Raw genomic sequence first — 57,038 nt, 5'->3', positions numbered from 1 at the left:
GGCAACCATCGTGGTTCGATTTTTCGCTTGCACGTCGGACGGGCGCTAATCGAGAAGCACGGCTGGCACGACGAGTATCCTCACTGGGGCGAACCGAATCCCGATGAGGAAACAACGACTGTTCGCGAGCAGGAACACGAACTCGAACAGCGCGTATCGGAGTACATCCGGGATTTGCCGTTTCTGTGGGTTGACGTTCCGGGCGACCCCGGACCAGAGTGTGACAGAGCCGAGATTGAGTCACATACCATCGCGATGGTGTCGAGGTATCGTCGATCCGCAGGGCCATCGGACCTCGATTGGCTTGGATACCACTCGCCGAAATCTGAGGTGTATCAGTCTGGACTGTGGAACGTGCGACACGTTTCTGACTCGTTCGACCCTTCGGTCGTGGACCAGTTGTCGGCGTATATCCCGTCAACGGAAGCGCTGGACCATCAATCGCGGATCTGATGGCAGGTTCCGCAGCGAGAACTCAGTACGCTCGGTTACGACCCCGTAGGCAACCCCAGTCAGTGGCGCAACCACGGGAACCCACGCAAACGGAGTCATGAACAGTTCCGTCGAGATGGACTCCCAGAGGGCAGCGTACATCAAAACAACGCAGACGGACGCAATGGCTGTTGACAGCCGCCATCGGACTCCTGCTATAAGCCCGGCCAGCGGGAGGCCGTAGAACGCTACATTACCCGCAATTGAGGACAGGAAGTAGGTGATGCCAAGCGCACAGAGATATCCCAGAAACATCGCTGTGCCTCCGATAGATGCGACGAATAGCCGTCGCCATCCAGCACGCTCGTCGGTGTCGTCCTGGACGGACTGCTCGTCGCTTTCCTCGGTCGTCGTGGTGACTGCAAGAGGACTCTTCGACTGTGTCTGAATGTGGCTGGGCTCCGAACGAGGGCCATTGCGAGACTGCCCGTTGCCCTCCGTTTCGCCCTCGACTTCCTCGGTGATCGGGACCTCGCTCTGCAACGCAAGGACCCTGTGAGTGTCCGGGTCGGGACTGCTTGCTGGCTCTTGGTTCGCTGACTCTGGCAGGTTCAAGCGTCCCGTCTGCTTGATATCGATTTCGCAGAACGAGCACACTGTCAGCAGGTTCGTGGTCTTGTTTGTCCCGCCGTTCTCGGCGGGGATTCGTCGCACAACTTCCAAATCCTCCGCAGGGAACCGCGTCCCGCAGTTGGTGCAAGTGTTGTTGTCCAACTGCTTCCGGAAGACGATCCGGTACGCCCAGTCTGGCGGGTACTCGCCCCGGTAGTTGTCAGGGTCGTCGTACTGCGATTCGATACCTTCCTTCATTCTGCTCGACACTTCCGCCCGTCTCCGTATTTAAGCCGCGGGGTCGTTTTGTGCCGCGCCTGCCAGCTGGGCGCGCCGCTGGGCGCGCTCGGTGTTGTTCATGTCTTCTGAGGCTCGACACTCTTGGTCAGCGGCGGCTGTCGGCGATGCACAGCAGGCTGAGTACATTGGCTTCCTTCACCGGGAACCGTTCGTAATCGATGCTTACCGGCTTGGATTCGCCGTCGGCGTTCGCGAGGACTACACCTACCAGTCCTCGCTGCGGAACGTCGACGTCCCGATTGAGATTCTAGACAACGACTTCCGGAATCCTGACTTGGACCGGTACATTGAGCGCTTCGAGCAGTACGAGCCATCGGTCGGGATGCTCGGCGACGCATACGACCGGCAGGAGGCACGTCGGTACAACCAAGCCGCACGGGAGCTGAAACGGAAGTTTCCGGGCATGGAGGCTATCATCGTCCCGAAGTGCCGCGACGCAATCGACGTGATCGACGACGACATCATCTTGGGCTATCCGATGGGCTACTCCGACCAGACCGCCGACGAGTACACGGATATTGTGGACTGGCGGGGGCGGCGCGTGCATCTGCTGGGGGCAAGTCCCACGAAGCAGTATCCGGTGATCGAGGAGCTGACACAGCCGCGTGTGACCGGTGAAGAACCAGCAGATATCGTTGGCGTCGACTGGAACGGGGTTCATCTGGCGGCGCTTCACGGCGAGTACTTCTCACCACACGGCTACGGGAGTGCGGACCACCTCTCGATCCGGGAGACGGTTCGAGAGAGCCTGCGACACATCCGGTCATACTGGAAATCGCGGGGTGTGTGGCCGACCGTGAAGAAAGACCGGACCCCGCTAACAGCGGAACCGATGGACCCTGTCTGGGCTGCTGACGGTTCGAGAGCAACTGTGAGTGGCCTTGAGGATGCGATTGTCGTTGAGTACGAGAACGGACAGACGCTCGCGTACCGGAGCCAACACGAACGAGACAGGGTGGAATACCGGGCAGGACTCACTCCCACTGAGGTCCACGGCTAGAGCCGACCGGACAGCCTCAGAGAGTTTTGTGACTCCTTGGTGGGGTGAGGGAAACAGATGACTACCACTCAGACTGAGCGAACTCGTGGCCGCTTCGTACTCATCGGATGCGGCGATGCGAAAACCGACCAGCCAGTTGCAGCTCGCGATCTCTATACATCCTCGTACTTCTCGGTCAAGCGATCGTATGCCGAGGCAGCTGTCCAGTGGGCTCGAACTGCTGACCGACGAGCGAACACTTGGGCGGTTCTCTCTGCAGAACACGGGCTCTTGATGCCCCGGCAGACGGTCGCTCCGTATGATACGACCATTGAGGACCTGCGCGGCGAACCCATCGAGGGAGAAGCTAATTATCGGCTGCCGTCAGGGGAACAGGTCGAAACCCGCCTTGACCGCTGGGCGCTCCGTGTCCACTCGTCTCTCGGTGATTGGCTCCGGCGGCCTTATGCTGCCGATCAGCAGGAGTCCCCCTGCCGGGAGTTGGTCGTTCTGGCCGGCAGCGACTACGTCGACGCGCTGCGTGAGCGCGACATCTTCGACGGCCGACCAACTGCGATTCGGGCTGGGCGAGAGACGTACACTTCCCTTCCGCCGAAAGCGACAGTCCGCTTCCCCTTCCAGGAGCGTGACTTCGACGGGATGTTCGACCAGATGGACTGGCTTTCAGACCGCGTCGAAGAACTCTCGTCGGCAGCGGCTCCAGCCCGACGATCAGAACTCTCGGCCTTTGACGGGGGCTTCGAGCGCGACTCTGCTACGTGGCAAACAGGCCACAGTGGCGTCGACGTTGAGGGGACTGAGCAGGCAGGGCTGGATGCATTCGAGAACGTCCCTGAGCGGTTCCTTGCCACGAGACAAACGAGTCTTGCGACCGACGGCGGGGAGAGAGAACAGGATGGATAGCGTGCAAACCCGCGATATTGAGCGTGCAGCGGATATCCAAGTTTGGAGTCTAGACCTGGGAGGTAATCACGAGCAGACCCCTAATGGGGGATTTCACACACACACACCAGATTTGGAGTCGAGATATCTTAATATGAGTGTGCTTGAGTCCCGCGCTTACGGAAGCTGTACTTACTGTGCTGTCTCATCTTTCTCTTCCTCTCACATTCTAGTTAGACTAGACTAGAAGGAGACACCAGATTTGGAGTCCAGCCACATCCGTAAATATGCTTCGAGAGTTTGTCCCCAGCCTCTCGCGCTTCTGGACTCCAAATCCGGTGTGTGTGTTGACCGCTTCTTACCCAACTCCTAGAATAGATTTCAGATATAGACACCCAGTATCGACTCCTATCCAATCTTCCACAGAGATGTCTCATCAACAGCAGAATCTGAGGACCTTTTGACTGCGTTTTGATGGCATATGATACAACCACCCAGTACACTCCAAATCCAGTGTGTTCCGATAGATTTGGAGTCAATTGAATATCCAATAGAATTAGTGATGAGGAGCTAAAACTACTATCTTCACTCCAAACTAGGTCCATAGGTTTTTGTGCCATCAATAAGATATGCGAGATATGCCAGATGCAGGGGACCAAGGGGGCGACCCCCTTTTCGACGCTCCTGTCGTGGAGCATCGGAACGAGATTTTCAAGAACCGAGACCTCGTCGACACGGATCACGTCCCTGACGCCGACCGCATTATAGGCCGTGACGAACAAATTGAACAGGTAGCTCACGAGATTGGGGCTCTTGTTGTTGGTGAACCGGCCAGCTCGGTGCTGATCTTCGGAAAAACGGGAACAGGAAAGTCACTTGTCGCTAAACATGTAATGGGCAGGGTCGAAGCAGAGGCTGACCGTCGTGGTGTCAGTGTTGGAACTGCCTATATAAACTGTTCACAAACTGACGGTCCTGCCCGAGTCCCGCGCAATATTGGCCGTCGCATCAACCCTCCTGAAAGCGGCGTCAAATTCCCGTCCCGCGGTATTTCGACTGATGAATACTATGAGCGGCTATGGTCGATCCTTAACCAGCACTACGATGGTGTTGCCATTACGCTCGACGAAGTCGACAGACTTCGCGATGATTCCCCACTGATGATTCTTTCTCGGGCTCGAGAAAATGGTTCAATAAATATACCCATTAGTATCGTGGCAATCTCGAACAAGATCGACTACCGGAATCAGATGAACGAGCGGACAAAAAGTTCGTTCGGCCATCGAGAGTACGTGTTTGACCCATACGATGCCAACCAATTACGGGAGATTCTTAGGAACCGATCAGACGCCTTCCACGAAGGGGTGATTGAGGAGGGAGTCATCCCCCGGGTGGCAGCTCTCGCTGCGAAAGAACATGGCGACGCCCGAAAGGGCATTGAACTGTTGTTTTCACTCGGCAAATACGCCATACGAAACAGTTATGATACTATCTCAGAAGAAGATGTTCCAAAAGTACGCGAGATGGCTGAAGCCGAACGGCTTCGCGACCTTATTACGGGCTTGCCAGCCCATTCCCAGCATGTCATCGGAGCACTTGCAGCGCTTACAATTAGTAATTCTGATGAAGGGTGGTTCCGGACCTCGAAGGTATTAGATGCATATAAAAAACTCTGCAATGAGCACGCTGTCGATCCAGTCACCCATGAGCGTGTGAGACAACTTTTGGAGGAACTGTCATTTCTTGAAATCACCGAGTCACGGAACCAACACCAAGGGAGCAAAGGACAATTTAACGAGCACACGCTCAATAAACCCCCAGAGATTATCAAGCAAATCTATAGAGAGACAGCACCGTGAGCGACTGTGGCTGAACCTCTTGGGTCTCCTCAATAAGCACGCTCACTGACCGGTTGTTTCAGCCAGCTGGATGAATAAAGAAGCCGTATTCACAACGCTTAATCAACACCCCCTTAGTATCATCGGGCCTGTTGCTTAAATCCTTGAGCTGAGTGATTTTCTGTTCCTCTGGCGGGTGAGAGGATGACGGAAACTGATCCGACTCAGACGCAGGACGGACAGCCAGACCAGCAAGCCGGCTTCGACTTCAGCAAGCCCGGACAGGAGCACGAGATCGAAGTGTCGTATTCGTGGGGGTATGTCGACACCATCTACATGGACGACGACGGTGAACTCGTCCGCGCACAGGATACTGACGGTTACTACCGCAACGACGAATCGTTCGAGTGCACCTGTGGAGAGACATTCGGTTGCGAGAGCAAAGCAAAATCTCACATCCGAAGCGAGGGCTTCCGAGGCCCACCAGTGCCGGTCGCCGGCCATCCAGAAGCATTGCGTTGGGACAACGAGACAATGACCGACTTCGGGGGGAATGTGGAATTCATTCCAGACGTAACGAACACCGCCGCGAAAGTTGTCGACGGGGCTGACTACCTGATCGCAACGGCCCGGACAACACTGACGCCACCAGCGGACCACGAGTTCGACAGCTGGGACCCACTCCAATCTGGCCGCCTGTCGAACCACAACGGCGACTCACTGTTCTCGGCGCGGATCTTGTCGAAGGCTATCGCGACGCTTTCGACCGGACATCAGTACGTTCCGGACCGCTACACCCTCTACTTCAGGGGGCACACAGCACTGTACTTGGAGGGGTCGAGGGGCGGCATCATCATTGCTGAACGACTCCCCGGCCTCGACTGAGACGGCGGTTTTCTGTTCCTCTGGCGGGTGCGAGGATGACAGAACCAACCTCCAAAGCCCGTGATGGATCAGCCACGAACAGCAACGACTCGCCCGTCGACGAGCAACCAATTCCAGTCGCCAAGCCTCCCTCGCCGTTTGTCTGGCAAGATGAAGTGGTCCCCGCGCTCGATGGAGCGATCACCGTTCGCCCGGAATCTGCCCGGTATCCGATAGCCACACAGGTTGTCGACGGTGCTGAGTATCTTGTGGCAACAGCCCGAGAAACATTCACTCCCCCAGCTGACTACCAGTTCCAGTCGTGGGGGCCACTCCAGTCTGGTCGCCTTGCCCTCCGATCAGGCGACCCCCAGTTCCCGCCAGCCGACGTGAGCCGTGCAATCGCAACGCTTGCGAAACATCCTGCGTACCAGCCTGAGCGGTTCACGATCTTCTACAGGGGGTGCGAACCAGTGTATATCGAAGGTCCAGATGCCGGCATTGTGATCTCCCCGTGGTAACTCGATAGCAGTTTTCTGTTCCTCTGGCGGGTGAGAGGATGTCCACACACTCAGCATCGACGCGAACACAGTCGTTTCAGCATCGTCCGCCAGCAGACACAGGGGAGTGTTCCTGTCCGATTCACGCCAACGGCGACCCGTTCACGGCACCCCTCGGGATTCGATTTGCCGATCATGTCGGCGTGGAGCCAATCGACAGAGAAACAGCGGCCGCCGTGTACGAGGCGCACCACTCCTACATGGGGTCACTGCCGTCGGTCAATCTCGCTCACCACGGGCTGTACTTTCAGGACTCGCTAGTCGGGGCCATCACCTACCGCTACCCGCTCATCTCGAAGAAGCGAATCCGGTACGGCGTCGACGGCCAGCTCTGTCCCGAGCCCGTCGAAATCGACAGCCTTCCCACGGAGATCAGAGCAACCGCCCGGCGGGTGCTTCCGTTGACGGACACACCAGTCGTTGACAGTGAGGTGATTTCTGGGGACTCGCTCGTCGAGGCCGCGCGGATTTGCATGGGCGTTCGGATGCCAAACCTCGCGTCGGCAGCGTTAGCCCGCTCACAAGAGCGATTCTTGCAGGCTGACGACCGTGACACTCGCTTCTTGTTGACGTGGGTACGCTCGGACTACGATGGGGCGATGGTTCGGGCGCTGCAAGACAAGGGCTGGACCTGTACGGGCTACCGTGAACCAGGGCAGGCAAGCAACCGCGAGAACAAGCCGATTCGTGAGCGATACAAGTGGCGCTTTCTCTGTCCCGTGGATACTGCTCGCGAGCAGTCAACACTTGCACGGTGGTCTCAGTGACCGACGTCCAGCCCGAAGCAACGGCCGAGTGCTGTCGATTCTGTGGGGACAGAGCCGAGATCTCCGGCGAGGCGTACACGTATGTCCGGTGGCCCAACGAGGTCGACCGAGAAGACGGCGTGTTCCGATTCACGATTTGCCGGGCGTGTGCGCTTCAGGACCGCGACAACGTCGAACAGGCCGCTTCGCTCTTCCACGAGGCAGATCGAGACTATCTGCTTACCTGCGATGTCTGTGGCGCTGTTGGCTGCCAGTCTGCCAGTACTCGTCGTCCAGCAGCGGAGACGTATCGGCTCGCGAGCGTTATCTCCTGGTCGGTGAGTATCAACGGCTTCGACGGGGCAACGCACTCTTGTAGTGAATGTAGTCCTATCATCACGGTCGACTGTGTGAAATGCCCTGACCGGACATACGACGATGAAGTGCCGCGTCTCGTCGAGCCCCCGTTTGATGCAGTTGAGAAGACAGCAGACGATGCTCCGGCAGACAGTACACAGATCGAGATCGGCGGGTGGACTGGGTAGCCGACGGTAGTTCCACGAAACCGGTGGCCTAATCTGTTAATGAGCAGTACAGCAGGCTTACTGAGAAGTTGATTCACCCAAATAGTCCTGAAATCAACCACTTTGTGAATTGTTCTATGACACTCTGACCATCACTTTACTCAATCCACGATAGATTGCGAATCTACGAAGGGACGCGACTCAACCAGCCGCGTCCCTGTCCACATGCAAAAAGATCGATCATCACGATATCCAACAAATTACGTTTTAAGTATCAATAGACACTACTATCAGAACTAATGTTCGTCAGAACGAAGAAGAAAACTCCGCTGCAGAGCCTTCTGACTTTATTGAGCCCTCAATAACTATCTGAGATTGATCATTTTCCATTGATTGAATCATACCACTTGCTAATTCACTATATTTGATTATAATCTCCACTCGTTCAGTTGACTCTCCATTAGCTGGAATTGTTGGAAAAGAAGTTGATGATGTTGCAATAGACTGATCACCGATATAGACTTGGAAATCAAGGCTGGGATCTGGAACTGATCTGGAGCCGGTATTTAATAATTCAATGATTAAAATCATAGAGGCAGTTCCAATTCCCGTGCTGGGAGGTCGTACGTCGATAATATTTACATCTACTTTATCAACGGGTGGTGGGCGTAGAAAATTCAAGCAACCCGACTGCGAGAACGCGCTAATCGAGATTATTCCTGCGATTACTTTCCGCCGCGCAGCAGAGAATCCATCGTCAACGCCACTCTCTGGAACGTCACCAATCTTCATAGTGGACCACCAAACCGGCCCAATCCTAGAATATACAAGATGGCGAATATAAGTGGAAGTGCGGTAACAATCCCCAAAACACCACATCCTGCTGCATATTTCGGCTGGTTCTTTCGCCAGAATGACACGCCGCACCAGAGAGTGAGGAGCGACCCGAAAATTGGAATGACAAATGGACTACTGATGGCTATTGCAAGAGTCGTTTTCTTTCCTTCATTTCCACTTAATACAGATGGTATATATCCACCCATCAAGCCGAAAAGAACAGGTATTCCAATGCCCATGAACAGAAGTGCTTCTAGGAGATCTACGCTGTATGCGATTTCCCCGTCCCCGTACATTCCGGGAGTAGTCCCACTTGCGAGGGTAATCCCTACCAAGAGTGTAAAAACAAGTGCTCCGATCATAAATCCGGTAGCGTTCTTTATTCGATCTGCTGATGAGATTTTTAATGAAATGATTGAAGCCGTGATCAGGATCAGTGGAGCGATCAGTCGAAGAAGTCCATAAAAAAATTCACTTGAAGGAGATCCATTAACAAAAACAGTGACAAAATTGGTATGATAGAGATTCAAGGTTCCCCATGCAAGTAACGGCCAAGCGGTAGTGCCAACGGGCCCTATACTTGTTCCGATTCCCATAGATATTAGAAGGAGTACAGTATAAGCTACAATTCCAAATAGCGCCGGCTTGAATAACGTTGAACTAATAGCTGCATTGATGATTTGCTCAGTATTGGGATAGTCTTCTTCACTTCTTGACTGGACAAAATTAGAAACTCTCTTACTTGCAGTATCAAAAACGTCGTCAATTGCATTTGACACTTCATTTGTAGAGACCTCTATGTGACCTTGAGACTCTTTACTCTCCAAATCTTCTATTATTTTTAACTTATCTCCACACTCGGGGCAGTGACTTCCTGATGATTCTACCTCCAACTTGCAAGAGTCGCAATACTTTGACATATGCACGGCATATTAATGAGTATATAAAGTTATAAGCACCCTGTGGATTGTTAACATATTCATAACTACTAGAGAAAGTACGTCTAATCAATTGGGTTTTGAGAAATGTGAGATTATGTCGAATATTTTTGCATCCCACATACTTATCCAAATGGGAGTGAGTAATTCACAAACCCGGTTAGTTGAGACGCCTGATCGCGGAGGACGTGATATCTGTGCCACGTCAGAGCTTGTTACTGACGCGTATCTATATTATGCCGCCCAAATGGAGACTAGCATTGACCGACCAGCGTCGGATATGAGTTCTTCCATCACGTCACATCTGACAGCACAAACTTAATACGCAGTTTTATTGAGCAGGTAGTTCAGCCAGCACAGTAATCACAAAACCTCATCCAAAGCGGCAGCGAGTCTCAATTTTGTGTCCCTCTGGCGGGTGAGAGGATGTCTCGAAATATGTCCTGCCGGCGTTCGGAAGACCTGTCGCAGCGAACCACCTCGCAGTTCGTCGAGTCCATCGCGACGACTGTTCGGGGGCAGTCCGGCAGCGCCGATGTTGAAGCGGTTGTCCTCCGTACGGTGGCCCGGCAATCGGACAGCATCGACCTCACGGACGTACTCGAACTACGCTCGCTCTTGGACGTCGACGGCGAACAGGCAGATACGCTAGAGGAACAGGTCACGAGTATCATCAGCGCTATCGAAGCCGAACTCGCCGGCTGGGACCGCCGGGAGGTCGCTGCATGAACGCAGCAGGAACGGCCACGTTGGGTGATTTCGGCGCTGGTGGCCCACGCTCGGATGCGCTGATTGACACACAGAGCGCGGCACAGGAGGCCGCTGCCGGCGAGTGGGAATTTCTCGCCGCTGGCAACGACACGATCGGGTGGCACATCCCCGACACCGGAGCGACAGTCCTGCTGAAACGGAGCGATGCTGGCTGGACGCTCGAACGGGCGACCAAACTGGTCGGGACGCGACGGTCACTCGATGCCGGGCTGGAACTTGCCAGCTCGTACATGACAGACAGACCAGAGGGAGCCTCGACATGGCGATGATCGAGCGCGAGCAGTGGCGTCGCGAGGAACGCCAGCGAGTTGCGGCAGCACTGGCACGCGCCCGGTTCTGGCAGTCGGTTGCGCCGCACAAGGTCGGGTTCTGGGACGCCGTCGACGAGACGCTTCTGGCTCACTACCCGGGCTGTCGGTACAAACGCAGGACGACACTCGATGACTTCCGAGAGGAGGATTCATGAGCGACGCCGACTCGATTCTCGACAAACTCCCGCCAGAGCGGTTGCTGGACGCCGACCATCTCCAGCCCATCGTCGCCGGCATCAACTGCATGCACTCAATGGAGACGGTCCAGCAGTATCTCGCATACGAGAACAAGCACCAGAACCGGACGCCGATCCAGTCTCGCCTTCGAGAGCGGGCACGGGAAATCCGTCGCGATGAATCGGATGCTGAGGAGCAAGCCGTCGCATAATTTCTGTGCCCCAGCGGGGTGAGGGGCGTCCCACAGAGGACGTGCCGCCAAACCGACTATGACCGAGAATAAGACAGATGAGACGGCTGTACAGCAGTGCGACGACCTCGATATCGACCCTGATGCCGTGGATATCGGTGATGGACTGAAAACGACCGAGGGCACGTCTGCACTCGCCGTCGTCGGTGTTGACGCTGAAAAGGAGCGGGTGAAGGTGTACTCCCCGTCCGGCGAGCTGACGGTCAATCGCTGGGTGAGCATGGACCTGTTCAGCGTCCACTCCCCGAACGAGGACATCCAGACCGACGCCGACCGCGAAGCGTGGCTGAACGAGACGCTGCCGAAGAAGGCTACGCATATCGACGGCAACGTGTACCCACTCAGGTATGCCATCGACGAGAACGGGAACGTGATCGCGAAATAATCGAGGAGCCGTACCACTCTCTCTTTCGCTCACTCTCACGCTCACGGTTCCCGAGCGCAAGCGCTCGGGGGACACGCTCCACCTTGGACCGGTAGGCCGGTCCGGCGGTCCCGCTTCAGGAGGTAGGTAAGGCTCATCGCGATGAATCGGATGGCCGGGAACGAGCCGCTGTGTATTTTCTGTGCCCCAGCGGGGTGAGGGGCGTCCCACTGAGGGCGTGCCGCCGACCGATTATGAGTAAGAACAAGACAGACAAGACGGCTGCACAGCAGTACGACAACTACCCCGATCCCGACGCCATCGTTCACTTTGGCGATGTCTCGGAGGAACTGGTCGAGTTGGTCGAGGAAACGCTAGAGACGTCCGAGTTCCTGTCGACCTCTCGCGACGACCTGCCGGAAACGACGCTGCTCGTCGAGGCGGTCGAAAATGAGTGACGACCACCTGTTCATCGTTGTTGAGGGCGTCGGGCCAGCAGATTTTCCTGAGAACGAGGCGAGTTCCAACAAGCAAGACGAGGCCGTTGCTCTCGCGAACGACATACACGACTTGATCCGGGAGGAGTACGGCAAGGAGGAGATCGAGGGCGTCATCCCGGTGGTCAATCCCGACGCCCACGAGCAGATGCAGGCGACCGAACTCTGACCGGGTGAGAAGGCAGTTTCTTCGGCCATGGTGCTGGCTGCAACGCCTGCTCAGTAAGCGTTCGAATTGGTCACAACTCAGTCGTCATCTTGCGCGGACTCAAATTGGTAGATACTCCACGAAGACGGCGGTGAAATCCCTGACGAGCCAGCGGTCTTCTTCGAGGATGAAAATGTATGATCGTTCTGGGGGCCTCTACGATAGGTCCGTTAGCAGCGTTGTGAGGAACTGGACCTTCTCCTGATATTCGACCCCGTATTTGAGAAAAGACGACATATCATTGAGATCCCACTGCCCGTATTTGTCGATGTATAGGAGTAACAACCCGTCCAGTAGTAATTTCGCACCGTTCCGATGACCTTGATGAATCTCGGTCTTCAGCCCTTCATGAACGAGTTCGTGGCGTTTCTCTTCTATCTCTTCGATGGCTCGCTTCAATTCGGGACGAAGCGAGTCGTCCCTGTCGTGGTGATAGGAAAGCGCGAATTCACCACGGTCAACCATCTTGTCGAAGTCACTGGTATTCGAAAGAATTTCGATGCCCCTCCAGAAACTGAAGAAAGATTGCCGAACAGATCGTTCGGTTATCCCGTCTTGGTACGCGAGTAGCGCACTGACAATATATCCCTCGTAGGTTCCCTTGTCAGCATCATAGTCGAACGTCGGAATGTCGCTGATCTCGTCGACGTCGTCTGCGTGGTTGACATGGAACCGACCAACCGACCGCCGATAATCGAAATCCATCGGGCGATACGTAACGAAATTCCCGTCTTGGAATATGAGGTAGAACGGTGGTTCTTGATGCCGAGTCCATTTCTCGTAGGGAGCACGATCTGAACTCCCCGGTTGCGGCATACCTGCGGCCCAGAGCTGATCGAAGAAGTTTATTTCAGCGAAGCGGGATTCGACGAGTTCCGAGACCCTTTGTAGGGCGTAGAACTCGTCTCGGGCTTTCATTTCGACCATCAAGAAGGCCCACTCACGCCGTTTCAACGGGTGGTCGGAGTAGTCATTCGGAAGTTCATCCAGGAAGGAATCGAAGTTCGAATCATCGTCATTTTCGGCCACTATGAGATGATTTTCCCATTGATCTTCGTCGATTTGCTCTGCTTTCGATTCATAGAGTTCGACTTCATCTGGAAAATGCTTGCTCCGGATCATTATCGGGAATACAAGCTTGTACGTATCCGGTGGAGTCCCTAACCAATTCGAGAAAATGCCATTCTTTTTGGTCTGAAAATGACCGCTCAACTCGTCTTCGGTGAGGTCTGTTCCGTGTGTTTCGGCTATTTCGATGAGTCCTTCGTGAAATTTTTTGTAGAGACCTCTATTCGTGATTCGGTGGTGGTGGTCTCTGTCGAGTCCGAGATCCCGAATGGCTCCGAAAAGGTTCTTTTTGAATGCAGGTTCTTGTCCCATTTGGACACGTACTTCGCCGGTCCTTGGTAGCTCCCAGATTCGCTGATATGCGTCGTAGAACCGCTCGTCCATGATATAGCTCCCGTCTGGTTCTTATATTAAGTTGGTGCGGGTTCCTTATCAGTGCGTTCGGTCCCTCCGGCGAAAAACAGTGGCGAGTTGCTGCATACCTCCTCTGTACTGACCACTCCTGTCCGAGAATAGAATTACGCTTTCATAGACTCTAGTCGCCGAATTTTCTGCGCCCCAGCGGGGTGAGGGGCGTCCCACAGAGGGCGTGCCGCCTGTTATTCATGGCTACTACAGAATCCCGTAGCGACGCCAGCAGCATCGACGAGAGCGAACTGGAGGGGGCTGACCCGAGCAACCGGACCATTCGGGCGCTGACCGAAGTCATGACCGTGATGGACTCGATTGGTCGGGCACGAAACGCCGACGACCTCTTCTTGGTCAACTCTGGCTCTGGCTCAGAGTATCTTGTCGACACTCGGACAGGGAGTTGCGAATGCAAGTGGAAACAGTTCAACCCTAGCAAGGAGTGCAAGCACCAGAAGCGAGTCGCCTTCGCCACCGGCGAGCGACCTATCCCGCAGTGGGTGGATGACGACGCCCTAGACGACCAGTTCGGGTTGCACGTCGACGGCGAACCACGGAAAGCGGTCGCTGACGGCGGAGTCATGCAGGTGCGGTTTGACGACGGCGGTGTCACAGACCCCAACGAGGACCCCTTGGCTGTCACCTCCGAAGACGAGCCACGCACGAAACGAGCGAAGCGGGAAGATATCGACGTTTCCTTCCTCGCAAAGCCCGGTCGCTACGAGGTCCACTCAGCGTCAGATAGCCGGTACGAGGTCGACGTGCTCGAAGAGACGTGCAGTTGTCCCGATGTCGCCGAGCGGTGCAAGCACCGTCGCCGGGTCGAGATCGAGATCGACGCCCAGCGAGTCCCGCGCCCGGATGGAAAACTGCCAGACGCCTAACCGGGCGCCGCAGTGTGTTTTCTGCCCCTTTGGTCAGGTGAGGGGATGTCTCGAAATATGTCTTCACAAACTGTCCAGACAGCGTTGTCTACAGCTACGTCGGGTTGTCCCGAGTGTGGCGGCGAACTCGACAGCACCGGCCGAGAAACGAACTGCGAGGACTGTGGCCTGGTGACCGAGCAAGACCAGATTGACCGCAGGCCGGAGTGGCGGACGTACGACAAGGAGGAACAGAAGCGGACGGGTGCGCCCCGAACAGCCACTCGGCATGACCAAGGCCTGTCGACGAATATCGGGAGCGTCGATGGTGCAGACATCTCTCCGAGACGGCGTCGACGGCTTGCTCGCCAGCGACGACTCCATGGCCGGTCGAAGTTCACCAGCAAGCGCGACCGGAATCTCGCTCACGGGCTTGGCGAAATCCGACGCATTGCGAGTGCGCTGTCTGAGAGCAACGTGGTGAAAGAGCAGGCAGCCACGTTCTTCCGGGAGGCACAGGAAAAAGACCTCCTGATCGGACGGTCGATTGAGGGCGGTGCAGCGGCCGCTGTGTACGCCGCCTGCCGGTGCAATGGCCTCGTGACGATGGAGACGGTAGCCGATGTCGCACGGTGTTCAGACTCCCATATATGGAACTGCTACCGGACGTTCCTGACCGAACTTGACCTCCCGATTCCGGTGTCGCTCCCGGTGGACTGGGTGGCGCGGATTTGTTCGGACCTTCCATTCGACGTTTCTCCGGATATTCGTCAGCGGGCGCTCGAACTCGCAGAGCAGGCGACCGAGTCCACCGAGATCAACGGGCGACCAGATGGTATCGCAGCTGGCGCTCTGTACCTCGCCGGGAAAGAGTCAGACATCCGGCTCACGCAGGCGACGATCTGCGAGCCACTGGATGTGCATATTACCACGGCCCGTCAGTGGTTCCAAGAGATCGAGGAGCATATCGTTGCGTGAGTTCTCGCGACGGCCTGTTTTGCGTGCCCCGGCGAGGGTGCAGGGCGAGCCAGCAAGCACGTCCTGAGAGAGACATATGTCAGTTACTGATACTCCCGAATCGGCAACACAGCACGACTCTTCGAGTGTTTTTGCGTCGGTCCCAGCGCCACGGTCGCCAACGAAAGTCGCATCGTTTGTCGAACGAGTCCTTGTCGAACTTCGCCACGAAGCGGTGGCTGCTCGGTACGTGACTGATCTAGACCAAGCCGGAGCGAAGACGATCTGGTGTCGAGTCGAGCACACGCCGTTGGACATCGACGCAGAGTACGTCCAGATTCGAGACGACCCCCGGCTAGGGGTTGACGTCGAGCCGTGTTCGCAGGCGACGGTTCGAGAACGACTGTGCCAGTGTCTTGACCACGACCGGGTTGGGCGCGTCGACGTTCGACCGCTGGCCGGCGTCTCGATGAGCGACGACTGAGCTGTGCTTCAGGTCTGGTTCCGCATCGGCAGGTCGAGATCGCCGAGGGCAGCGTGCTGGCGGAGAACACAGAGATGTGGGCAGACGGTCGTCGCCTGGAAGACTTCGCAGCTGCACCAGCCGGCGTGGGTCCCGTTTGGATGCTCGGCCAGCGAGCAGTTCACAGGACAGTCGTCGTCAACAGAAACGAGAAACAGGTCCGGACGGCCGCCCTTCGTTACGTCGACACTGGCATCGAGGGCGGCGTTCCACGTTGCTGACCGGTCGTCACGAATCCGCTGGAAGTCAAGATTGCGCGTGCCACTGGGCTGGCGGGATATCCACTGGTCTGGGGGCGAACACTCGCTAGTCGTAGTGGGGGACTCGGCTGTTTTCATGATGAGTCCTCGTACTAATACACATACCCTCAAACAGCAAAAAAGTTGCTATAGAGGCGATACAGAGCGGATTTTGTGTTTCTCTAGTGGCTGAGAGAATCCAACAATGAGTAGTGGATACCGACGAGGGAACACGGGGCCGAAAAAGTTGAAGTGGCGATGGAAAGATGAGACTGACAATCGGTCGCTGCCCCAATCGTGGGCCGACAACGGGCGCACAGAATCTCCAAAGGAGAACGAAGTGCAACTGTATGCAATCCAGTGTCGGGCTGGGCTCTTACTTGAGTGGCTGGTGAATACACGAACAGGAAAGCTACTCAGAGGGCCACTGAGTGAGAAGCCAGGGATTCGTGTTCTGTACGTCACCGCTGACGGTGAGCATGCGGTCATGAAACAGTTGGAGGCCCGCGAAATTGAGGACAGTTGGAAGCCGCCCAAGCAGTTCACCAGCATCATCGCGAAGCATCTGGAGGAGGCTGATCCAGTTCCAGACTCCAGCCAGGACTACTACCGACGGGGGGTTGAGGACCTGTACGACGTGGAGTGAAAACGGCGCTCTCATACCAATATGCTCATATATGTAATATTGTAACCGCGAATATGCACGACCTGACAGCATTTCAACGAGACTTATTGTTCGTAGTTGCTGGGAAATCCAAACCCGCTGGTGTCGCAATCAAAGACGAAATTGAAGAGTATTACGAGAAGAAGGTTCATTACGGCCGACTTTATCCAAATCTGGATACGCTCATCGACAAAGGTCTTGTCGAGAAAAGGAAGAAAGACGGACGGACGAATGGCTACATAATCACCAATCGTGGGCGTCGAGAGCTTCAAGCCCGGTGCGACTGGGAGAATAGGTACTACAACTGACCAGGTTCACGACTGTCGGCAGGCCAGATTTTGTGACTCTCTGGTGGCTGAGAGAGTATGGCTTCGCCACAGATCGACGTCGACGAGATTGTTGCAACGCTTGAGCAAATTCGCCAGCGCGGGCACAGCGCGCACACGGTCTTTCGAGACTGGGTCAACCTCATGCTGTTCGCACTGCAGGACCGAGACGATCCGTATCTGGAGATTGTCGACGACTATCGCGAGCGCGGTGACATGGCCCATCCAGACGGACAGCGCTCGGTCGACCTCTTCGCGAAGGCGTTTGGCCAGCTCCAAGAACGGATGGCGGCTACCGATGCTGACGTTCTGGGTGCTGTCTACGAGGAATACGGGATGTCCAGCGATGCGTTCGGCCAGCACTTCACGCCCCACTCTGTTTGCGAGACAATGGCTGAGATCGCCGGCGTCGGAGACGAAAGCGATACCGATGATAGACAGACGGTCCTTGACCCAGCCTGTGGGAGCGGTCGGATGCTACTGGTCGCCGGTCGAAAGCAGCCAGACGCGCTGTTTGTCGGGCAAGATAAGGACCCGCTGTGTGCCCGAATGACGGCGCTGAACTGCTGTTTCCTGAATCTGGACGCCTACGTTATTCAGGGCGACTCACTGACTGTCGAGTTTCAGCGAGCGTGGCAGACCTCGTACTCTTCGCTGGGTGGGAGTGTTCAAGAACTCGACGACGAGGAGGTCGAGGAGCTTCACGAGTGGGTGACCGGCGCCTTCGAGAATACGGTTGAGGCGGAGAACCGGTCCAGTCCAGCGCAGGGGGCAGATACGGACTCGGAAGGTCGAACACCACCGGCTACGGTGTCTGTCCAGAGTGAACAGGCAAGTCTGGGTGCGTTCGAGGGCAGCGATTGACGGCTGTTTTGTGAGCCCCAGTCGGGTGCGGGGCGGTCCAGTGAGAGCGTCCCGAGAAGACCCATGTCAGAAGAATCAGACACAGAGCCGGATGCGGCTCCAGACTCAGTTGAAAAGGTCGAACGAACGGACTTTGGGTGCAGTATGGAGGCCCGGATGAAACGAGGAACCGGGACGCGAGACGAAGACAGTATGACGATCAAGTCGAAGGGTGAGACTGCCGAGGAGACGATTGCGGAGTTCTACAAGCTCTTGGAAGAGTACGAGCAGGAAATTGGTGGTCGGCTTCGGGATGTTCAGCCAAGAGAAGACGAGGCAGGCAAGGAAGACGGCGAGTAGGACTCTCCATTATACTGCCCAGCGGTTGGGTGGGTGTGATCCTGACGGCGGAGCACATATTCTGTTAATTAGCGCGAGGCAGTGGCTAAACGCTTATATCCGAGGATAGGCAATTTTTGCGTGGAAGGAACACTGTCACACGCTCCTTCCATCCCCTTTCCATGCCTGATGACACGCAGAGCCTCGGTCGCTGTCCAAACTGCGCCGAGCGTATCACAACTCCGTGGCTGCTGGTTGAATACGAGAAAGACGACGGTACGGAGGGCATCTGGGCCGAGTGTCCAATGTGTGAAGATGTCGTTGCACCGGAGTAGTCTCACAGTGGACGGAACCTCTCCTTGCACAGTTTACGAGAGAGCAATATACGTTCTTAGCTGACTTCACCATGTCCAACCACCATCGGAGATCAAGAGAACCCTAAGGTAGTTGAAGTCTTAATAAGGACATTCAGTTCAGCATCTAATTTATGACTGAGCCAGCCACCAGCTACACTTGTGACCCAGCCATCTTAGGCAGCTATCTTGCCTGAGGAGTGTCTATTTCGTTGTCACGCAAGCCCGATCAACAGTTCCAATAGTGAGAATTCTAAATAGGTTTCACAGAGTTCCTGAATCCAGTTTTATCGCCAATTACAAATATCGGAAATAAGATACGTATATCCACCGCTCCCTCGGATGGTGTATACTAATGACTGAAAAGACACGTCGTCGACTTTTGACTGGTATCGGCACTTCACTATCTCTCGCCATTGCCGGATGTAGTGGTAATTCTGGCAGAGGGAATAGTACAGGAAACAGTTCTAATGGCAACAGTGGAGAGGATGGTAGTCTTCCAGATACCGGCTCCAACGTTTTCTCCGGATTCTCTTGGGAAGATTACACGCTGAATGTGTCGCTTGAAACGACCGAAGGATATGACCAGATCGTTGCGTTTCACGACGGCGAAAAGTTTGCAGACACCAGCGTGACGCCGTCAGCCGGGAAAGTATCCCTCGATTTCACTGACTACCAGCCGGGGACCTACCGATTCGCCGCGATCAACTCTGATGATGACAGCGTCACCAACGAAATAGAGCAGGAGTTTACCCCGAACCTCCAGCTCGTTGAGTGGAAAACAGCAACCGAGACAGGCGCTCACACGCCTGAAAACGAAGTGGGTATCGCCAGCCCGGTATTGACTGTCGAAAATACTGGAACCGCGCCGGATCAACTAAACTGGGTTGGGTACGAATCCGAAACGTATACTGCAGAATGGTATTCACCTGCCGTGGAGAATAAGACCACCAGTATATCTATGCACTGGTTGCCAAAAAACCAGAAGAAGTTCCTGAACAGGCCCCCCTCATTCAATAGTGGCGCAGAGGTGCCAGTTGTACTCCAGCCGGGGGAAAGCAAGCAATTTGTTGAGACACAGGCAGTACTTGCCAGTGGGTTAGACGCTCCAAACTCCTATGATTTTCAAGATGAGGAAACGGCAGGTTGGTCAGTTCAGCAGGGGCTTGAGTATACCGTCACCGCAACAATTGCAACCGAATACAGCGGTCTAAACTCAAAGACAAAGACTGTCGTTTGGGAGCAAGTTGCTGAAGTAGAATCGCTAGAAAAGCAACCAGAAAATGCGTCAATCGTCACAAAAGACTCGAAGAATAGCAGTTCGTAACTTCTCCAAGGCTTTGGTATTTTCAAGCATACGCTGATAGAAACTGTAGGTGTTTCTTATTAGAGGGGCTAAACCTACGGAATTGGGCTAGGCAGCGGGCGTCGATGAGGATAGCGAATTGGGGCTAGATTTCATCGCCGACGGGAATCCCGCTGACGAGGCTCCTAACTGAGCTAACCAACATTTGGGGTTCTTTGCCGTTTTGTTGGTTAGTCTACTCACTGGAGATGATATCGTTTGCTTCGTCACGAGTACGTTTCGCAGCCTCCTGAGCGTAGCCTTCGTGGGTTGTCTCGATGGATTTGTGACGGAGCACGTCCTGTGCCAGCTGCGGGTTCTCGCGATAGATCTCCCGTCCCAATCCACGGCGAGCACCGTGTGGCTTCAGCGGGTCTTCGAACTCGTAGTCAGACCACTCACACAAGTCTGCCAAGATGTTCCGGGCCGACTGCGTGGTGATCGACGGCGTGGGATCAAGCGCTTTCGCAGCGTTGTCGAGTCTGGGGAAGACAGCTTCAGTCTCGTCGGGCTCTTGAAGTTGCTTCCAGCGCCGAAGCGGGCGAAGTGCATCGTCAAGGATCGGCGCAGATTCTCGGGTGCGGTTCTTTCCGAACACCTGCATTGTGCCAGCCTCTAGATCGACATGACGCCACCGGAGGCCGTTCCGTTCCTCGTCATCAGAAACAGCGACGAGCTCCGCGCTACGCGCACCGGAGTAGGAAAGGAGGAAGACGAGTGCTTGGTCACGGTAGGCCGCTGTACGGTCGATGTCGTCGCTTTCGCCGGCGTCGTCGACGCGGGCAGTCGCAGTCGCACAGATGGCGTCGCGGTCCCGTGCAGTCCAGTACTGCTGGTCTGTTTCGGTCTCATCGGTCGGGAGCGGACCTTCGGCGTGGTTGGTCTTGGCCGGGTTCGTCGGAATTAGACCCTCGTAGACAGCCCATGTGAGGAACGAGCGGACGTATGCGAAGTAGCGGCGGGCGGTCTCCGGAGAGATATCGTCTCGGTCATCAGCCCGGGCGAGATCACGAGCGTACTGCCGACAAAGGTCGTCGTCGATATCCTCGGGACTGGAGATACCGTGCTGGTCCCGGGACCAAGCTGCGAACTTCCGAAGCACGCTCGCAACGTTTGTTCGGTAGCGCCCGGAGTCGATATCGACGAGTCGTTTCTCGATGGCTGTTTCGAGGGCGTCACCCCCGGGAGTAGCGTCGTATGCAGGCGGAAGACGATCCATGCTTCCCGTACAGCGGCGGCCCGCCTAAAACTGGTGGTGCTTACTGCAATAATACAAACCTAACCCGCGAACCCGAATATCGGCGTTTCAGGCACTCTATAAGTGGATATTTGGAAATTCTGTTCCTGATAAAGTATATGTAGCTATATCAATCTACCTCAAGAAGGAGTTGAGACTGCACCGAGTTTAGCGGAGCTATAATGCGTGTATTCGGCCGATTCAGTGAACGGGAATTGACTTAGATTGCTCTCCAAACGCCCGATCTTGTTGCACTGCCACTCATGTTCGCGAATTTCGACGACCTACGACAGTGTTGCCACTCAAACGCCGCGGTATCACGGATTGGGAACCTCACTATCCGATTCCTGTCTCCTTTTTTAGCAGCGTCAGCGTATTATCTGCCGTCACCATCGGAGAGTGCTCGTACTCACCGGTCAATTCGACCTGTACGAGTAAATCGATCGCACGCCAAATCGAGTACAGCAGACACGCGAACGCGAAGTAGAAGAACCGGAGGCCAAAGTCCTTCGAGGTCGTGGCGGCCATGAATCGCTTGATCGATTTGTATCCGCTCTCAATCTCCCAGCGATACCCATACTCGGTGAGAAAGGCACTGCTGGTATTCGTCATGAACACCGAGTATTGTCGATAGTCCCCGTGCTCAGAGTCTTCTTTCCGGCGGTAGATCAGTGTCGTATCGTGCCACTCGTTCTTCCCGAGATGGAGCTTCCTGTCGGTCTCGTACCGATCCTGGCCTCGCTGCAAGAGTCGCTTTGCTTGGGCTTTCTCGCTCGTCTGCATCCGTTTCGGGACGACATACGACAGCCCTCGTTGGCTGAGCAGCTCCAGAATGTGCTGGCTGTCGAACTCCCGGTCCATCAGTACGTTATCGATGTGAACGGCGTCTTGGGCTGAATCCAGCAGATCCTCCACTATCTCTTTCCGTGATTCACCTCTTCGCACAGGACGGGCATCGAGGACAATCGGAACCGCATTGCCGACCAACTGGACCGTCGCCCACTGATAGGCGTACTCATCGGTCTTTTCCTTTGTCCCAATAATCTCGTCTTCGTGACTAGTCCGATCCCCAGTAAACGGGTCGGCTTCCGTAATATCGATAGCGACGATCCCAGCTCGAAAGAACTCCTCCGTCTCTGCGACTTCATCCAGTAATCGATTCACGGCTCGTCGGTACATCTTTCGAATCTGTTCAATCGACAGGTCGCGAATTTGCTCGCGATGGGCGTGGCCCAACGGCGTCCGATCCCGAGTCGACTCATAGACGAAACTGCGGGCACCTTCGTTAGCAGCCAACCCCTCACGAAGCCCGAGATGGGTTTGTAAGTCCCAGTAGGCGTTCTCGTGGATCTCACAGCCGTCGCCACGATTCAGTGAAAACGCTGGGAAGACGATGCGGCTGACGTGGTCTGTAATCGGTGCCGCTTCGTTGAGGATGGCTTGGTCACCAGTGTCTGGTTCTTCTTCAGCATCTTGTGATGGAAAGTTCCGTTCTGGCTCGCGCGGAACAGCAACACCCGCGTTCTGGGCTTTGATCAGAATCGTCCGCGCAGCTGTCTCGACTGTTTCACGAAGCCCTCGAGTGAATCGTTCGTGCCAGCTACGCCATAGCGTCGACTGGTCCGGGACCGTCTCTATGCCTAGTTGCTCACGGAGTCCAGGGTGGTGGGTGAGGTGGGTGACGAGTTCCGTTTCATGACTCCAACCGTGAATTTCTTTGAGTAAGAACACGCGGAACAGTTCCGCCATTTCGTACTGGGTTGCTCCAGAATACCGGTCATGTGGTCGAAACTGAAAGTATGCTACTGGATAGTGAGACACGAACTCATCGACGGAGTAGTGAGCCTGGTGGTCGAACCATGTGGACGCAACGGTCCGGATGTCTTCTTTGAGGCCACCAAGTGAACTCCGGTCGTACAGTGGTGTCGAATCATACGCTGGCCATTCAGCGTATGACTGCTGTGCAATCCGTCGAAAGACACTGCGTCGAGAGTCACAACTCGCAACCACTACGAGATGCTGACCACGACACGCCCAAAAATTCGTCTAACTGGTAATAGAGAAAACACATACCGCACTCAATGTCGCTAAGCAGCATGAGTGGACAGTAGTCAGTACACGTGAAGTGTGTATTGCGAGTTGCGTCAGGTCTAATCGCTGTTTACGGTGATTGTATTGTAGAAGTCGTTCGAGTGTGGTTCACCGATATTCTCTGAGATATTGAATCCCCATTCGTATTCGCCGGGTATTGCATCCGAAGCGACAGAAACTGGTAGAATAATATCAACAGTGGTGCTCCGATACGACTGACCGTGCGCTCCATATCCGATTCCAAGGGGGTAGTGATGCCGCCCTCAAAGGGGCCCTCACCGTACTCACTCGGGGCGAAACGCCAGAATCGCATCTCGAAGTCGTGTATCACGACCCAGCCGGTGTCCACCGGGTCACGCGACCAAAATCGCTCGAGTTCTTACGAGCAATCGTCCAGCACGACCCTGACAGTATCCGCGAGACTGCTCGCCTCGTAGAGCGAGATGTGAGTCAGGTTCACCGAAATCTGACTGAACTCGAGGAACTCCACTTGGCCGGTCTGATCGATGATGGCCATTCCAAACGACCATCGGTTTGGTAAGAGGCAATCGATATCGATCTGCCGCTCGTGATACCGGGTGTCGGGCCTGACGAAACGACGGCATAATGATTGTTCTCTGAGGGTGGTTTAGAACGGCGTCCTTCATGCACCCTGCGCGCCGCTGAGAAACTCTCTTGATGAATCACAGAACCAGTGAAATTGGCCACCTCACGCCCAACAGGGGGATTCGGTCACCAGTCGAACGAGCGCCCGCAGCACCCGTCGCCGATTTTCATAGAAGTAATTGCCAGACAGCGGCGGTCTGGATTTGCAAGTGAACGCGATAGTGTTGCTCTCGTTCGCCGCTGCGGCGGTCTCTGCTCAGTCGCTGAACGAAAGCACGCACTTACTGAAGACAACGCTGCCGGCAGTTCCGAATCGTCCGTAGACATTCGGCGAGCGTGCATAGGGCTGGGTAAACTACCTCTAATTCGCCATAGAGGTACTGTGTGAGACGCATATCTTCGAATTCACCGAACGTTTTGGCAGTCCGGTCAGCGACTAACTGCTGTCGGTTCGTCAGACGGGGATCACACTTTGTCTCCAGTTCAGCGAGCTCCGCGTCCAACGTTCCGAGAACAGGACTCTCCAGGTCCGTTTCGAGACGCGAGTGAATCTCTTGGAGCGATCCGTGGATGTTCTGTACCGCTTTCGCACAGGCAGTCATCGAGTCGTACTCTCGTCGGAGAATCCGATAGTAGCGCTTCCGATCGTGGACGGCCGTTGCGGCGGCCTGCTGGAGGCCACCGTACAACGCTGGTGTCAGGACACGTGCATTGTGCAGCCGTGTCGCCAGTTCGGCCCCGAACTCTCGAGTGAAATGTGCAGTAAAACTCTCACCGTACTGCTGCTCGAAGTCCGGTGTTGCCATCACCGTCTCCCGGTACGCACGTTCGATGCGCGCAAGCGCGTTACACTGTGCATTCGTCCCTGTCGAAACTGCTGTGGCGGCAGACGTGGCCGCCATCTCCGTCTGGACGACCTCCGTCGGTTCGATAGCGTCCAGTCGCTTCGCAAAGCGCCGGTACGCGTCACGCTCAGCCTCAACGGCGGCCTGTTCCTCTTCGACGAGCGCCACCGCCCGTTCGAGTCGTTCGCGTGGTGTGCGTGTCATCTGTTCTTGAGTTAGTTGTAATCGCGTGTCGATGGCACGGCGTTGTTCGCCGCTCGGTGCCACAGCCGCGTGGTTCTGTCAGTGTACTGGTGCTGTAGTGGTTGTATCTGGGTCCGTCGCGTGACCGTCGACAGTTTCGACGATAGTCACCTGCAGAGAGAAGGCGAGACTCGCAAAGAGCAGGGGAAATCCGATGGTCAACAGCACTGTCCCAGCGAGGATAGCGAGACTCGAGAGCCCCGTAGCGAGCGCCGGCGTCGGGTGGGCTCTGAGCCAACCGAGGCCGAACCTGAGTGCGTCGAGGGGGTCGAGACCCCGTGCCAGCGCGGTGAACGTCGGCATCAGGGCAAGCGCAACGTACAGCGCGATGTACAGTGCGACGAGCGCGATAGCTTCGCCCAGTAGCGACCCCTGTCGAAGCGACGTGGTTCCGTAGGTGACGGCGACGACACCGAACGCGACTGGCACACCGCTGAACAGAGCGCTCGCAGGGGCATTTTGTCGAAGTACGTCGACGATTCGGCCCCGGTCGATTTCGTTTCGGTCGCTACGTAAATCCTGAATCGCGACGTACGCGGCGAGCGTCGCCGGACCGATGGTCACGAGAGGAACCGACGCGATGAACCAGAGGACACTGAGCACGGTTAACCGGAGACCGTTGTGGTAGACGAACCTCGGCACGCTCCTGAGCGCCTCTCGAAACACCGCCTGGTCGCTCCTCGTCGGCATGGTGTTATCCCGTTCCCGCCTGCATCTGGACGCTGGAGATGAGCTTGTCCTGGAACAGCAGGAAGACGATGAACAGCGGCAAGGACGCCAGCGCGAGCGAGGTCATGATGACGTTCGGGGCCAGTGCGTTCACGTCCCGCAGCGTCGCGACACCGATAGGGAGCGTGTACAGTGCATCGTCGTTCAGGACTACGAGCGGCCAGAGGAACTGGTTCCAGCTCCAGATAAACACGAACAGCCCCAGAGCCGTCAGAATCGGCGTCGACAGCGGGAGGATGATGCGCGTGTATATTCGCAGGTGTGAGAACCCATCGAGACGCGCGGCTTCCTCCAGTTCCTCCGGGATGTCACGGAAGAACTGCACGAGCAGGAATACCCCAAGGGGGCCGGCCGCGAACGGCAGGATGATTGCCCAGTAGGAGTTTATTAACCCGAGGTCGTTGATAAACGTGTACAGCGGGATGATGTTGACGTAGCCCGGAATCATGAAACTCGCCATGATGATGCCGAGGATGATTTTCTGGCCGGGCCACTCCATGCGCGTAATCGAGAACGCGATCATCGAGTCGATGACCAGCACCATGAACGTCGTGATACTGGCTATTAGCAGCGTATTCAGCGCCCAGCGGTAGATAATCGGCTCCTCAATGAGATAGCGCTCCCAGATAGCGAAAGTGACCTCCGGCGGAATCCAGTTGAACCCGCCCTGTGAGAGGACACCCAGCGGCGTCACGGATAGCTGGAACATCCGCCAGTACGGAATGAAGAACACGATAGCAAGACCGTACATCACGGCATAGAGCCCGATTCTGTACAGTGTATCGCGGTCGGCCAGCCGCTCGGACAGCGATTCGACGATGTCTGCGTTACTCATTATTAGTCCCCACGAGCACGTAGTTAAGAACCGACACGCCGACCAGTATCAACAGGAGTGTGTAGCCGACGGCCGCTCCGAACCCGAGTTCCCGCGTCTGGAATCCGAGTTCGTAGAGGTAGTACACGAGCGTTTCCGTCTCACCGACGGGGCCGCCGTCGGTCATCAGGTACGGCTGGCCGAACACTTGGAACTGGAAGATGGTCGACGCGATGACGACGAACAGCAGCGCGTTCTTCATATGTGGCAGCGTGATATCGCGGAACATCCGCCACGGCCCGGCCCCGTCGAGGCGTGCGGCCTCGTAAAGGCGTTCAGGTACGTTCTGGCGGGCCGCAAGCAGCACGGCGAAGTAGAAGCCGGCTTGCCACCAAACCGTGGTGATGACGATAGCGGGCATCGACCAGAGCGTGGAGTTCAGCGGCGAGCCGTCGAACAGCCAGCCCAGATAGTGCGTGCCGACGCCGCTCTGAGCGAACATCTGTGACCAGACGATCGCGACGACAGAGACGGTCAGCACGTACGGGCTGAAGTAGATGAACTGCAGGAGACGGCTCCCCTTGAGTTCCTTGTTCAGCCCGAGTGCGAGCACGAGGCTCACGACGACGATGAGCGGCACGGTCAGCGCGACGAACTCAAGCGTGTTCCAGAGTGCGTTCCAGAACGCCGGGTCACCTATCAGGCGGGCGTAGTTGTCCATGCCGACGTACGTCGACTCGGCCGGCGAGAGGAAGTTCCAGTCGAACAGGCTCATGTAGAGCCCTTTCAGGAGTGGATACAGCAGGAACGCGGCGAACAGCACGAGATACGGGAGTGCGAAGAGCAGTCCGGTGATGAGTTCTCGCGTCGAGCGCTCGAACATCTGCTCCCACCGACTCGGGGCGCGGTTCTCTGCTGCCGATTCAATGTTGCTCATGATTAGGCGTTGTCGAGTGCACTCTGGAGTTCACTGGCGCTGCTCTGGACACCGGTCTGGACGTCGGTGTTCTGCAGGTACATGTCGAGGAACGAGCCCCAGAACCGTGAACTGTTGAGATCGACGGAGGTGCTAGGCTGGTAGCGGACCTGCTCGTTGGTGACCATCTCGTGCATCGTCGAGATGGTCCCGATGTCCTGCCAGAGTGCTGTGTTCTTGACCGCGCTCGACTCCGCGACGGACTGGGAGGCGGGGAGGTGCCCGCCGGCCGTCGCCCACTCGGCGTTGTTCTGGGTGACGAACTCGGCGAACTCGACGGCAGCCTGCTTTTCGGCTTCGTCGTGGTTCGCGTTATTGGGGAAGAACAGCGAGTTCGACTCACACCACGCGACGTTGTCGCCGTCGCCTGGGAACATGAACGGCCGTTCGAAGTTGAGCGCGAGGTCTTCGTACACCTCCCCACTCTCGTTTTTCAGGTTGTTTATCGACCACGTCCCCGCGATGAACATAGCCAGGTTCCCTGCGATGAAGTCCTCGACGCGGGCCGAGTCGCTCTGGAATGTTGGGGTGTCCCAGCCGAACTCACCAGTGATGTTGGCCATCAATTGTGCGGTCTCGAGACCGATGTCGTTGTCGTACGCCACCTGATAGTTGCCCGGGTCGCCGGTCAGCACGTTCCCGCCGGCCTGCGTGAGCGCGCTCGTGTAGGCACGGAAGGCCTCCTGCCCGGAGCGCCAGTTGAGAAACGAGAACGGACGCGCGTCGCTATCACTGACGATGGTATCACAGGCGTTCGAGAACGACTCCCAACTCGTGAAGTCCGGGTCGACGCCGGCTGATTCGAGGACGTTTTCGTTCGTGTACAGCGCTTTCCCGTGGATGTCGATGGGAAGCGCGTACGTCGAGCCACTGACTTGCAGGCTGTCCCACGCGAAGTCAAAGTACTTGTTGCTCGCTCCGGACGAGAGGTAGTCGTCGATAGGGTGGGTGATCGGTTTGAGGTACTGGCCGAACGAGCCGAAGTAGCTCGCCACGTGCGGGGAGTTGTCCGCGTTGACTGCGGTGAACAACTTGTTCAGGAACTCGCCGAACGGAACGCCCTGTTCGTTCACCTGAATCCCGTTGTCCATTTCGTTGAACTCTGTAATCAGGTTGGCCATCACGTCCCGTTCTGCCGCACCGAAGTAGAACCAGTAGTCTATCTGCGTCTCACCGTCTGCCGAACTGTCGTTGTTACTGGTACCGCCACCAGTGAGACCCGCACATCCGGAGAGGCCGGCGGCCAGCGCCGCGCCGCTGGCTCCGAGGACGCCTCTGCGAGTTAGTCGTGAACTGTTCTGTTCGCCGTTTGGGTGGTTGTGTCGGGACATGTTATTCTAGATTAACCATGTTAGTTATTAATCTTTCCTTGTATTTATGCTGTCGCGGAATGTCCGTCGGATTCCGCAGAAGCTGGGCGGTCTAGGACTAGATTCTCGCCGGTGGCCGCATCGAAGACGTGGACGTACTCCGGCGGAAGCGCAAACTCGACCTCGGTCCCGCTGTCGAATCGTGTGTGGCCGTCGACCCGGACGGTCCACTCGGTGTCGCCCTTCGAGAGGTAGAGGTAGTTGTCACTTCCCTCGTGCTCCAGGACTTCGAGCGTGGCGGTGACGCTATCACCGTCGCCGACGTCGACGCTGACGTGTTCTGGTCGGATACCGAGAATCAGATTGTCGCTTGTCCGGTTCGCCTCGACGATGCTCGCCAGTTCCTGGGGTAATTCGTACTCGAACTCGTCGTTGTGTAAGACGCCGTCCACGAGCTGTGTTTCGAAGAAGTTCATCGACGGCGAGCCGATGAAGTTCGCCACGAACCTGTTTGCCGGTTCGGCGTACACCTCCGCCGGGGTGCCGACCTGCTGTATATTGCCGTCGGAGAGAATGACGATACGGTCCGACATCGTCATCGCCTCTGTCTGGTCGTGGGTCACGTACACCGACGTGGTCTCCAACTCTTCCTGGATACGCTGCAGTTCCGTCCGCATGTGCAGGCGCAACTTCGCGTCTAAGTTACTGAGCGGTTCGTCGAACAGGAACACGTCGGGCTGGCGGACGATGGCCCTCCCCGTGGCAACCCGCTGTTGCTGGCCGCCCGAGAGGTTGTTCGGCTTCTTATCGAGCAGGTCGCCGATACCCATCATCTCGGCGGTGTCCTCAACGCGTTGGCTGATTTCCTCGCCTCCGAGGTCTGTCGTCAGTTTGAGCCCGTAGGACATGTTCTGCCGCACGCTCATGTGGGGGTAGAGCGCGTAGTTCTGGAACACCATCGCAACCCCGCGATTCTGTGGGGCGATGTTGTTGACGACCGTGCCACCGATTCGAATCTCCCCACCGGAGATGTCTTCGAGCCCCGCGATCATTCGCAGTAGCGTCGACTTTCCGGACCCGGACGGACCGACGATGGTGAGAAATTCACCGTCGTGGATGTCGAGACTCACGTCGTCGACGGCGCGGATGGTGCCGGCGTCGGAGTCGTACTCCTTACGTACATTATCTATCGTTATGTCGCTCATCTCGGTTCAACAGTTGTCCTACTAGGACCTTAAACTTTCCCAACGATAGTGAATAAAGTTTTTTCTACGTCAGTTCCCAGAGTTCGAGCGCCTCTACCGTAACTTCGCCGTCGCTGGCGTAAAGGTCGAGACCGGTGCTGTCGGACCGCGTCGGGTAAATCCGCGTCGAGAGCACCTGCGCGTCGTTGGCGAACACTTCGAGGACCGACCGGTCGAGGAATACATGCAGGGTCACTTCACCGTCATCGAGGTTTACGGGCATCGAAACGGGCGTCTTCTCGACCCTATCGCTCGCCGAGGACGCCGACCGGTCGACGACGAGTTCCCGTTTCCACGCCTTGTAGCGCAGAACTGTTCGCTCCTCCCCGTTTGGAGAGGCCCGGAGGACGATGCCGAACTCGCGGGCCGCCGTTGCGTCGAACGTCGCCCGAATCTCCAGCGCATCGCCTTCGATACCCTCCAACACGTCTGTCTCTGCCGGTGTGAGGGTGACGTCCTCCACTGCGTGGCCCGTCTCCCGCAACCGGACGAGTTCGTCGGCCGGCCCGATCTGTAGGTCACCGGCCGCTGAGAGCGAGACCTCTCGGGGGAGTGACATCGCCCCGGACCAGCCGGCGTCCCACTGTGCGGTCTGGTCCCGGGACTCCTTGAGCCAGCCGAACATCAATGTCCGTCCGTCGTCGGTCTCGAACGACTGTGGCGCGTAGAAACTGCCGTGATCGAGACGGCCACGATCAGTCGGTTGGAACCGTTTCTCGGCATCGTCGTACTCGCCGCGGAAGTACCAGACGTCGGTATAATCGCTGACGTGCAGGAGCGCTCCGTCTTCGAAGCGAAGCAGCTCCGGGCACTCCCATATCGGGCCGGTCTTGCGCCAGTCACCGGTACAGAACGGATGGCAGTACTCCCACTCGACGAGGTCGTCGGACCGGTAGAGGAACGCGGTACCGCCCTCGTCCTCGATTCCCGACCCGATTATCTGATACCAAGTCCCGTCATCACGCCACACACAGTGGTCGCGCAGTTCGGCGGACCAGTCGACGCTCGCAAAGACATCGACGCCTTCGGGGCCACCGTCCAACAGCGGGTTCTCGGCCGATTTCGTCCACGTTCGCAAGGCGTCGTCGTCGGCCCGCGCGAGACACGGGAGCTGGTCCGCACCGGCGCTGCCCGTGTACACAATCGTCGGTGTCCCATCGTCGTCGACGAAACAGCCGGAGAAACAGCCGTCGGCGTCGGGTCCGTTCGGATCCGGTTTCAGAGCAAGCGGCTCGTCCGTCCAGTTGAGTAAGTCGTCGGAGACCGCGTGGCCCCAGTGAATCGTCCCGTGGAATGGCCCGGCGGGGTTGTACTGATAGAAGAGATGGTAGCGACCGTTCCACTGGACGAGCCCGTTGGGGTCGTTGAGCCAGTTCGCCGGCGGGGTAAAGTGATACGCGGGGCGATGGTTCTCGTCAGGGACCGCTTCGCGAAGCGCGGTAAACTCCTCGCGGTCCTTTGGCCGACCGATAGACGGGGGCGGCGCCTCGTTTCCAGCAAGGTAGGTGGTGACGCGTTCGATAAGCCGTGACTGGTCCTCACTTCGACTGCCGGCCATCCCGTGGCCGATACCGACGACTCGGCCGTCGCCGTGGTGCCACTCGAAGATGGACGCGCGGGCCGGCCGGTCCGTGCCATCGAGCCGACAGGCGGCGAGCACGTCTGCGTCCCGTGGATAGGTTGATTCGTACTGTACGGCCACAGCTTCACCGGCTGGCAACGTTGGAGGGCGGAGGTCGTCGACACTGTCGAATATTGGGTGGCCAGTGTGGGCGCGCTTGAGTAAGAAACCGGCGTCGCCAGCGTCGAGCCGTCCCACCCTGTCCGGGTCGTGTGTCTCGATGCCGAGACGCGAGGCGGCTTCGACGGCCGCGTGGGTGAGTAACAGTCCGCCACCGTCATGCACGAACTGTCGCAGTGTGTCGCTCACAGCGTCGAGTTGGGTCCAAATTCGGTCGGAGATGGCTGATTCCTGGTGCCACCAGAGGACGTCGTACTCGCACAGTGTCGATGTATCGATAGCAGCGAGGGCCAGCGACGTCGTGCCCGAGTCGCTATCGTCGTCGGGCTCGATTGCCAGTCTCGCCACCCGTGGGGCTGTAGTGTGTCTGGAGCTCAAATCGATATCATCCATATTCACAACTATAGTGATTAATACTTAGAGGTTATGTTCGTCGCCACCGTCACTCCGAGACGTGTGCGTTTCACCCACCGTCTTTCAGAAAACGGCTTATTGCGGAAACGAAATAATAAAACAATGACTACCGAAGACGACGCCAAAATCGCACTCCTCCGTGAGACGATGGAGGCGAACGTCGATTTCACCACGTACGAGACGGAAGTCTACCTCGCGCTCGTCCGCGGTGGAACCCAGACAATGACGGAGATAGCGGAGACGAGCGATGTCCCGAAACAGCGGGTATACGACATCGTCGAAGATCTCCAGAATCGGGGGTTCGTCGAGGTCATTGACGATTATCCACAGAAAGCCTACGCTGTCGACCCATCGGAGGCGTTCACGTCGATACGCGACCGTCTCTCACAAGCCGAGGAATACCTCGAGGAACTCCACGACACAATCGACACGGTCGAGAGCGGGGTGGCACTGTTCAAGAGCGAGAGCACCATCCAGCGATACATCGACGACTTGCTGCAGGCCGCCGAACGAGATATCTTTCTGTTAGTTCCCGTCGGTCGACTCGACGCCGTGGCCGACCAACTTCGCGAGTGCGAGGAGACACAGGTTCGCCTCATCCTCTCGAACGTTTCCGTGGATTCGAGCGATTCGGACGATATCACCGACGCCGTTCCTGAGACGGTGACCGAACTCCGAACGGTCTCCACTCGCGAAGATTTCGTCCTCACCATCGACCGTCGGCGAGCACTCTACTGGGTACAGGACGGCCACGGTTACGCCGACACCGAGGGGCACGGCTACTACATCACCAATCCGAGCCTCACGATGGTGCTGGACCGGTTCGTCTCCGAATCTATCTGGCCTCTGGCAAAGGAGAGTTCCGGCGGTACCCAGCGCCCGACGCTGCCCAAAGAGTACATGCGAATCCGGGATTGCCTGGCCGACATCGCTATGCTGACCGATACACTCCCGGCCGACTCCTTTCACATCTCGTTCGAGGGCTACGATACGGAGACGGGCGAGCAAGTCAGTAAAGAGGGAACGCTGGCCAGCTACTACTATACGGAGTACGACATCCGCGCTTCCGTCACCCTCAACGTCGCGTCGGCCACAGACGAAGTCGAGTCCTCGCTCATAACCGTCGGCGGTGTCGGGACCCGCAATGTCGATTACGCCGCCTACAACATCGAACTCAGACAGAACGGGATCTCCCACACGGACAATCTGGACGACGAGACCAGACGCCATCTGGAGACGTGTCGGGCCGAACTCCCGACCGAGTTCGGCACGAAATCCATCGTTACGTGCTTCGACGCCTTCATCGACAAGATCCGGGAGTTCGTCGAACGGCAACCGGGCGAAGGGTACTCTCGGATTCGACAGTTCGACCAGTTCCGTGAGTCGCTGGTTCGCTTCGAGGCGAGCGAAGACGCTCCCCGGGTCGAATGGCGACAGACGGAGACCGAACCCGGTGGCCACGTCGCCCACGTCGGTGGTGTCTTCGACGAACTCGACTACGACGTCACGCTCATCGGGCAACTCGGCAACCCAATCAAGTCGGAGTTCACCCGCGAGTTTCGGAATCAGGAACTCGTCAGCCTCGGCAGCACGACGGCGACCGACTACATCCGCTTCGACGACCGGAAGTTCCTCATCACCGAGCCGAACCCTGAAACGCTCGACTGGGAACGAATTATGGAGCGTATCGACGCCGTTGAACTGGCCGAGCGACTCGACGGATCGTCTATCCTGACTATCGGGACGTGGTTTGCGACGCCCCGTCTGCCCGAAATCCTCGACGGGCTCCGCACGGAACTGTGGCCCCTGCTGAACTCGCCACCCTCGCACGTCCACATCCACCCCGGCGATATCAGTCATCTCACTGATCAAGAGATTCGAGACGGCTGTGAGTCGTTTGCCGCACTTAACGAATCAGTCCCGGTGACGGTAACGGCGAATCGGCACCAGACGCGACGATTCAGCGATGCCCTGTTGGCCACCGACAGCGACGAGACGTCGTCGACCGTCGAGCAAGTGCGTGATCAGGTCGGCGTCACCCGATACGTGATGCACTCACAGCGCGGTGCGACTCTCGCATCTCCCGACGGGGTCGTCTCGGCACGAGCCCCACAGGTCGTCAACCCCCGACAGATTCGAAACGTCGTCGCACACTTCATCAGCGGTCTTGGATTGGCCCTCGCAGAGGGGATGTCCGATGGCGCGGCGCTCGTCTTGGCGAACTCGGTCGGCAGTTACTTCATGCGCCACGATAAGCCCCCAAGCGGCCGGGAACTCCGTTCGTTCGTCGCCGAGTACGACGGGTTCTTCACCACGGAGTGACGGGAGGACTTGAAATCCCATTCCACCGCATGACGTAGGCACTGCACTCGAAGGAGTGTCGTCGAGCGCGACCTCCAGCGCTACCAGAACGAGCACAACATCGCGCCGAAAGACCCCTTTATCGATTTGAAACAGCTCGACGTCCGAGCGGTCGTCCGCCATACCGCTGCCCGAGCTGCGGAGGCGATCGGTGACACCGACTTCGAGAGAGTCTGTCTAATCGATCAACGAAGTCATTCTATGAAAGCTACCTCAGAGCTCTAAAAAATTGATGCGAAATCAGGTCTGGCTCTGATAGAGGAGAACCAGGATGGCAAGTCCGATGAAGAAGTCTGGGAGAAACACGAACGCGCCGATATTTGGGCGAGGGCGGAAGCCTAAGACATTGTGTACTAATGGATTTGATGTACCCGCGTATAGAAGGAGCGCGAGGCTTAGTACAAGCAGGCTTGCTGTGTACTTGTTCGGAAGATCGCGATAGAGCTGCACGTAGATGACTGCGAGTGCCACCAGCAACAGGAGGTTCAGCGTTGTAAAGAAAACCTCCATCCGAATGAGCAGTTCAACCTGTGAAGACAGCGCCCTTGACGGAGGGCCATGAGATGGGATTGATGTGAAAAGTGCGACTAAGAGCGCGATACCACTCGCGATGGTCGCACTCGCTACTGTCGTTCCGAGTGGACTCTCAATCCAGTTACGAATCATCATCAACTCCAGCCTGTTCTGCCACGTCTTCCATGATATCGAGATTGTTCATCATTCTGTCTGAGAGGAAGTACATCTGCCCGTAGTTGTCACCCTCCGTGGTCACAATATTGCTGTCTTCGAGGATTTCGAGGTGGTGCTGCACTGTTTTGTAGTTCAGATTCAGGTCATTCGACAATTGATTGGTGTTTCGTGGCTGGTCGTTGAGTGCGCGGAGGATACGAAGCCGATTGCGGCCTCCACGAGATCCACCAATGAGCCACCAAAGCAACTGCCGCATCTATCGATTATTCATTTGGTCGGTGCAAATACATTCTGTCTCAGTCCGAGCGACACTACTCTCCGAATTAGTCACCAATCCAGGTGATAATTCGATCTGCAATTTCGCCGTTATTGTCGTCCTGCATCATGAGATGTGTATTTCCGGATATCCCTTCGTCCGGAAGACTAAGCAGCGTCGATGCAGGATTTGTCTCTCCTGCGATATCTGCAGTTGTCTGGGTCGCTTCCTCGCGACCAGTCTGTCCGCGCTCGTCGACATAATCGCCATAGACACCCATGAACGGTGCATCACCACCCATCTCCGCCACAGTTTGCGGGTCAGTCGGCGCGCCGACCGGTTCAACTGCGACGATCCGTTCAACGAGGTCTGGCACAGTCTGTGCGACCGCGAATCCGGATCCACCACCTGCTGAATGGACGAGCAACACTGACGGACCGATACGATTGAGGAGTGCCTCTAGAGCGGCAGTCTCCTGCGGTGATGCGAACCGACTTCCGCCGCCACCTCCGGTAGTCGATCCAGTCTGGGTTCCAGCTGTGGTCTCAGTGGAATCCGCAGATGTGGAGTTCTGGTCGCCGCCACGTCCGCCCGTCTGGCCTCCGCCTTGCCTACCGCCACCACCGCCGCCGGTGCTGACGTATGCAGGAAATGACGCAACGAGTTGGTCTACCGATTCGACCGGGTATCGAACGTCCTCGTACGAGTCACCGACTTCAGGTCCGAACCCCCACGTCGGCCATGCTCGATCGATAGACCATCGCGAGAGTGACGCAGAGTCAGAGTTCTGGAGGGCACCAGTATCTAACCCGCCTGAATCAACGTTCCGAGGAGGATTGAAAACATACACTGGATGGCCAGCTTCGGCAAAGTACTCCACCCAGCCGCGTCGGCCGTCAGGTGTCGTCGTGTAAATGTACGGTGACAACCCGAGGCCGGGCACCATTACGACGGGTGACTTGTCGGTGGCCGTATCGGGCCGTGTATATACGACTTCAGCACGTCCGTCGATGATCGTACTACTGCTTGTGTTTGCGTTACCGACGTAGAAACTACCGAACGTCGGAGAGTCGTCATTCTGTTGTTCGGATTGCGGAGAGGCCTCAGGAGACGTCTGTGTATTGGTGTTTGGTTCGCTGTTGTCAGTTATGCTATTGCACCCTGCGATAGTCGCAGCAAGTGCGACTCCAGTTGTGCGAAGAAACGCTTTCCGAGAGATGCCCGATGACATACAGATCGTACTGACCGGGGAACTGACTTAGTCGATTGCCGAAATCGGCCACAGGTTAGGCACAAATTCATTCCAGTTCATGCAGAACGCCCGATATTGACAAATGATGTTAGATTGGGATAATACTGTGTCGCCCAGAGCGTATGCATTGAGACGGCAAGTCTCAACTTCTGTGAGCCTGGAAGTTGAGACTACAGTGGGTTTAGCGGGTCTGTGATGCGTGGTTTCGACCGAATTCGCGGCGAGAAACTACGTCAGATCGACTCTCAAGCGGCCTTTCCTGTCGTGCTATCAACTACATCCGTGAATTTCTGAGATCACCGGCAGCGTTGCCACTTAGAAAGTCGGCATTAGCCCGGGCTGAGCGGCTATCTACCCGATTCCGGTCTCCTTCTTCAGCAGCGTGAGCGTATTGTCGGCCGTCACGATTGGCGCATGTTCGTACTCGCCAGTCAGTTCGACCTGGACGAGCAGGTCAACAGCACGCCAGATCGAGTACAGGAGACACGCGAACGCGAAGTAGAAGAACCGAAGCACGAAATTCTTCGACGTGGTGGCAGCCATGAAGCGTTTGATCGACTTGTAGCCGCTTTCGATTTCCCACCGATAGCCGTACTCAGTGAGGTGTCCACTCCCTCTATTCGTCATGAACACCGAGTACTGCCGGTGATCGTCGTGTTCGGAGTTCTCTTTCCGACGGTAGATCAGCGTCGTCTCGTGCCATTCGTTCTTGCCCAGATGGAGCTTGCGGTCGGTTTCATACCGGTCCTGGTCGCGCTGGAGCAACCGCTTAGCCTGAGCCTTTTCGCTGGTCTGCATCCGCTTCGGAACGACGTAGGAGAGCCCGCGTTGGCTGATCATCTCCAAGACGTGCTGGCTATCGAACTCCCGGTCCATCAGCACGTTATCCACGTGAACGAGGTCCTCAGCCGAATCGAGCAAGTCTTCGACGATTTCCAGTCGTGCCTCCCCCTTTCGGACGGGGCGCGCGTCCAGCACGATTGGGACGGCATTGCCGACCAGCTGGACCGTCGCCCATTGATAGGCGTATTCGTCAGTTTGCTCTTTTGTCCCGATGATTTCGTCCTTGTGGCCCGTTCTATCGCCCGTGAAAGGGTCGGCTTCAGTAATGTCGATGGCGACGATACCGGCGCGGAAGAACTCCTCTGTCTCTGCGACCTCGTCGAGGAGGTGCCGGATCGCCTGCCGGTACATCTCTCGAATCCGTTCAATAGAGAAATCTCGAATGTGGTCGCGGTGAGCGTGCCCGAGTGGTGTTCGTTCCCGGGTTGACTCGTAGGTGAAGCTGCGAGCGCCTTCATTAGCGGCTAAGCCCTCCCGTAGACCGAGATACGTCTGTAGGCCCCAGTACGCGTTCTCATGTATCTCACAGCCCTCGCCGCGATTCAGTGAGAACGCGGGGAAGACGACGCGGCTGACGTGGTCACTGAGCTTCTCCGCCTGCTCTAAGACAGTTCTGTCGTCTGGTTCCGAGTCGTCTGAGCCGTCGTCGTGATATCGAAGCTTTCGCTCCGGTTCACGCGGAACGTCGACACCCGCGCTCTTGGCTTTGATAAGAATCGTTCGAGCCGCCGTCTCAACAGTATCACGGAGGTCAGCTGTAAACCGCTGGTTCCAACTCCGCCATACTGTCGACTGGTCCGGAATCGCCTCTAACCCTAGTTGATCGCAGAGCGAAGGATGACAGCTGAGGTATTCAACGAGCGCTGTTTCGTGGTCCCATCCATAGCATTCTTTCAGCACGAACACCCGAAAGAGGGTGGCCATCTCGTAACGGGTCGAGGAGGCGTAGTGGTTGTGGGCGTCGAATTTAAAATACGCCAACGGAAGCGAGCAGATAAAATTCTCAACCGAAGTGTGATTATCGTGTCTGAACCATCTTTGTGAGACAACCTGAACGTCCGATTCCAGTCCTGCAAGCGACGTTTGATCATACAGCGGACTCGACTCGTAAATTGGCCACTCTGCATGTGAGTGCTGGGCGATTTCTCGAAAAATGGACCGCTGTGATTCTCGAGATGGGGGCATTCAGATTAAATATAGTCCCGTCTGAACACGTGAGCAGAGATCTGACTGTATCAATGGGTCTCTCTAATTACGATTGTGGACGATATTGTCTGAGCGGTCAGTTTTCAAGAACCACTTTTCCGATTCGATCAGGATGCTCCGCACGACGATGCGCCTGTTCAACGTCGGAGAGTTCATAGACAGAGTCGATAAGGGGACTTACATCTCCGGCACTGGTGTGCTTCGAAAGATTCTTTAATCCTTCCTGAAGCCGTGAGAGTGGTTCATCAGTCAATAACGGAACAATAGTGAGAACGAGATTCAATGAGAGCGCCTTCTCGTGTAATAGGTCCGGCCGTGGAACAGAACTTGATTCAGTTGACACAACGGTTCCATATGGGGCTACAGCTTCGAACGACCGTGCCAAGTTCTCATCACCAACCGTATCGATTACAACGTCAAATCCACCCGAACTAGCATACTCTGCAGTATACGCTTGGACAGATTCCGTTTCGTAGTTCGCTGTATCTGTCGCGCCAAGATTACCTGCCTGGTCCGCTTTCTCGGCTGACGAAACGGTAGCAACTACATCAGCACCAGTTGCCGCAGCGTACTGGACAGCAAAGTGACCGACGCCACCAGTGCCACCGTGGACAAGGACTTGGTTCTCTGACTGAATAGCCGCTTCGTTGACCACCATCTCCCACGCTGTTAGCCCTGCAATTGGGAGTGCGGCGGCCGCTTCAAAATCGATATTCTCGGGGACTGAGGCAAGTAACGTCTCGTCGGTTACGGTATATTCAGCTAGAGCTCCGGGATAATCGGTAACGCCTCCTGCAAGGCCGAACACGCGGTCACCAACGTTGTATTTTGTGACCTTAGACCCGACAGCAGCTACTGTTCCGGCAACATCGCCGTGGAGAATCGCGGGGAGTAACGGAGATAGATCAGGCAGGTCGCCACGACGAATCTTCGCGTCAATCGGATTCACGCTCGTCGCCGCTACTTCGACAAGTACCTCGTCGTCGTCCGGAGAGGGCGTCTCGACAGTTCGATCTTCGAAGACGTTCGAATCCCCATATTTGTTGACGACGTAGGCCGTCATCTCCGACGGAATATCACTCATTGCATCACCTCCGAGGTCTGATCTACTCGTCCGGATACTTCGGGTAGCACCTCTTGTCCGAGTTCTTCGAGTACTTCTGGGGCCGGGCGCTCATTGTATCGGAGATTGATGGCAAGATGGTCGACGCCGAGTTCTTCCCATGTCTCGATTCGTTCAATCAGTCTATTTCGGCCGAGTTCGACGCCCTGGTGGATACGACGAGGGGGTGCGTCCGGATCGTCAGAAAGGTTAATGTGTTCAGACATCACGAACGGCTTTCGCGTAGCCTCTGAACCAGTTTGTTCTCGCACCCGCGCTCGCCAGTCGTCGATGAGCGCAGACTGTGTCTCGAACTCCTGGGTGTAGTAAAGCCACCCATCTCCATTGGCTGCGATCCAGTCTCGTTCTTGCTGGGCGTGGCCAGTTACGAGGAACGGAATTTCGCCAGTCGTTTTCGGGACGAGGTCAGCACTACCATCCAGCGTGCCAAGATCAGAGTCGATTTCGGGGAACTTTTCGCGCAGCGCTCGCTTCACGAACTGATACGACTCTCGAAATCTTTCACCGCGAGTCTCGTGGTCGACGTCGAAAGCAGGGAACTCAACCGGTCGGTCACCGCTCGCCACACCCATCACGAGACGACCGCCCGAGAGTTGGTCTACCGAGGCCGCTTGCTTTGCGACGTGAAGGGGATGACGAAGCGGGAGAATCACACTGCCGGTTGCGAGGGCGATCTCCTCTGTCTGGGCTGCAATCGTACTGAGGTAGACAAATGTGTCGTAGAGATGCCCTGCATCACCGAACGACGGGTCCCACAGGGGAACATCCCGAAACCACAGCGCATTGAAACCGTATCCTTCTGCCTGCTGAGCTAACTCAACCTGGTTTTCCATCGCTGGCTGTCCGCCATCGACGGATTCGATAGGGAAGAATAATCCAAGCGTTAGGTCGTCGTCACCGTTCACGTCTCCGAACATCTGGTCATAGCCATCATTGAATCGGTGTTCTCGCGTAGTTGGCATGCTGGCTTCAGCTTGAACCAGAACGAGGTTGTGTCTTCGTCTGGAATATTCCAAACTATGCTGAAGCCAATTTTGTGGCAGTTTTCCTGCTGTTACTGAATCGGAATCTTCCACCCGGTGAACGTCGTAGCGACATCCCGGATAGCCTGTTCGACGGCTGGAGGAACGAGTTCGTTCGGAACAGGGTTGGAACTGTCATATGTAATCGAATCAGTACAGATATCGAGTTGCACAGCAGTTGCTTTGTGGTGGGAATCGAGTGTAATCCAGTACTGGAATAGCCTTCCCGTTGCGTCACGTCCAACCAATATGAGTTCGGTAGATACGGCTACGTGGTCTGTTTTGACGTCAGACGTGATCATTCGAAGGTCTCGTGCTGGCGAAACGAGCCTTGATTCACAGTTAGGGCAGTATCCAGAATGCGGCGGCCGACCGATATATCGAAACTCGCGTTCACATTCGTAACATCGGAGGGGTGAATTAGTCAAATTGTTCTTAACCTCGGTCATAGGGTCGAACCTACGTGCTAGGGGAGTCTGAGCCTTTGTTTGGTGTATCTCGAAGCTAGATGATCGCAATCATCAACTCACTCCGTCTACTAATGTATCACGAGTGAGTTGGAATATCCCAAGCAAGGCTAAATACCGGTACCCCGAAGGGAAATAGTATGCGCGAATTCGTCTTCACCGTCGAATACGAGAAGGGAGCCAACGAGGTCATGGACGTTTTCATCGAGAACCCAGACCTCAAAGCGAGAACCATGGCCGTTCACGCGACGACGGACGCAATGTGGCGTCTCGACTATCTTACTGGCCCGACCGAGGCACTCGAGGAGTTCGACCAGATTCTCGGTAGTGTCTCGATCTGCAACGAAGTCATCGGAATGTGTGGAGCACCAGTCGTTGAGTGGGACTACGAGATACTCTCAAGCACCGCCGATAGCCGGATCGTCTACTCTTGCCGCGAGGAAGGTGAAGGTGTGCAGTCGATACCTCACGTTGCTGCGAAGCACATTGGGAACGGGCTGTTAATGCAGGCAGTGCGCCGAGGGTCACAGTATCAGTGGCGACTGCTCGTTGATGACGAGGAGACCGTCGGTACAATCTACGAAGACGTACATGATGGACTGAGCGACGGCTTGTCTCTCAGTGTCCAACGACTGAGTGAACCGAAGTGTTGGTTCGAAGACGAACTCGATGTGGATGGTGATGAGTTACCACCCGAACAGCAAGCAGCGCTCGAAGCAGCCGTGGAGTTCGGCTACTACGAGTCGCCACGCAGAAATACCGTACAGGACATCTCGAACGAACTCAGTATCCCAAATTCGACGCTTCAGTACCGACTTACGCGGGCTGAAGCGTGGCTTGCACGGCAATTTGTCTCAAATTCACTCGGAACTGAGGTTGAGGAACGGTCAGACCCGACCGAACTCGAGTTGAGTGCGTAGGGAGCGTCGGCACCCCTAGAATCTGACGGGACGGGACAAACGATCGTTAAAATAGAATTCTGCGGTATGTTGCTCTGAGGCGTGCCTCAGTCAGAGGTGACTGCCGAGGGAGTCTTCGAAGACGACTGCCGACGGTCGAGCAACCAACTGAGAACAGTCAGAGCGAGTCCACCGAGGACGAACAGCGCGCCGACCCACGGCGTATCGACGAGGCTGAGGCCGTTGCCTCCCTCAGTGACCCAGCCACCGACGTACGCACCGACGGCGATACCTACGTTGAATGCGCCGATATTGAGTCCGGAGACGACATTCACTGCTTCGGGGGCGAGGCGCTCGGCTTTATTGACGATGTACGTCTGCAGCGGCGGAACGTTTGCGAAGCCAACAACACCGAGGAGGAACACCGTGACGATGCTCCACGTCGGGTCGCTAGCGGTGAATGTAAACGCTGCGAGGACGACTGCTTGTACGGCGAACAGTCCGACGAGCGTCTGGACTGCACCGAAGCGGTCGGAGAGCTTTCCCCCACCGAGATTACCGACGAAGACACCCGCACCGTAGAGGACGAGCAGGGCACTTACTGTCGCAGGCTCGAAGCCGGATATCTCGCGGAGGATTGGTTCCAGATAGGTGAACGCGACGAACGTGCCACCGTATCCGATGGCAGTCATTGCGAGGACGAGGAGGATTTGACCCTCAACGAGAGCCGAAAGCTGGTCCGCAAACGACCCTTGTTCTTTGTTTTCTAGGTCACGCGGGAGGAGAACCCAGCTAGAAACGAAGCCGATCAGGCCGAGAAGAACGATAGCCCAGAAGGTCGTTCTCCAACCGAAGCTCTGACCGATATAAGTACCAAGCGGGACACCGGTCGCCGTTGCGACGGTCAGCCCCGCAAACATGATAGCGACAGCACTAGATTCGCGTTCTTTTCTGACGATGTCGACGGCGATAGTTGACCCGATGGCGAAGAACACACCGTGGGCTAGCCCCGTCAGGACGCGTGCGAGAACGAGTAGTTCGTACGTGGGGGCGAACGCTGCGACGACGTTCCCCGCGACGAATAGCCCCATCAAGCTCAACAGCAGTTTTCGCCTGCCGACTCGACTCGCCAAGCCAGTAATGACAGGTGCACCGAACGCGACAGCGAGCGCGTACAGGCTCACAAGGAGCCCGGCTGTCGCAACAGTGACGCCGAGGTCGGTGCCGATTGGAGTCAACAGGCCGACGATGATGAACTCGTTCGTCCCGATGGCAAAGGCGCTGATCGTGAGCGCGAGCAGTGCTGCCGGATAGGGGAAGAAGCGCGATACCGGTTCGCCCGCCGATGAGCTGTCACCGGGCGAGTCGTCGTGTGCTGGTTCGGATTGGTCGGATTGCACATTTTCCTCGATGGGAGGGACCCGATTCAGCCCTCGTTCGGAATATCTCAACTGGTGTGTGGGGCTCAGAGACTACTAATATCGCCAGTTGTGATATTCCAATTGACCGGGTCGTTTGTGTCATTTAGGGCCAGAGAGCGACAAAAAATAAGAGCAGAGCATCGTGAAACAGTAAAACAGCCGTTGAGTCTGTCTACTGCGAGAAATCACGTCACATCATCTGATTGCCATCGATATTGCCGACAGCTTGGTATTTACACGATGACCTACCAGTATCGGCTCACTGCTGCTGAGTCGTGGCTATCGAAGCAGTCTATCGAATATCCTGACGCGGAGATGAAAAGACAGACAGAAATCTGTATTCTGTCAGCGTGTGTCTACGTCGTTACCACGGGGCAAAGTCGGGGTCGACCTGCCGTTTGTTATAGCTGAGTGTGGCAATCTTCGAGAGGTCTTCATCGTCGAGCGTGAGATCTTGACTCTCCCAGTTCGCGCGGATGTGTTCTTTACTGGTGGCCTTGGGAATAGCAGCGATACCGTTTTGTCGAAGCCACGCTAGACTGACCTGAGCCTCGCTAGCCCCGTGTTTCTCGGCGATTTCGCCTAGTTCTGGCACGTCGAATACCTTCCCACGAGCGATGGGGGCGTAGGCGACTACAGCGACGCCGTTTGTCTCACAGAACTCCTGTAGTTCGGACTGCTGGAAGAGTGGGTGGAGTTCGACTTGGTTAGCAACGATTGGTGCGTCAGAACGGTCCAGCGCAGTCTCTAACTGCTCGGGGAGGAAGTTGCTGACTGCGATGCTATCGACAAGGCCCTCGTCGTACAGTTGATTGAAGGCCGGAATAGTCTTGCTTGGCTCGTAGCCACCCGCCGGCCAGTGGACATAGAGTATCTCGATACGGTCAAGCCCGAGCCGGTCGAGGCTCTCTTTAGCGCTCGCGACGACATCGTTCCCTGCGAGATCATCATTCCAGATCTTCGTGGCGACGACGACTTCTTCTCGAGGTGCGGACGATGCTTCGATTCCGGCGCCAACGGCGGCTTCGTTGTCGTATACTTGCGCGGTGTCGATATGACGATAACCGACGTCAAGCGCAGTCTTGACGCTTTCAGTGACCTGGTCTCCCTCATTCTTGTATGTCCCGAGTCCGAGTGCAGGAAGGTCGTTTGAGACGGTTGGAACGTCCATGGTAGTTTGTCGCCGAGAACATGGTTAGACCTGTGTTTGGGATATTTTAACGAGTTGCGTTACAGTCTCATGGTAAGTCTTGCAATAGAAGGCTGTCATTGACTGCTAGAGAGACTGCATCTGGGAAGCGTATGCATTGAGAGACCCAGTCTCAACTTCTGCGAATGTGTGGAAGTTGAGACTATAGCGGGTTTAGCGGGCCTATGATGCGTGGTTTCGGCTGTTTCAGTGATCGGGAACTGGCTCAGATTGCTCTCCAAACGGCTATTCCTATTGAAATTTCAACCACATGCGCGAATTTCGGCGGCTTCCGACAGCGTTGCCACTTAGACGCCGCGCTAACACGGGTAGAGCCCCCACACTATCCGATTCCCGTTTCCTTCTTCAACAGCGTCAGCGTGTTATCGGCCGTCACAATTGGCGAATGCTCGTAGTCGTCGGTCAACTCAACCTGTACCAGCAGGTCCACTGCTCGCCAAATCGAGTACAGTAGACACGCGAACGCGAAATAAAAGAACCGTAATCCGAAATCTTTTGATGTCGTTGCGGCCATGAATCGCTTAATCGACCTGTAGCCACTCTCAATCTCCCACCGGTACCCGTACTCAGTAAGGAAGCCACTACCGCGATTGGACATGAATACCGAATACTGCCGGTGATCGTCGTACTCTGAATCCTCTTTCTGTCGGTAGATCAGCGTTGTCTCGTGCCATTCATTCTTCCCGAGATGGAGCTTGCGGTCGGTCTCGTACCGGTTTTGATCACGTCGGAGCAACCGCTTTGCCCGGGCTTTCTCACTGGTTTGCATCCGCTTCGGCACGACGTACGACAGTCCACGCTGGCTGAGCATCTCCAGAATGTGCTGGCTGTCGAACTCCCGGTCCATCAATACGTTATCGACGTGAACGAGATCCTCGGCAGAGTCGAGTAGATCCTCGACAATCTCCTTGCGAGTCTGGCCTTTCCGAACCGGCCGTGCGTCTAACACGATTGGGACGGCGTTGCCGACCAACTGGACCGTAGCCCACTGATAGGCGTACTCATCGGTCTTTTTCCTTTGTCCCAATAATCTCGTCTTCGTACCCGGTTCTGTCACCTGTAAACGGGTCCGCCTCAGTGAGATCGATAGCGACGATCCCTGCTCGGAAGAACTCCTGCGTCTCTGCTGCTTCCTCCAACAGTCGATTCACAGCCTGCCGGTACATCTCTCGAATTTGCTCGATAGAGAGATCACGAATCTGATTGCGATGGGCATGGCCCAATGGAGTACGATCTCGAGTCGATTCATACACGAAACTGCGAGCCCCTTCATTGGCAGCTAGCCGCTCACGGAGTCCGAGATGCGTTTGCAAGTCCCAGTAAGCGTTCTCGTGGATCTCACAGCCATTGTCGCGATTCAGTGAGAATGCCGGGAAAACGACGTGACTGATGTGGTCCGTAATTGATGCCGCTTCGTCGAGGAGAGCCTGATTATCTGGGCCTGATTCCTCTTGTTCATCACCGGAAAATGGAAGCTGACGTTCTGGCTCGCGCGGAACAGCAACGCCCGCGTCCTGAGCTTTGATCAGAATAGTCCGAGCGGCTGCCTCGACTGTCTCACGAAGTTCGGCGGTGAACCGCTTATGCCAACTGCGCCACAGCGTCGACTGGTCTGGGACCGTCTCTATGTTTAGTTGCTCACGGAGATCAGGATGGTGAGTGAGATACGTGAGGAGTGCCGTTTCGTGGGTCCAGCCGTGAATTTCTTTGAGCAGAAACAGTCGGAACAGTTGGGCCATCTCGTACTGGGTGGCTCCCGAATACCGGTCATGTGGCCCAAACTCGACATACGCTACTGGGTAGTGAGACACGAACTCGTCGGTGGAGTGGTGTGCCTGATGGTCAAACCATGTGGAGGCAACGGTACGGATGTCTTCTTCCAAGCCGGCGAGAGAACTCCGGTCATAGAGTGGCGTCGAATCATACGCTGGCCATTCCGCGTATGACTGCTGTGCGATCCGTCGAAAGACAGTGCGTTGAGAATCACAACTCGCAACCACGCGATAGACTGGCCACGATACGCCCAAAAATTCGTCTGACTGCTAATAGAGAGAGCATATACAGCTCTCAATGTCGCTAAGCAGTTTGAGTGAGCATTAGTCAGTACAGAGAAGCAACTGACTGTGAAAGACAAGCGGGGGGAAGAATACCGAATCAGTACTAGCCGCTTCCCGTTCCCGTAGCTGTGCCCCTACGAACCGCCCGAACCTGCCTTGCTTTCGACTTCTGAAAGGTCTATGATGACCTCTGTCCTGGGATCCATCAGCTCGATAGTCATCGAATTGACCTACGGTTTCGTCGAGGCCCGCGCGTGAGAATTGATTGGACTCCTGCTTGAGACCGCCTCGGGAGCAACTGGATTCTCCGTAGGGGACCGTCGACGTGTTGGTTTACAGCGGCAACGTGGGGTGTGACCCGCTGACTGACTCGTATCTACACCTTTTCCCGATCTTTACAGCGGCAATAAGGGCTGCGTCTAGAGAAAGGGTCAACTATCTGTCTAAACCAGCTAACTTCGAGAGGTTAACCAACACCGGGTGCGGAAAGAAGGGATCGTTAGTTAAGACTTGGTGGTCGAATAAATCTGGACTTAAGTCTCCAAATCCATGAATCGACTCCCGAAGACAAGTGGTTTCGTCTAACATCACCACTTTTACATAAGACAGCCTGCTGATTCAGGAGATCCCCAATCAGGATGATAGATCTATTTGGCACTGTCTAGTTCTGGATGACCTCAGCTGGCGTTCGTCCGTCGAGTGCTTGGTTTGCTCCTTCGTGGTTGTAGTGGTGTCTAAAGCGTCTGAGCCACTGTTTCGCGCTGGATTGACTGCCCCTCCAGAAGGAGTGAAAGCGGTCGATTCGCATGGTCACAGTCTGGAACCACTTTTCGATGTGGTTCCAAATTCGGAAGTCGCGCTGACCGCTCAAATCGTGACGTGAGAGGGCAGTCAGATAGCCGCCAGCATCGACAAGAAACACTGAATCGGCAACATCATGTCTCTGAGTGAGCCGATGCAGGAACGCCGCCGCGGGGTCGGTCCCGCGACGGCTGCGCCGTCGGCGGGTCGCTCTGTTCCTCAGACAGTGTATGCACCCAATACCAGACCGCGCCGTGAGAACGATCGATACCCAGCAGGTCTAAGATAGCGATCGTCTCCCCGATCGACAGCCCCGCAGTATGGAGACGCACCCCAAACCGCCGAACGGGTGTCGGGGTGCGCTCACTCTCCCAAATGTCTTGGCTGTCCTTATTTAACGTTTCTCTGAGGAGGTCTGCGAGTTGCATAGGCACTTCTCGCTACTACCTCCTCGCTTCTCAAACTCGCTCAACTAGACAGTGCCGTACAAAATATTATGTTCTCTTGCCGTCATTTGCGCCCATGGCGGCGATTGAGGTATCGGGGCTGAGCAAACACTACGGCGACGTTCGGGCCAACGATGACCTGACGTTCACCGTTCAAGAGGGCGAGATTTTCGGCTACCTCGGGCCGAACGGCGCGGGGAAGACGACGACGATTCGCAGTTTGCTCGGCTTCCAGTCGCCGACCGAGGGAACCGCGACGGTGCTCGGCCATGACGTTCGCGACGAAGACGAACTCCTCGAAGCGAAGGCTGAAATCGGGTATCTGCCAGGCGATCCAGGCCTTGACGAACAGGTCACGGGCCGCGAGTACCTTGACTACCAATCGTCGCTCAAAGGCGGCGAGCGGCGTGAGGAGTTGCTGGAGCTGTTCGATCCGCCACTCAACCGGAAGATCCGGGAGTACTCCCGGGGCAACAAACAGATGGTCGGTATCGTTCAGGCGTTCATGCACGACCCGGAACTGGTCATTATGGACGAACCGACTTCCGGGCTGGACCCGCTGAAACAGGAGGCGTTCAACGAGTTCATCCGGGGAGAGCGATCGAAGGGCAAGACGGTGTTCTTTTCCTCACACGTCCTCGGCGAGGTCCGACGAGTCTGTGACCGGGTCGGAATCATCCGCGAGGGAAAACTCGTGACCCTCGAGGAGATTGATGCATTGCTCCGGCGCGGCGGGAAGCGTGTCCGGGTCCACACGCGGTCCGATGCCGACCTCGCCAGGCTAAGCGGTGAGGGTATCCTCGACCGAGAGACGTTCGATGACGGCGTCCAGTTCACGTTCACTGGCGATTACAACACTCTTGTGTCGGTGCTTGCTGACTACGACATCGTCGATCTCGAAATCGAGGAACCACCGCTCGAAGATGTGTTCATGCACTTCTATGGAGCGGACTGATGTTCGAAGTGACCCGTTACGAGGGCCGCCGACGGATGCGAGGGACGGCCGTCCTCACCGTCCTGCTCGCGGTCTACGCGCTGCTCATCGTCTTCCTGTATCCGTCCATCGCCGAGTCGAGCGTCGACTTCGACGAGTACGTCGAGAGCCTCCCGCCGGCATTCCAGGAGGGATTCGTCGGGTCAGCGAACTTCTCGACCGTCGAGGGGTTCCTCTCGATCGAGATGTACCAGTTCCTCTGGCTCCTGTTGCTCGGGCTGTACGTCGCGTACAGCGGGGGCGCGCTCGTTGCGGGGGATGTCGAGACCGGGCAACTAGACATGCTGCTCGCGACGCCGATCTCGCGCTCGCGGGTCGTGGTCGAGAAGTACCTCTCATTGCTGGTCCCCGTCCTCGGCGTCAACCTAGTGACGCCGTTCGTGGTCTATGTCGGCCTCCTCGCTATCGACGAGACAATCGACCCCGTGTCGCTGTTCGCGCTTCACCTGCTTTCGATCCCGTATTTGCTGATGTGTGCCGGTTTCGGCCTGCTGCTGTCTGTCCGCCTGGACCGCGCCGACATCGCCCAGCGGGGCGGGATCGGTGCGGTGTTCGGCCTGTTCTTGTTGGATACAGTAACCACCGACACCGACTTCGAATGGCTCGGGGCCCTCAGCCCGACGCGGTACTTCAGTCCTGTAGACATCCTCAGCGAGGGGACCTACGACGTGGCCGGCGCGCTGCTTCTGCTCGCGGGAGCCATCGCCTGCGTCGGCGTGAGTGTCGTCCTGTTCCAACGGCGGGACATCTGATGGCGTGACCGATGCCACCGACCGCCGATCCACCAATACCCAATGTACGATCCTACCACACTCCGCGACGGCGGAATTGCCACTGAGACGGACCGATCAATGGAGAGATCATGAGCCGACTCGCAACCGCAACGAAGCTGCTGACCGTCGTGGTCATCTGCTCGCTGCTTGCTACCGGCGTTGTCGTGGGGTTCGTCAGGGGGGCACCGGAGCTCTCCGCTTCGCTCGCCGACAACCGCGTCGCCGCTGGCGAGGAGGCGACGCTTGCGGTAACGCTCACCAATGCGGGTGAACTGGAGACCATGTCGACGACGAACCCGGAGTTGAATCAGCGGGTTCTCACGGCAACCGGCGTCAGCACCCAGCTTCGGGCGGGCGACGCGCCGCTCTCCGTCACCACTGGCCGGCAGAGCGTCGGAAGCATTGCCGACGGTGGCGAGCGGGTCGTCCCATTCAGTATCTCGGTCGATGAAGACGCCTCACCCGGATCGTATCGCCTCCCCCTGCGCGTGGCGTACACGCACACGTCGGAGATCGACGAGGGCGGCGGCTTCTCTCAATCGCGGACAGTCGAGAGGACGCTGTCCGTGACAGTCCGGGTCGTTGAGCAAGCCCAGTTCGCCGTCATCGACACCGAGGCCGACGTGGGACCGGCGAGCGTCGGCACGGTCTCTGTGACCCTCGAAAACGTCGGCAGCGAGGCGGCGAACGAGACGGCCGTCTCACTGGGTTCGCTGGATCCCGATGTCCGCGTCGGGTCGTCAGGAACGTCGAGCCACTACGCCGGCGCGTGGGATCCCGGGCAACGGCGGACGCTGACCTACGTGGTTGCAGCGACCGAGACAGCGACGAACGCGACGTACCCATTTCGGGTGACCACTGCGTTTGACGACGACCGCGGCGTCCGGCAGACCGATGAGTCCAGCGTCGTCGGCGTTGAGCCACGGACCGACCGCCAGTTCGTCGTCACTGACGTGGACAGCGACGTGGCGGCCGGCGGGTCGGGAACGCTCGGCGTCACGCTCCGGAACGACGGGGCGCGGACGAATGAAGCCACGCTCACCCTCCGGTCGGCTGGCTGGGCACTCGCCGTTGACGGAGAGGATGCGAGCACCCGGTTCGTCGGGGACTGGCCGTCTGAGGCCGAACGGACGTTCACCTTCGACGTGACCGCGCCGCCCAGCACGGAGGGCGGGACCTACACGCTTGACGCGGCCGTCGACTACCGGACCGACCGGGGTGCCGATGCGTCGGCCAGGCCCGCAAGCATCGGGGTGGCCGTCGCGCCTGAGCCCGACTTCGCCGTCCGAAATCCCGACGTCTCGCTGGCTGTCGGTGAGGAGGGGCAGGTGCGCGGGACGGTCGTCAACCGTGGTCCCACACCGACACGCAATGCCGTGGTCGTCATCTCTTCTCCATCGCCGAATGTCCGGTTCGCGGAGACGACGTACGCCCTCGGCGATATCGAGACGGGCGCCACGGCCGACTTCACGTTCGACGCAGCAGTCGCCCCGACGGCTGAGGCCGGTCCCCGGCCGCTCGACGTGACCGTCCGCTACGAGGGACCGAGTGGCGATGCCAGAGAGAGCGCGCCGCTCCGCGTCCGCGGTGATGTCGTGCCCCAGCCCGACCGCCTCGCGTTCGAGGCGGTGAACGCCAGCTACGGCATCGACACGAGCAACAGGCTCAGCGTCCGCGTCACGAACGTCGGCGACGCGCGCCTCGAAGACGTGCGAGTCAGCATCGCGACGGCCCCGCCGTTCACCAGCGAATCCTCCAGCGCGTTCGTCAGCGCGCTCGACCCCGGCGAGACCGCGACGCTCGGCTTCGAACTCTCGGTCTCGGAAGACGCAGTCGAGAGCACCCACGCCGTCGCGCTCAACGCGACCGCCGAGACGACCAACGGTGACATGATCCGGATGGAACCGTCGCTCGTAGCAGTAACCATCGCAGAACCGTCGGGTCCGGGCGGCGACACTGCCCTCGTCGTCGGCGTGGCCGTACTCGCGGCAGTCGTGATTGTGAGCGGGTGGTGGTGGCTCCGTCAGTAAGCACCGATCGTCTCGTTTCAGTCGGATCTATTCCGTCGACCATCGAATCTCCACGCTGGGTGGTATTGGTTTGCGCTTCGTCCGCCATCCAGAATTGAACGTCAAGAGAAATATTCTTACGAACCACCGGATGCTGATGAGAGGGTCCCTCGTCTGTCAAAATCGTCCAAGTCAAAGGTGACACACGAGCCGGCTTGAAATGCTGGCCCTTAGCACTACAACGAAATAATCATGGCTTGTTAATACGCAGTCGAACCTGCTCTAATATCTCAGAAAACTTTCCGTTGTTATTACCATCTGTTGTCACAACAAAATTCTAAACATCGGTTTAAGAGTATAATAGCACCACAAACAGCTATAGTAGATTTAGAAGTTATCACTCACTTTTGAAAGAGATAGCTGGTCGAGAGCGGTGTCGATTGCCGAAATCGGCCACAGGTTAGGCACAAATTCAGTCCAGTTCATGCAGAACGCCCGATATTGACAGGTGATAGTGCGTTGAGGTAACTACAGTGTCGCTCAGATCGTATGCATTGAGAGAACCAGTCTCAACTACTGCGCTCAAATTCTGACCTTTGATAAACAACACTATTGTTGTCCGCATAGGTTCATGATTCCCTTTATGCATTCTGTAGCTTCGGCCACTCCTGTACTGCAGACGGCAGACGAATCATCGCAGGGTCACGCATGAGATACCACCGGCGCTCTTCATGACACGGAGACGATTGAACTCGTCCATTGAGAGCGGCGGTCTCAACTTCTGTGGGGATGCCGAAGACCGCATTGTGTCGCAGTTTGTCGAGCAGGCACTCTAATCGGGGCAAGCGAAGGAAGGTAGTTTCATATGCATTGAGAACGCCGGTCTAAACTTCTGGTCGTGTACCCTTTCGAATAGAAATCGACATCAAAAGGGCCAGACAATCAAAATCCGGTGTCTAGAAATTCAGTCAGTCCCGAGATGAGATCTTACTCAAGTTCGGAATATATTCGCCGCTGTCAGTTGGCGATGTCACCCGTTCTAGTCCTCGTCACCGTACTACTCGTTGATTTGTCCCAGCAGCGTGTTCGAGACATGGCGGTTGGTCTCTTTCAGGTCGGTCATTTTTACGAATTGGGCTTCAGGACTTCCGACCGTCTATCACGAGTTCTGCAAGCCGGTCTGGGTTTTCCATCGCCAACTTGAGCAGTGCCTCGTGGTACTCCCGTTTCGGGATATCCCGCAAGCCAGCATCGCGGAGTTCACGTTTCACTTCGAAGTCGAGTATGTCCTCGAACTCGTCCCATGTGTCGGACCTCGGGTAGATAGCCTCCTGTGAGGCGTCGTCGTACGGGAACGCCGGTCGACGCTTCCAGTCGTTGCCGTCGTTTTCTGTAGACGGTTCCGACTGTTGGCGGTCGGTCTGATTTGTATCTGGCATAGGTTTTGATTTCGTCTCGCCCGCGTCGTCAGCGTCGTCAGCATCTTGCTGGGCCGCTGCGTCTTCAAGATCATCGAAACCCATTAGCGACGCACCTCCCCAGTCTCGACGATTTTTGCGAGTTCGTCGTAACACTGGAGTTGATCGCACCCAGGGTCGTAGTCGCGCAACGGTACGCCCTCGTCGTTCGCATTGTCGATAGCCGCTCGGTGTCGAATACCAGGAAGGTCATGGTCATACGCTCCGTTATCCACGTTCTCCCAGTCCTCGGGTGAGAGATACGCGTAGTTCGGGACGTGTTTTGCGACGGCCTCGCGGGTGGTCATTTCCCGGAGTAGCCGGCGGTCGCGCGTGTCTTGGTCAATACGGTCGCTGAGGTCTGTCGGCGTCACGGCGAGAATATCGAGATCGAAGTACTCTCGTGCTTCCATGACCAAGCGTTGGACTGTATTCGTCAACCCGGTCTCATAGCCGTTCTCTGGCCGGAGTGGGATGATAATGTTCCCGGTCGCATACATCGCATTGTCGTTAAGCTTCCCGCGATTGGCCGGACAGTCAATGACGATATAGTCGTACGCTTCGCCGAGCAGTTCGCCGACTAGTTCCTCTTTGAGACGTGTCGTCCCCATCGTAGCCTCCTTAAGCCCCGACTGGACGTCTTCTAGGTCAACGTGAGCTGGGAAAAGGTCGAGCCCATCACTAACGTTTGTTATGTAATCATGCGGGTCCGCGCCGTCAAGCAAGACATCGGCGGCGTGGTTCGTGTTCCAGCGCTCACCCCGGTACGCGTCGTCATGACCTAGAATAAGCGTCATGTGGCCGTTGTCGTCAAGATCGATCAGTAACGCGCGTTCGTTTCGATGGGCAAGCTCGCGCCCGAGGTTGATCGCTGTCGTTGTCTTTCCGAAGCCGCCTTTCAAGACGCCCACACTGACTGCGCGGGGCGTTGGTGCTTCATCACTCATAGCAGGCTTATCTACCTTAGGTGACTTAGCTGTTCTGCCTTAGGTAACTTAGATAGTGTGCCTTAGACACCTAAGGTAGCTTATTTAGATGAGGTAGATTACGTAGGTGGAATAGCTGATGTATTTGAGACCACCAAGTTATGATTCCGTTATCAAAGAGCCGCATACCAAGTTAGCAGGATCGTCACGCCTAATGGTATCGTGAAAATGACTAGCATCGCGACTAAACGTAGGTTGTTACCCTAGCTCCCTGCAAATGTTTTATTTCCCTCGATACACTCCCCAAGCACCCGTTGAAACGCGTCTTGATACCGCTTTACGGTTCCCGTATCATCTTTCAGATACGCTTCGATCGTCCTGATTTTTGGCTTCAATTCAGACGCTGCGTTTGGTGATCGGGATTAATTAATCGATACCCCGGTATCTGCTGGTCCTTCTCTACAGTGACCGTGTCGTCAGTCATAGAATCGGACGTCTGATCGTAGCTAATGACGCGAGTTTCGCAGTTTCACATACAGTCAGTCTGGCTTCAAGCTCAACAAAAAGGGCAGTCAGGCTGTGCTGTCACTCTCGAAACTCGGAGATATACCGATTCGACTCCACCGAGCCATCCCCGACGAGCGCAAACGCTTGGAGCGCGAGCAACGGAACCTCTCGCGGAAGCAACACGGGTCGAACAACTACAAGAAGCAACGGCGGCGCGTAGCGGAGTGTCATGCGGACCTCCGACGCAAGCGCCGCGACTTCTTACACAAACTCTCGAACTACTACGCTCGGAAGTATGACCTCGTGGCGGTCGAAGACCTGAACGTGAAGGGGATGATGGAATCGCCGTCGAACAGCCGCAACACGGCGTCCGCCGCGTGGCGAACGTTCCTCTCGTTGGTCGAATACAAGTGTGAGCGGGAGGGTACACACTTCGTCGCGGTCAATCCGAGTGGGACGACCAAAGAGTGTGCGTCCTGCGGCGTTTCGACCGATAGGCCGTTGTGGGTGCGCGAGCACACCTGTCCTGCCTGCGGGTTTGAGGCGGACAGGGACGCGAACGCGGCGTGGAACATTCTTTCTCGCGGTATCAAGCAGTTAGGAGTGGGTCACTCCGAAGGAACGCCTGTGGAGACTGTGCTCCCTGTGGATACACCCGTGTCTGCAAAGCGCGTCGTGGAAGCAGGAAGCCCTACCCTCAAGGAGCGAACGGCGCAAGCCGTGAGCGAGTAGGGTAGGGTAGTTCACTCCTGTAATCAACATCTCAGCCCAAAGTGTCTCAGCCTCGAAATCAGAATTGCATCCAACCGTCCGGGGAAGTAAAGTTGCAGGCTCTCAAGTATAGTGTATAGTTGACTGACTAGGGTTATGAAACGCACAGGCCAACCCCCGCTCCCAGACTGGGTTCAAAATTCCTATCAGACGCTTGAGAGAGCGTACACCTCAGGTACTGACGAACTCTCTAAGACTGAAGCACATGAGTTCCTTCTGGCTGAGTCCGAACATATTGAAGAGCACGCTGATGCAGTATACGTGGTTGACCGACTTCTTGACCGTGGATGGCTCTATGAGGTCAATGACCAACTCCGTAAAACCGAGTAACTCTCCAGTCCGTCCTGAACCTCGTCAGTGGCCAGCGGTGTGAGTTCCAGTAGCCGATCACCCATCCGGTTCGTCTGGAGAGACTGGTCAGCGGGTGCGTCCTGTTCGCTCACGGAGATCCTGAAGCCCTTCCAGAGTGATACTGTCCAACCACACGATTACCGCAAGCTAGAACTACACTGACAGATATTTTCGCATGACCGTTTCAGTCACTGATAGTTGGATGATTACCAGCGTGTCACAGACGACTCACGGAGTGCGAGAACTATCTGTTCATTGAGTGGGTCAACTGTATAAATACGGAAAGCCCACTCGGGAGAGATGCCTCTCCTGAGTGGGCTATGTAAGGTATGAATGGTGGCGGCGAACCGCGTTTCCCAGAGGCTCGCGCACTCCAGTACTCCCCGGAACGCTGGCGGGCTTATCTTCCGTGTTCGGGATGGGTACGGGAGGCAACCCCGCCGCTGTGGCCGCCTAACGCCGAGTCGTGGAATCGAACCACGAAATACCAGTCTCGGTCGGTCTTCCACCGTCTGTCCGTGCGATCCAGTTTGCGCCTGGACTCGCTCAGCGACGAGTTAATTCGTCGGTGAATGAGTCACAGTGCGTATGAATGATGGCTTTGGTCTGTTAGTGCTCGTGGGCTTAACGTCTCGTTACCTCGACGCGCACACCCCGAGTCTATCGACCGCGTCTTGTACGCGGGACCTCGGCGGTGTCTCTTTTCCAAGTGGGTTTCGAGCTTAGATGCGTTCAGCTCTTACCCCGTGTGGCGTGGCTACCCGGCACGTGCTCTCTCGAACAACCGGTACACCAGTGGCCACCAACCGTAGTTCCTCTCGTACTATACGGTCGTTCTTGTCAGACACCATAACACACCCAGTAGATAGCAGCCGACCTGTCTCACGACGGTCTAAACCCAGCTCAC

54 protein-coding genes, 2 rRNA genes and 4 pseudogenes (1 of these 60 running past the window's edge) are annotated in these 57,038 nt (G+C 56.5%); 31 read left to right on the top strand and 29 right to left on the bottom strand.

Annotation, left to right across the window (positions count from 1 at the left end; translation table 11 throughout):
- Positions 1-453, top strand: partial view of a hypothetical protein gene (locus DVK01_RS18080; protein ID WP_233562804.1) — the 3' portion only. Its footprint begins 300 nt before the window's first position; only the last 453 of its 753 coding nucleotides appear in the window; its start codon lies beyond the left edge, outside the window; its stop codon occupies positions 451-453.
- Here the strand turns inward: DVK01_RS18080 and DVK01_RS18075 are convergent.
- A complete protein-coding gene (locus DVK01_RS18075; RefSeq protein WP_121537912.1) occupies positions 418-1,302 on the bottom strand; it encodes an HNH endonuclease in 885 nt (294 codons plus the stop codon). The genes DVK01_RS18080 and DVK01_RS18075 overlap by 36 nt on opposite strands.
- A 100-nt stretch (positions 1,303-1,402) precedes the next feature.
- On the opposite strand from DVK01_RS18075, the gene DVK01_RS18070 reads away from it, so the two are divergent.
- The 7 genes from DVK01_RS18070 (at position 1,403) to DVK01_RS18040 (ending at position 7,779) form a co-directional block, all read left to right on the top strand.
- Positions 1,403-2,344, top strand: coding sequence for a DUF6610 family protein (locus tag DVK01_RS18070; RefSeq protein WP_121537910.1), 942 nt, complete (start codon positions 1,403-1,405; stop codon positions 2,342-2,344).
- 57 nt (positions 2,345-2,401) lie between these two features.
- On the top strand, positions 2,402-3,247 hold the full coding sequence (locus DVK01_RS18065; RefSeq protein WP_121537908.1) for a DUF6884 domain-containing protein: 846 nt from the start codon (positions 2,402-2,404) through the stop codon (positions 3,245-3,247).
- A gap of 617 nt (positions 3,248-3,864) precedes the next feature.
- Complete coding sequence (locus DVK01_RS18060) at positions 3,865-5,085, top strand: orc1/cdc6 family replication initiation protein (RefSeq protein ID WP_121537906.1); 1,221 nt, start codon at positions 3,865-3,867, stop codon at positions 5,083-5,085.
- A gap of 183 nt (positions 5,086-5,268) precedes the next feature.
- The gene (locus DVK01_RS18055) at positions 5,269-5,949 is read left to right on the top strand and encodes a hypothetical protein (protein WP_121537904.1); all 681 of its coding nucleotides are present in this window, start codon (positions 5,269-5,271) and stop codon (positions 5,947-5,949) included.
- Positions 5,950-5,984: 35 nt separating this feature from the next.
- The gene (locus tag DVK01_RS18050; RefSeq protein ID WP_121537902.1) at positions 5,985-6,449 is read left to right on the top strand and encodes a hypothetical protein; all 465 of its coding nucleotides are present in this window, start codon (positions 5,985-5,987) and stop codon (positions 6,447-6,449) included.
- Between the two features lie 38 nt (positions 6,450-6,487).
- Positions 6,488-7,255: a hypothetical protein gene (locus tag DVK01_RS18045; RefSeq protein ID WP_121537900.1), complete on the top strand. Its 768-nt coding sequence runs from the start codon at positions 6,488-6,490 to the stop codon at positions 7,253-7,255.
- Positions 7,252-7,779 (top strand): hypothetical protein, encoded by a 528-nt coding sequence (locus DVK01_RS18040; RefSeq protein ID WP_199722365.1) that lies wholly within the window; start codon positions 7,252-7,254, stop codon positions 7,777-7,779. The genes DVK01_RS18045 and DVK01_RS18040 overlap by 4 nt, the downstream gene beginning before the upstream one ends.
- A 285-nt stretch (positions 7,780-8,064) precedes the next feature.
- Here DVK01_RS18040 and DVK01_RS21635 read toward each other — a convergent pair whose 3' ends face one another.
- Both DVK01_RS21635 and DVK01_RS21630 read right to left on the bottom strand, forming a co-directional pair.
- Complete coding sequence (locus DVK01_RS21635) at positions 8,065-8,550, bottom strand: hypothetical protein (RefSeq protein ID WP_147435174.1); 486 nt, start codon at positions 8,548-8,550, stop codon at positions 8,065-8,067.
- Positions 8,547-9,488 carry an allantoate permease family MFS transporter gene (locus tag DVK01_RS21630; protein WP_147435173.1) on the bottom strand — a complete coding sequence of 314 codons (942 nt, stop codon included), beginning with the start codon at positions 9,486-9,488 and terminating at the stop codon, positions 8,547-8,549. The genes DVK01_RS21635 and DVK01_RS21630 overlap by 4 nt, the downstream gene beginning before the upstream one ends.
- 483 nt (positions 9,489-9,971) lie before the next feature.
- On the opposite strand from DVK01_RS21630, the gene DVK01_RS18035 reads away from it, so the two are divergent.
- From DVK01_RS18035 to DVK01_RS18005, 7 genes are all read left to right on the top strand, one after another.
- On the top strand, positions 9,972-10,262 hold the full coding sequence (locus DVK01_RS18035; protein WP_121538037.1) for a hypothetical protein: 291 nt from the start codon (positions 9,972-9,974) through the stop codon (positions 10,260-10,262).
- Positions 10,259-10,573: a hypothetical protein gene (locus tag DVK01_RS18030; protein WP_121537896.1), complete on the top strand. Its 315-nt coding sequence runs from the start codon at positions 10,259-10,261 to the stop codon at positions 10,571-10,573. The genes DVK01_RS18035 and DVK01_RS18030 overlap by 4 nt, the downstream gene beginning before the upstream one ends.
- Complete coding sequence (locus DVK01_RS18025) at positions 10,564-10,770, top strand: hypothetical protein (RefSeq protein ID WP_121537894.1); 207 nt, start codon at positions 10,564-10,566, stop codon at positions 10,768-10,770. The genes DVK01_RS18030 and DVK01_RS18025 overlap by 10 nt, the downstream gene beginning before the upstream one ends.
- On the top strand, positions 10,767-11,003 hold the full coding sequence (locus DVK01_RS18020; protein WP_121537892.1) for a hypothetical protein: 237 nt from the start codon (positions 10,767-10,769) through the stop codon (positions 11,001-11,003). Before DVK01_RS18025 ends, DVK01_RS18020 begins: the two co-directional genes overlap by 4 nt.
- A 58-nt stretch (positions 11,004-11,061) precedes the next feature.
- Complete coding sequence (locus DVK01_RS18015) at positions 11,062-11,427, top strand: hypothetical protein (RefSeq protein WP_121537890.1); 366 nt, start codon at positions 11,062-11,064, stop codon at positions 11,425-11,427.
- Between the two features lie 233 nt (positions 11,428-11,660).
- Positions 11,661-11,864 carry a hypothetical protein gene (locus DVK01_RS18010; RefSeq protein ID WP_004966200.1) on the top strand — a complete coding sequence of 68 codons (204 nt, stop codon included), beginning with the start codon at positions 11,661-11,663 and terminating at the stop codon, positions 11,862-11,864.
- Complete coding sequence (locus DVK01_RS18005; protein WP_121537888.1) at positions 11,857-12,072, top strand: hypothetical protein; 216 nt, start codon at positions 11,857-11,859, stop codon at positions 12,070-12,072. Before DVK01_RS18010 ends, DVK01_RS18005 begins: the two co-directional genes overlap by 8 nt.
- Before the next feature lie 195 nt (positions 12,073-12,267).
- Here the strand turns inward: DVK01_RS18005 and DVK01_RS22350 are convergent, their stop codons facing one another.
- Positions 12,268-13,563 (bottom strand): hypothetical protein, encoded by a 1,296-nt coding sequence (locus DVK01_RS22350; protein ID WP_199722364.1) that lies wholly within the window; start codon positions 13,561-13,563, stop codon positions 12,268-12,270.
- Between the two features lie 221 nt (positions 13,564-13,784).
- On the opposite strand from DVK01_RS22350, the gene DVK01_RS17995 reads away from it, so the two are divergent.
- From DVK01_RS17995 to DVK01_RS17985, 3 genes are all read left to right on the top strand, one after another.
- Positions 13,785-14,471: a hypothetical protein gene (locus DVK01_RS17995; protein WP_121537886.1), complete on the top strand. Its 687-nt coding sequence runs from the start codon at positions 13,785-13,787 to the stop codon at positions 14,469-14,471.
- Positions 14,472-14,528: 57 nt separating this feature from the next.
- A complete protein-coding gene (locus DVK01_RS17990; RefSeq protein ID WP_121537884.1) occupies positions 14,529-15,428 on the top strand; it encodes a transcription initiation factor IIB family protein in 900 nt (299 codons plus the stop codon).
- 76 nt (positions 15,429-15,504) lie between these two features.
- On the top strand, positions 15,505-15,891 hold the full coding sequence (locus DVK01_RS17985; RefSeq protein WP_121537882.1) for a hypothetical protein: 387 nt from the start codon (positions 15,505-15,507) through the stop codon (positions 15,889-15,891).
- An 8-nt stretch (positions 15,892-15,899) separates the two neighbouring features.
- Here DVK01_RS17985 and DVK01_RS17980 read toward each other — a convergent pair whose 3' ends face one another.
- Positions 15,900-16,268, bottom strand: a complete 369-nt coding sequence (locus DVK01_RS17980; RefSeq protein ID WP_121537880.1) for a hypothetical protein — start codon at positions 16,266-16,268, stop codon at positions 15,900-15,902.
- A 106-nt stretch (positions 16,269-16,374) separates the two neighbouring features.
- On the opposite strand from DVK01_RS17980, the gene DVK01_RS22945 reads away from it, so the two are divergent.
- The 6 genes from DVK01_RS22945 (at position 16,375) to DVK01_RS17955 (ending at position 20,021) form a co-directional block, all read left to right on the top strand.
- Positions 16,375-16,815, top strand: coding sequence for a hypothetical protein (locus tag DVK01_RS22945; RefSeq protein WP_121537878.1), 441 nt, complete (start codon positions 16,375-16,377; stop codon positions 16,813-16,815).
- A 53-nt stretch (positions 16,816-16,868) separates the two neighbouring features.
- Complete coding sequence (locus DVK01_RS17970) at positions 16,869-17,141, top strand: helix-turn-helix transcriptional regulator (RefSeq protein WP_121537876.1); 273 nt, start codon at positions 16,869-16,871, stop codon at positions 17,139-17,141.
- A gap of 57 nt (positions 17,142-17,198) precedes the next feature.
- Positions 17,199-18,023 (top strand): N-6 DNA methylase, encoded by an 825-nt coding sequence (locus DVK01_RS17965; RefSeq protein WP_121537874.1) that lies wholly within the window; start codon positions 17,199-17,201, stop codon positions 18,021-18,023.
- 63 nt (positions 18,024-18,086) lie between these two features.
- Positions 18,087-18,362, top strand: a complete 276-nt coding sequence (locus DVK01_RS17960; protein ID WP_121537872.1) for a hypothetical protein — start codon at positions 18,087-18,089, stop codon at positions 18,360-18,362.
- Between the two features lie 161 nt (positions 18,363-18,523).
- A complete protein-coding gene (locus DVK01_RS22345; RefSeq protein WP_170097489.1) occupies positions 18,524-18,676 on the top strand; it encodes a hypothetical protein in 153 nt (50 codons plus the stop codon).
- A 373-nt stretch (positions 18,677-19,049) separates the two neighbouring features.
- Entirely contained in the window at positions 19,050-20,021 is a 972-nt protein-coding gene (locus DVK01_RS17955) for a hypothetical protein (protein WP_233562803.1), read from the top strand.
- A gap of 214 nt (positions 20,022-20,235) precedes the next feature.
- Here the strand turns inward: DVK01_RS17955 and DVK01_RS17950 are convergent, their stop codons facing one another.
- The 10 genes from DVK01_RS17950 to DVK01_RS17905 all read right to left on the bottom strand — a co-directional run bounded on the left by DVK01_RS17950 (position 20,236) and on the right by DVK01_RS17905 (position 32,268).
- Positions 20,236-21,258: a site-specific integrase gene (locus tag DVK01_RS17950; RefSeq protein WP_121537868.1), complete on the bottom strand. Its 1,023-nt coding sequence runs from the start codon at positions 21,256-21,258 to the stop codon at positions 20,236-20,238.
- A gap of 354 nt (positions 21,259-21,612) precedes the next feature.
- Positions 21,613-23,286, bottom strand: a complete 1,674-nt coding sequence (locus tag DVK01_RS17945) for a transposase (RefSeq protein WP_121537866.1) — start codon at positions 23,284-23,286, stop codon at positions 21,613-21,615.
- A 460-nt stretch (positions 23,287-23,746) separates the two neighbouring features.
- Positions 23,747-23,884 carry a hypothetical protein gene (locus tag DVK01_RS22940; protein ID WP_158598776.1) on the bottom strand — a complete coding sequence of 46 codons (138 nt, stop codon included), beginning with the start codon at positions 23,882-23,884 and terminating at the stop codon, positions 23,747-23,749.
- Between the two features lie 370 nt (positions 23,885-24,254).
- Positions 24,255-25,022, bottom strand: a complete 768-nt coding sequence (locus DVK01_RS17935) for a hypothetical protein (protein ID WP_121537864.1) — start codon at positions 25,020-25,022, stop codon at positions 24,255-24,257.
- A gap of 78 nt (positions 25,023-25,100) precedes the next feature.
- Positions 25,101-25,751, bottom strand: a complete 651-nt coding sequence (locus tag DVK01_RS17930; RefSeq protein WP_121537862.1) for a hypothetical protein — start codon at positions 25,749-25,751, stop codon at positions 25,101-25,103.
- Between the two features lie 4 nt (positions 25,752-25,755).
- On the bottom strand, positions 25,756-26,625 hold the full coding sequence (locus DVK01_RS17925) for a carbohydrate ABC transporter permease (RefSeq protein ID WP_121537860.1): 870 nt from the start codon (positions 26,623-26,625) through the stop codon (positions 25,756-25,758).
- Complete coding sequence (locus DVK01_RS17920; RefSeq protein WP_121538035.1) at positions 26,618-27,487, bottom strand: carbohydrate ABC transporter permease; 870 nt, start codon at positions 27,485-27,487, stop codon at positions 26,618-26,620. Before DVK01_RS17920 ends, DVK01_RS17925 begins: the two co-directional genes overlap by 8 nt.
- A gap of 56 nt (positions 27,488-27,543) precedes the next feature.
- Positions 27,544-28,911 carry an extracellular solute-binding protein gene (locus DVK01_RS17915; RefSeq protein WP_121537857.1) on the bottom strand — a complete coding sequence of 456 codons (1,368 nt, stop codon included), beginning with the start codon at positions 28,909-28,911 and terminating at the stop codon, positions 27,544-27,546.
- 44 nt (positions 28,912-28,955) lie between these two features.
- On the bottom strand, positions 28,956-30,095 hold the full coding sequence (locus tag DVK01_RS17910) for an ABC transporter ATP-binding protein (RefSeq protein ID WP_121537855.1): 1,140 nt from the start codon (positions 30,093-30,095) through the stop codon (positions 28,956-28,958).
- A 64-nt stretch (positions 30,096-30,159) separates the two neighbouring features.
- Positions 30,160-32,268, bottom strand: coding sequence for a glycoside hydrolase family 32 protein (locus DVK01_RS17905; protein WP_121537853.1), 2,109 nt, complete (start codon positions 32,266-32,268; stop codon positions 30,160-30,162).
- A gap of 123 nt (positions 32,269-32,391) precedes the next feature.
- On the opposite strand from DVK01_RS17905, the gene DVK01_RS17900 reads away from it, so the two are divergent.
- Entirely contained in the window at positions 32,392-34,611 is a 2,220-nt protein-coding gene (locus DVK01_RS17900; RefSeq protein WP_158598775.1) for a TrmB family transcriptional regulator, read from the top strand.
- A gap of 60 nt (positions 34,612-34,671) precedes the next feature.
- Positions 34,672-34,842, top strand: a pseudogene (locus tag DVK01_RS22625) (site-specific integrase); the annotation flags it as partial.
- Positions 34,843-34,890: 48 nt separating this feature from the next.
- On the opposite strand, the gene DVK01_RS22620 reads toward DVK01_RS22625, so the two are convergent.
- The 6 genes from DVK01_RS22620 to DVK01_RS17865 form a co-directional block, all read right to left on the bottom strand.
- Positions 34,891-35,319: a hypothetical protein gene (locus DVK01_RS22620; protein WP_233562801.1), complete on the bottom strand. Its 429-nt coding sequence runs from the start codon at positions 35,317-35,319 to the stop codon at positions 34,891-34,893.
- Positions 35,306-35,596, bottom strand: a complete 291-nt coding sequence (locus DVK01_RS17885) for a winged helix-turn-helix domain-containing protein (RefSeq protein ID WP_121537847.1) — start codon at positions 35,594-35,596, stop codon at positions 35,306-35,308. The genes DVK01_RS22620 and DVK01_RS17885 overlap by 14 nt, the downstream gene beginning before the upstream one ends.
- 67 nt (positions 35,597-35,663) lie before the next feature.
- Complete coding sequence (locus DVK01_RS22615; protein WP_233562800.1) at positions 35,664-36,542, bottom strand: hypothetical protein; 879 nt, start codon at positions 36,540-36,542, stop codon at positions 35,664-35,666.
- 657 nt (positions 36,543-37,199) lie between these two features.
- Positions 37,200-38,876 carry a transposase gene (locus DVK01_RS17875; RefSeq protein WP_121537843.1) on the bottom strand — a complete coding sequence of 559 codons (1,677 nt, stop codon included), beginning with the start codon at positions 38,874-38,876 and terminating at the stop codon, positions 37,200-37,202.
- Positions 38,877-38,973: 97 nt separating this feature from the next.
- Positions 38,974-39,981: a zinc-binding dehydrogenase gene (locus tag DVK01_RS17870; RefSeq protein ID WP_233562799.1), complete on the bottom strand. Its 1,008-nt coding sequence runs from the start codon at positions 39,979-39,981 to the stop codon at positions 38,974-38,976.
- Entirely contained in the window at positions 39,978-40,982 is a 1,005-nt protein-coding gene (locus DVK01_RS17865) for an LLM class oxidoreductase (RefSeq protein WP_121537841.1), read from the bottom strand. Before DVK01_RS17865 ends, DVK01_RS17870 begins: the two co-directional genes overlap by 4 nt.
- Positions 40,983-41,649: 667 nt before the next feature.
- On the opposite strand from DVK01_RS17865, the gene DVK01_RS17855 reads away from it, so the two are divergent.
- Complete coding sequence (locus DVK01_RS17855) at positions 41,650-42,429, top strand: helix-turn-helix domain-containing protein (protein ID WP_121537837.1); 780 nt, start codon at positions 41,650-41,652, stop codon at positions 42,427-42,429.
- A gap of 86 nt (positions 42,430-42,515) precedes the next feature.
- On the opposite strand, the gene DVK01_RS17850 is transcribed toward DVK01_RS17855, so the two are convergent.
- The 4 genes and pseudogenes from DVK01_RS17850 to DVK01_RS17835 form a co-directional block, all read right to left on the bottom strand.
- Positions 42,516-43,808, bottom strand: coding sequence for an MFS transporter (locus DVK01_RS17850; RefSeq protein ID WP_121537835.1), 1,293 nt, complete (start codon positions 43,806-43,808; stop codon positions 42,516-42,518).
- Positions 43,809-44,193: 385 nt separating this feature from the next.
- The gene (locus DVK01_RS17845; RefSeq protein WP_121537833.1) at positions 44,194-45,000 is read right to left on the bottom strand and encodes an aldo/keto reductase; all 807 of its coding nucleotides are present in this window, start codon (positions 44,998-45,000) and stop codon (positions 44,194-44,196) included.
- 361 nt (positions 45,001-45,361) lie between these two features.
- Positions 45,362-47,039 (bottom strand): annotated as a pseudogene (locus DVK01_RS17840) (transposase).
- 718 nt (positions 47,040-47,757) lie between these two features.
- Positions 47,758-48,325, bottom strand: a pseudogene (locus DVK01_RS17835) (IS6 family transposase).
- A 94-nt stretch (positions 48,326-48,419) separates the two neighbouring features.
- On the opposite strand from DVK01_RS17835, the gene DVK01_RS17830 reads away from it, so the two are divergent.
- The 3 genes from DVK01_RS17830 to DVK01_RS17820 all read left to right on the top strand — a co-directional run bounded on the left by DVK01_RS17830 (position 48,420) and on the right by DVK01_RS17820 (position 52,140).
- Positions 48,420-49,298 (top strand): ABC transporter ATP-binding protein, encoded by an 879-nt coding sequence (locus DVK01_RS17830; RefSeq protein ID WP_121513846.1) that lies wholly within the window; start codon positions 48,420-48,422, stop codon positions 49,296-49,298.
- Positions 49,298-50,089 carry an ABC transporter permease subunit gene (locus tag DVK01_RS17825; protein WP_121537831.1) on the top strand — a complete coding sequence of 264 codons (792 nt, stop codon included), beginning with the start codon at positions 49,298-49,300 and terminating at the stop codon, positions 50,087-50,089. The genes DVK01_RS17830 and DVK01_RS17825 overlap by 1 nt, the downstream gene beginning before the upstream one ends.
- Before the next feature lie 110 nt (positions 50,090-50,199).
- Positions 50,200-52,140 (top strand): NEW3 domain-containing protein, encoded by a 1,941-nt coding sequence (locus DVK01_RS17820; protein ID WP_121537829.1) that lies wholly within the window; start codon positions 50,200-50,202, stop codon positions 52,138-52,140.
- A 1,118-nt stretch (positions 52,141-53,258) separates the two neighbouring features.
- Here the strand turns inward: DVK01_RS17820 and DVK01_RS17815 are convergent.
- Both DVK01_RS17815 and DVK01_RS17810 read right to left on the bottom strand, forming a co-directional pair.
- On the bottom strand, positions 53,259-53,642 hold the full coding sequence (locus DVK01_RS17815; RefSeq protein ID WP_004966141.1) for a hypothetical protein: 384 nt from the start codon (positions 53,640-53,642) through the stop codon (positions 53,259-53,261).
- On the bottom strand, positions 53,642-54,523 hold the full coding sequence (locus DVK01_RS17810; protein WP_121537827.1) for a ParA family protein: 882 nt from the start codon (positions 54,521-54,523) through the stop codon (positions 53,642-53,644). The genes DVK01_RS17815 and DVK01_RS17810 overlap by 1 nt, the downstream gene beginning before the upstream one ends.
- A 492-nt stretch (positions 54,524-55,015) precedes the next feature.
- Between DVK01_RS17810 and DVK01_RS17805 the strand changes: the two are divergent.
- Positions 55,016-55,741: pseudogene (locus DVK01_RS17805) on the top strand (RNA-guided endonuclease InsQ/TnpB family protein); the annotation flags it as partial.
- Positions 55,742-56,465: 724 nt separating this feature from the next.
- Here the strand turns inward: DVK01_RS17805 and rrf are convergent.
- Together rrf and DVK01_RS17790 are read right to left on the bottom strand one after the other, a co-directional pair.
- Positions 56,466-56,588 (bottom strand): 5S ribosomal RNA (gene rrf, locus DVK01_RS17795).
- 132 nt (positions 56,589-56,720) lie between these two features.
- Positions 56,721-57,038: ribosomal RNA gene (locus DVK01_RS17790) — 23S ribosomal RNA — on the bottom strand; the annotation flags it as partial.

The sequence above is a fragment of the Haloarcula sp. Atlit-120R genome, from assembly GCF_003665885.1.
Lineage (GTDB): Archaea > Halobacteriota > Halobacteria > Halobacteriales > Haloarculaceae > Haloarcula > Haloarcula taiwanensis.
Note: the sequence above shows the minus strand (reverse complement) of the source record. Positions and strands in the feature narration are given on the sequence as shown.

Coding starts and splice junctions, on each gene's coding strand:
- DVK01_RS17825 (WP_121537831.1), top strand. CDS start 49,298: ATGTTCGAAGTGACCCGTTACGAGGGCCGCCGACGGATGCGAGGGACG.
- DVK01_RS17820 (WP_121537829.1), top strand. CDS start 50,200: ATGAGCCGACTCGCAACCGCAACGAAGCTGCTGACCGTCGTGGTCATC.
- DVK01_RS17970 (WP_121537876.1), top strand. CDS start 16,869: ATGCACGACCTGACAGCATTTCAACGAGACTTATTGTTCGTAGTTGCT.
- DVK01_RS18070 (WP_121537910.1), top strand. CDS start 1,403: ATGTCTTCTGAGGCTCGACACTCTTGGTCAGCGGCGGCTGTCGGCGAT.
- DVK01_RS18035 (WP_121538037.1), top strand. CDS start 9,972: ATGTCCTGCCGGCGTTCGGAAGACCTGTCGCAGCGAACCACCTCGCAG.
- DVK01_RS17980 (WP_121537880.1), bottom strand. CDS start 16,268: ATGAAAACAGCCGAGTCCCCCACTACGACTAGCGAGTGTTCGCCCCCA.
- DVK01_RS17935 (WP_121537864.1), bottom strand. CDS start 25,022: ATGACACGCACACCACGCGAACGACTCGAACGGGCGGTGGCGCTCGTC.
- DVK01_RS21635 (WP_147435174.1), bottom strand. CDS start 8,550: ATGAAGATTGGTGACGTTCCAGAGAGTGGCGTTGACGATGGATTCTCT.
- DVK01_RS18055 (WP_121537904.1), top strand. CDS start 5,269: ATGACGGAAACTGATCCGACTCAGACGCAGGACGGACAGCCAGACCAG.
- DVK01_RS17815 (WP_004966141.1), bottom strand. CDS start 53,642: ATGGGTTTCGATGATCTTGAAGACGCAGCGGCCCAGCAAGATGCTGAC.
- DVK01_RS17995 (WP_121537886.1), top strand. CDS start 13,785: ATGGCTACTACAGAATCCCGTAGCGACGCCAGCAGCATCGACGAGAGC.
- DVK01_RS18020 (WP_121537892.1), top strand. CDS start 10,767: ATGAGCGACGCCGACTCGATTCTCGACAAACTCCCGCCAGAGCGGTTG.
- DVK01_RS17955 (WP_233562803.1), top strand. CDS start 19,050: ATGACTGAAAAGACACGTCGTCGACTTTTGACTGGTATCGGCACTTCA.
- DVK01_RS17810 (WP_121537827.1), bottom strand. CDS start 54,523: ATGAGTGATGAAGCACCAACGCCCCGCGCAGTCAGTGTGGGCGTCTTG.
- DVK01_RS17920 (WP_121538035.1), bottom strand. CDS start 27,487: ATGTTCGAGCGCTCGACGCGAGAACTCATCACCGGACTGCTCTTCGCA.
- DVK01_RS17990 (WP_121537884.1), top strand. CDS start 14,529: ATGTCTTCACAAACTGTCCAGACAGCGTTGTCTACAGCTACGTCGGGT.
- DVK01_RS17870 (WP_233562799.1), bottom strand. CDS start 39,981: ATGAGTGATATTCCGTCGGAGATGACGGCCTACGTCGTCAACAAATAT.
- DVK01_RS22615 (WP_233562800.1), bottom strand. CDS start 36,542: ATGGTGCCCGGCCTCGGGTTGTCACCGTACATTTACACGACGACACCT.
- DVK01_RS18010 (WP_004966200.1), top strand. CDS start 11,661: ATGAGTAAGAACAAGACAGACAAGACGGCTGCACAGCAGTACGACAAC.
- DVK01_RS18025 (WP_121537894.1), top strand. CDS start 10,564: ATGGCGATGATCGAGCGCGAGCAGTGGCGTCGCGAGGAACGCCAGCGA.
- DVK01_RS17985 (WP_121537882.1), top strand. CDS start 15,505: ATGTCAGTTACTGATACTCCCGAATCGGCAACACAGCACGACTCTTCG.
- DVK01_RS17830 (WP_121513846.1), top strand. CDS start 48,420: ATGGCGGCGATTGAGGTATCGGGGCTGAGCAAACACTACGGCGACGTT.
- DVK01_RS18060 (WP_121537906.1), top strand. CDS start 3,865: ATGCCAGATGCAGGGGACCAAGGGGGCGACCCCCTTTTCGACGCTCCT.
- DVK01_RS22345 (WP_170097489.1), top strand. CDS start 18,524: ATGCCTGATGACACGCAGAGCCTCGGTCGCTGTCCAAACTGCGCCGAG.
- DVK01_RS17915 (WP_121537857.1), bottom strand. CDS start 28,911: ATGTCCCGACACAACCACCCAAACGGCGAACAGAACAGTTCACGACTA.
- DVK01_RS17865 (WP_121537841.1), bottom strand. CDS start 40,982: ATGCCAACTACGCGAGAACACCGATTCAATGATGGCTATGACCAGATG.
- DVK01_RS22945 (WP_121537878.1), top strand. CDS start 16,375: ATGAGTAGTGGATACCGACGAGGGAACACGGGGCCGAAAAAGTTGAAG.
- DVK01_RS18075 (WP_121537912.1), bottom strand. CDS start 1,302: ATGAAGGAAGGTATCGAATCGCAGTACGACGACCCTGACAACTACCGG.
- DVK01_RS22940 (WP_158598776.1), bottom strand. CDS start 23,884: ATGGCCATCATCGATCAGACCGGCCAAGTGGAGTTCCTCGAGTTCAGT.
- DVK01_RS17905 (WP_121537853.1), bottom strand. CDS start 32,268: ATGGATGATATCGATTTGAGCTCCAGACACACTACAGCCCCACGGGTG.
- DVK01_RS18050 (WP_121537902.1), top strand. CDS start 5,985: ATGACAGAACCAACCTCCAAAGCCCGTGATGGATCAGCCACGAACAGC.
- DVK01_RS17875 (WP_121537843.1), bottom strand. CDS start 38,876: ATGCCCCCATCTCGAGAATCACAGCGGTCCATTTTTCGAGAAATCGCC.
- DVK01_RS18030 (WP_121537896.1), top strand. CDS start 10,259: ATGAACGCAGCAGGAACGGCCACGTTGGGTGATTTCGGCGCTGGTGGC.
- DVK01_RS22620 (WP_233562801.1), bottom strand. CDS start 35,319: ATGATGATTCGTAACTGGATTGAGAGTCCACTCGGAACGACAGTAGCG.
- DVK01_RS17885 (WP_121537847.1), bottom strand. CDS start 35,596: ATGCGGCAGTTGCTTTGGTGGCTCATTGGTGGATCTCGTGGAGGCCGC.
- DVK01_RS17950 (WP_121537868.1), bottom strand. CDS start 21,258: ATGGATCGTCTTCCGCCTGCATACGACGCTACTCCCGGGGGTGACGCC.
- DVK01_RS17965 (WP_121537874.1), top strand. CDS start 17,199: ATGGCTTCGCCACAGATCGACGTCGACGAGATTGTTGCAACGCTTGAG.
- DVK01_RS18045 (WP_121537900.1), top strand. CDS start 6,488: ATGTCCACACACTCAGCATCGACGCGAACACAGTCGTTTCAGCATCGT.
- DVK01_RS17900 (WP_158598775.1), top strand. CDS start 32,392: ATGACTACCGAAGACGACGCCAAAATCGCACTCCTCCGTGAGACGATG.
- DVK01_RS17925 (WP_121537860.1), bottom strand. CDS start 26,625: ATGAGTAACGCAGACATCGTCGAATCGCTGTCCGAGCGGCTGGCCGAC.
- DVK01_RS18005 (WP_121537888.1), top strand. CDS start 11,857: ATGAGTGACGACCACCTGTTCATCGTTGTTGAGGGCGTCGGGCCAGCA.
- DVK01_RS17960 (WP_121537872.1), top strand. CDS start 18,087: ATGTCAGAAGAATCAGACACAGAGCCGGATGCGGCTCCAGACTCAGTT.
- DVK01_RS17845 (WP_121537833.1), bottom strand. CDS start 45,000: ATGGACGTTCCAACCGTCTCAAACGACCTTCCTGCACTCGGACTCGGG.
- DVK01_RS18065 (WP_121537908.1), top strand. CDS start 2,402: ATGACTACCACTCAGACTGAGCGAACTCGTGGCCGCTTCGTACTCATC.
- DVK01_RS17930 (WP_121537862.1), bottom strand. CDS start 25,751: ATGCCGACGAGGAGCGACCAGGCGGTGTTTCGAGAGGCGCTCAGGAGC.
- DVK01_RS22350 (WP_199722364.1), bottom strand. CDS start 13,563: ATGGACGAGCGGTTCTACGACGCATATCAGCGAATCTGGGAGCTACCA.
- DVK01_RS17910 (WP_121537855.1), bottom strand. CDS start 30,095: ATGAGCGACATAACGATAGATAATGTACGTAAGGAGTACGACTCCGAC.
- DVK01_RS17855 (WP_121537837.1), top strand. CDS start 41,650: ATGCGCGAATTCGTCTTCACCGTCGAATACGAGAAGGGAGCCAACGAG.
- DVK01_RS18015 (WP_121537890.1), top strand. CDS start 11,062: ATGACCGAGAATAAGACAGATGAGACGGCTGTACAGCAGTGCGACGAC.